Source organism: Pseudomonas sp. H11T01 (assembly GCF_048515765.1).
In the GTDB taxonomy this organism is placed as follows: domain Bacteria; phylum Pseudomonadota; class Gammaproteobacteria; order Pseudomonadales; family Pseudomonadaceae; genus Aquipseudomonas.
Window position 1 is genome coordinate 1 of the sequence record NZ_JBLYED010000042.1, and the last position, 47,331, is coordinate 47,331.

The window sequence follows — 47,331 nt, forward strand, 5'->3', positions numbered from 1 at the left end:
GGAAACAGTGCCCCCTGGCAGCGATCTTCACCTTGGATATAGCGCATAAGAAAAATGCCCGCATCTTGCGATGCGGGCATTTTCTTGAACCGGAGAGCAGATTGCTAGGTTTTCACACAATCTGCATCTGGATCGCCTTTTTTTGTGTCTGCCAATCGTGCTGTGTCAGTCGATGTACTCGAACAGCTTCACAATCTTCTGCACGCCAGAAACACCCTGCACCAGACTGGTGGCTTGGGCGGCTTCCTGTTTGGTCAGCAAGCCCAGCAGGTAGACGATGCCATTCTCGGTCACGACTTTGATGCGCGAGCCGGGGATGCTGGCATCGGCGAGCATCTGGGTCTTGATCTTGGTGGTCAGCCAGGCGTCGTTCTGGCGCGCCAGCAGCGAGGAGGGCTGCAGAACTTGCAGCTCGTTGTGCACCGTCTTCACGCGCTGGACAGTGCCGGCGACTTGTTCGGCCTGAGCCTTCAGGTCGGCGCGCGGAGTCTGTCCGGCGAGCAGCACGACGCCGTTGAAGCTGGTGACGACGATGTGAGAGTTGTTGTCCAGGTCCGGATTAGCCTTGGCGATGTTTACGCCGACTTTGGTCTCGATCAAGGTGTCGTCGATCTTGCTGCCAAAGGTGCGGGTTCCGCGGTCGTCATCAATGGGTTTTTCGCGGCTGGCAGTAACCACTGACGTGCAACCGCTGATGCTCAGGCATAGAGTCAAGGCCAGTAGGCCAAGGCGATTAGGGGTCATTCTTCACTCCCAAACAGTTGGCTGTCGATCAAGTCGCAAAGGCAGTGGATCGCCAGCAGGTGGACTTCCTGAATACGTGCGGTGACATTGGCCGGTACGCGGATTTCGACGTCTTCGGGCAAAAGCAGCGAGGCCATGCCGCCGCCATCGCGTCCAGTCAATGCTACGACAATCATTTCGCGATCATGTGCGGCCTGGATCGCTTGAATAATGTTCGCCGAGTTGCCGCTGGTAGAAATCGCCAGCAAAACATCGCCAGGTTGGCCGAGGGCGCGGATCTGTTTTGAGAAGATCTCGTTGTAGCTGTAGTCGTTGGCAATCGAGGTAATCGTCGAGCTGTCGGTGGTCAGTGCGATGGCCGGCAGGCTCGGGCGCTCGCGCTCGAAGCGGTTAAGCAGTTCTGACGAAAAATGCTGTGCGTCACCCGCAGAGCCGCCGTTGCCGCAGGAGAGCATTTTGCCCTCGTTGAGCAGGGCATTGACCATCACCTGACTGGCTTGCTCGATGTGCGGTGCAAGTACGTCCATCGCCTGTTGCTTGGTGTCGATACTGGCCTGAAAAAGCTGGCGAATTCGGGATTGCATGTCCATCTGTGTGACCTTAAGTGGCGCGGCTTTCCGGCACACGAATGTGCAGCCCGCAAAGCAAAGAGCAAAATTGGTTAAGTGAAAATGTCCGGCTCGGTTTGAGCGCTTCGATCAGCTGTCAAAGGCATTCCGTAGCCAGTTCAAATGAGGTGCTGCACCGATGGCGCCGTCTATGGCGACCACATCGAAACGGCAGGGGTGATTGGCCCAGCGCGACTCGCGCTGCAGAAAATACTGCGCGGCGAGTATCAGCTTCTGGCGCTTGCGTGCATCAATGCTGCCGAGTGCGCCACCCCATTGCGTGTGTTGTCTGTAACGGACTTCGACGAATACTACTGTATCGCCATCAAGCATGACCAGATCAAGCTCGCCACGTTTGCACAACCAGTTCTGCGCCAGCAGGCGCAGACCTTGTTGTTGGAGGTGCTTGAGCGCTTGGCTTTCGGCATCCTTTCCGCTTTGTTGGCGTGACCTGTCAGGCATCAGCGCGCAGTATCCGGTAGGCGTTGAACCTGGCCGTTGACGAACTCGGCCCAAGGCAGTTGGCGCTGGACCCGTTGCGACGGGCTCATGCTCAAGCTTCCCGACAGACCTTCGACGCGACTGTCTGGCAGTGCCTTCAGTTGGCCCAAGCGCGGCGCCAAGCGATAGGCGTCAACACCCATTGCGTACAGGCGACCCAGGCTGCCGCCAGCTTGTGGCCATTGTGCAGCCACTTGCTTGCGTAATGGGTCATTGGCATCCAGCAGCCACGGCGTTTCGCAGAAGCGCACACCATTCATGTCGTTGTACTGGTTTTGATCGCCGCTGGCGCTGAATACGTGCGAAGTGGCGTAAACCGGCACATCACCTGCGTATTGGAAGTTCAGTGTTGGCTTGATCTGCTGGGCTTGCTGCGGTGTGGCGGCGAGGAAAATGAACTCGATGTCCTGGCGACGTGAAGGTTGGGCGGCCACCTGCGAGCCCACAGTATTTTGCAGGCTCTTGGCGCGACCTTCGCTCTGACGCAGCTGGAACATGTCAGCAATCTGTTGGGCCAGTTGAACCGGCTGGTCGACGCGTTCGATGGCAACGATGCTGCCGCCGTTGGCTTGCCAATCCTGGCTGAACGCCTTGAGTACCCGATCGCCCCATTCGCCTTTCGGCACCATGGCGGCAGCGCGATGCAGGCCGTCGGCGCGGGCGCGGCGAGATACTTCGCGGGCTTCGTCTTCAGCGGCAAGGCCGAACTGGAACAGCTGTGCTGGCCCTTTTTCGCTTTCGCTATAGTTCAGGGCCAGCGTGGTAATAGGCAATTGCGGGCGAGCGCTGAGCTGTTTGACCAGTGGTTTTTCCAGTGGGCCGATCACCAGTTGCACGCCGGCGGCCTGGGCTTTGCTATAGAAATCGTCCAGCGAGGTCAGGTGTGAGCTGTCATAAAACTCGATGCTTGGTGGCTTCTGCCCGGCTTGTTGGGCCTGATAGTGAGCGGCCATGAAGCCTTCGCGCAGCGCTTTGCCGACCGAGGCCAGAGGACCGTCCTGTGGCAGCAGCAGAGCAATCTTGGTCAGCGATTGGCTGGCCAGTTCCTTGAGTTTGGTCAATGGCAGGGGCAGTTGAATGGCGGCGGGGTGTTTAGGGTTCTGTGCGCGCCATTTATCGATGGCGGCCTGTTGCTGCTCCAGGGTGCCGGCGGTTTTCACTGCCAGGGCCAGGGCCAGCCAACCACCGAGGTCGTCATTGCTGGTGGGTTGCAATTGATCGGTAGGCAGGGCGGCAATCAGCGCCCAGATCGCTTCGTGGTTTTTACTGGCAGCATCGCCGCTAAGCAGCGGGGCAATGAAGATGCGTTCCCGGGCGGCGGCCAGGGTCTGGCCATCAGCCTCAAGCGCGAGAGCATGTACGCTCCCGGTGCGGATCTGTTGCTCGACCGGCAACTCGCCCAGACGTTGCAGGCTTGGGTGGCTCAAGGCCGTTAGCGCTGCTTTGGGCTGGTTGCGGGCCATGGCCAGTTCGGCCGCCAGGGTGCTGGCGAAAACCTGTTGACCTGGCTTGAGTTGTTCCAGAGGGACTAGCGCAAGAATCTGCGCCGACTGGCCGGCCTTGTTTTGGTGATAGGCCAGATCCGCCGCGCTCAAGCGCAGCAAGGCTGCTTTCTCGGGCGTTTTGCTGGCGGCGGCCTGTTCGAGCAACTGCTCGATACTGGCATCCGGGGTCCGTGGAAGTTCGCCAAGGCTGGACGAGGGCGAGCTGGCGCAAGCCGCCAATAGGGCAGCGAGGCAGAGGGCAGAGAACAGCCGCAGGCAAGCGATCATGTAATGTTCCTGATACTCGATCAAATTAGCGTGGAATTGTACCCAAGCGCTGGCCGGGGCGCGATGTTACTGGCGTTAAACCGTCAATTTAGCTGGTGCAAATGTTGCCGGGCTTTGGAAAAGACTGAATAACACTGAGTTGCAGGGTGTCTGGGGGGCGCATCGCGAAGGCCTCTACAGGCTACAATGGCGCTTTTCCCGATCATGAGGTGTGCGCTTTGACTGCTCCAGGTGCTTTGAATTCCGCTGCTGGCTCGCTTTATGTGGTGGCGACGCCCATCGGCAACCTGGACGACATCAGTGCGCGCGCACTGAAAATACTGCGCGAGGTGGCGTTGATCGCCGCCGAAGATACGCGTCATTCCCTGCGGTTGCTGCAGCACTTTGGTATTTCCACTCCGCTGGCGGCGTGCCATGAGCACAATGAACGCGACGAAGGCAGTCGTTTTATTACTCGGTTGCTGGCCGGTGATAATGTTGCGCTGATTTCTGATGCTGGCACGCCACTGATTTCCGATCCTGGCTATCACCTGGTTCGTCAGGCCCGTGCTGCGGGTATCAATGTCGTGCCTGTGCCGGGTGCTTGCGCGTTGATCGCTGCTTTGTCTGCGGCAGGTTTGCCGTCTGATCGTTTTATTTTCGAAGGTTTTCTGCCGGCCAAGGCGGTGGGACGTCGCGCTCGTCTGGAATTATTGAAGGAAGAGCCGCGCACGCTGATTTTTTACGAGGCTCCTCATCGTATTCTAGAATGCTTGCAGGATATGGAATTGGTCTTCGGCGCGGAGCGGCCTGCTTTGCTTGCGCGTGAGTTGACCAAAACCTTTGAAACGCTCAAGGGGTTGCCTCTGGCGGACCTGCGGGCTTTTGTCGAGGGTGACAGCAATCAGCAGCGCGGCGAGTGCGTTGTGCTGGTGGCGGGATGGTCCGCACCCGTAAGCGACGAGGCGGTCAGTAGCGAGTCAATGCGCATTCTCGACTTGCTGCTCAAAGAGATGCCGCTCAAACGAGCCGCGGCATTGGCGGCAGAAATTACCGGTGAGCGCAAAAATGTCTTGTATCAGGTTGCTCTGGATAAGCAGAAAGCCGAGTAGATCGCAGGTTGTAGAGTGGCAAAAGGCTTTTAGCGCTTGTTCTTCGGCTACTCTACCGTTAATCTTTGCGACGGAGAGTCGATTGGACAGTCGCTGCCTTCTATGAAAATTAGAGGGGGGAGGAAAGTCCGGGCTCCATAGGGCGAAGTGCCAGGTAATGCCTGGGAGGCGTGAGCCTACGGAAAGTGCCACAGAAAATAACCGCCTAAGCACTTCGGTGCCGGTAAGGGTGAAAAGGTGCGGTAAGAGCGCACCGCACGACTGGCAACAGTTCGTGGCTAGGTAAACCCCACTTGGAGCAAGACCAAATAGGGTTCCAAGGCGTGGCCCGCGCTGGAACCGGGTAGGTTGCTAAAGATGTCCAGTGATGGCCATCGTAGACGAATGACTGTTCACGACAGAACCCGGCTTACAGATCGACTCTCCACCTTTTTCCCTCCCTGCTTGATTCAATAGCAGAAGCGCTTTTGTAATACCAAAAAAATCTTACTCTTAACAAATCACTTTAACTTCTGATCGTAGCCTACTGGCTTGATTGAAGTTGGCGAGTAAAAACATCCGCAAAATTCGTACTACCCCTCCTATAAGTCTCCTAAATCTCCGATCTGTAAGGCTTTTCCGTGAATCCGCGCCTTGACGGTGCAGTGGGCGCATTCCTATAGTGTGCACAAGTGGCGAAAAGTGGCATGAAGTGGGTTTTTTGAGCGCAAAACGCTAATATTTGGAGAAACGCTGTCGTGTTTCGCGGAGCTAATGCTATCAGTCTCGATGCAAAAGGCCGTCTCGCCATGCCGAGCCGGTATCGTGACGAGCTGGTTTCGCGAAGTTCCGGGCAATTAATCGTCACGATCGATGCCGTTGATCCTTGTTTGTGTGTTTACCCCCTCGATGAGTGGGAGCTGATTGAAACCAAACTGCGCGCACTGCCTTCGCTACGCGAAGAAAACCGTCGTTTGCAACGTTTACTGATTGGTAATGCCGTCGACCTCGAGCTCGATGGCAGTGGTCGTTTTCTGGTTCCGCCACGTTTGCGTGAATATGCCAAGTTGGATAAGCGCGCAATGTTGGTTGGCCAACTGAACAAGTTCCAATTGTGGGACGAGGATGCCTGGGACGCCGTTTCTGCTGCGGACCTGGCTGCCATTCAACAACCGGGCGCTATGCCTGATGAACTGCGTGATTTGATCCTGTGACTATTGATAGCGGCTTTAACCACATCACCGTACTGCTTGACGAAGCCGTCGAGGCGCTCGCCGTACGTCCTGATGGCTGCTATCTGGACGGAACGTTCGGGCGCGGCGGGCATAGTCGTCTGATACTCAGCCAGCTCGGTCCCGATGGTCGCGTGTTGGGGTTCGACAAAGATCCTCAAGCGATTGCCACCGGGCAAACGCTAGCGGCCGAAGACGGCCGCTTTGTCGTTGTGCAGCGCAGCTTTGCCGAGCTGGGTTCGGAAATTGCCGAGCGCGGTCTGGCCGGCAAGGTCAACGGCGTGCTGCTCGACCTGGGTGTTTCCTCGCCACAACTCGATGATCCGGAACGCGGCTTCAGTTTCATGAATGACGGCCCGCTGGACATGCGCATGGACCCTAGTCGCGGGGTCAGTGCCGCTGAGTTCATCGCTACGGCTCCTGCGGAAGAAATCGCCCGAGTGTTCAAGGAATACGGTGAAGAACGTTTTTCCGGGCGCATGGCGCGTGCGGTTGTCGAGCGCCGTGTCATCAAGCCATTCGAGCGTACCGGTGATTTGGCCGAAGTCCTGAAAGTCGCCAATCCGGCCTGGGAAAAGGGCAAACATCCGGCTACCCGGGCTTTCCAGGGGCTGCGCATTCACGTCAATAACGAACTGGGCGATCTGGAAACCGGCCTTGAAGCCGCGCTGGAAGCCCTCGAAGTGGGCGGCCGTCTGGTTGTCATCAGCTTCCACTCGCTGGAAGACCGCATCGTCAAATTGTTCATGCGTCGTCTGGTGAAGGGTGAAACCGACAACCTGCCGCGCAACCTGCCGGTACGTTTTGAAGCCTTCGTGCCGAAAATCAAAATCCATGGCAAAGCGCAGTTCGCTTCCGAAGCCGAACTCAAGGCCAACCCACGTGCTCGTAGCGCCGTCATGCGCGTGGCGGAGAAGCTGCGGTGAGCAAGCTCTTCGCCAAGCCACTTCCAGGCGGAAGCTTTTTCATGCTGCTGCTGTTTATTGGCGTGCTCGTTTCCGCGATTGGGGTGTCTTACAGCGCCCACTGGAACCGTCAGCTTCTTAATACCCTCTACGGCGAACTGAGCGTGCGCGATAAAGCGCAGGCCGAGTGGGGCCGGCTGATTCTCGAGCAGAGCACCTGGACCGCCCACAGCCGGATCGAAGTGCTGGCTACTGAGCAACTGAAGATGCGCATTCCCGGCGCAGCTGAAGTGAAGATGGTGGCGCCATGATGAAACTCGAAGGCGCCCTTTATCCTTGGCGTTTCCGCGTGGTGCTGGGTTTGCTGGCACTGATGGTGGGTGCGATCGCCTGGCGCATCATCGACCTGCAGGTGGTCGATCGTGACTTCCTCAAAGGTCAGGGGGACGCTCGCAGTGTTCGTCATATCCCGATTCCTGCGCACCGCGGTCTGATTACCGACCGTAATGGCGAGCCTTTGGCCGTCAGTACGCCGGTGACGACCTTGTGGGCCAACGCCAAGGAAATGCAACTGGCCAAAGACAAGTGGCCAGCATTGGCGGCTGCGCTGGGGCAAGATCCTAAAGCGCTGGCCGAACGCCTCGAGTCGCAAGCCAATAAAGAATTTATCTATCTGGTACGTGGTTTGACCCCCGAGCAGGGTCAGGCTGTGCTTGATCTGAAAGTGCCCGGCGTCTACGGCATCGAAGAGTTCCGGCGTTTCTACCCGGCCGGTGAGGTCACCGCCCACATGGTCGGCTTTACCGACATTGATGACCACGGCCGCGAAGGCGTCGAGCTGGCTTATGATGAATGGCTGGCAGGGGTCGCAGGCAAGCGACAGGTCATCAAGGATCGACGTGGCAGGCTGATCAAGGATGTCCAGGTCACCAAAAACGCCAAGGCCGGCAAGCCCTTGGCGTTGTCTATTGACCTGCGCCTGCAATATCTGGCCAACCGGGAACTGCGTAACGCCATTGTGGATAACGGCGCGAAAGCCGGCAGCCTGGTGATCATGGATGTGAAGACCGGCGAGATTCTGGCGATGGTCAACCAGCCAACCTACAACCCGAACAACCGCCGCAACCTGCAGCCGGCGATGATGCGCAACCGCGCCATGATCGACGTGTTTGAGCCAGGTTCGACCATGAAGGCGATCTCTATGAGCGCGGCGCTTGAAACCGGGCGCTGGAAGCCAAGCGACACGGTCGAGGTTTATCCTGGCACCTTGCAGCTGGGCAAATACACCATTCGTGACGTCTCCAAGACCGAAGGGCCAGTACTCGACCTGACCGGGATTCTGATCAACTCCAGTAACGTCGGTATGAGTAAGGTTGCTTTCGATGTCGGCGGCGAGACCATTTACCGTCTGATGCAGAAAGTCGGCCTCGGCCAGGACACCGGCCTTGGCTTCCCGGGTGAGCGTGTTGGCAACTTGCCGAACTACCGCGATTGGAAAAAGGCCGAAACGGCCACGCTGTCCTACGGCTACGGTTTGTCGGTCACCGCGATTCAACTGGTGCATGCCTTCTCGGCGCTGGCCAACAACGGCCGGATTGCTCCGCTGACCTTGATCAAGACTGACAAGGCTCCAGAAACCACCCAGGTGATTCCGGAAAAAGTCGCCAAAACCATGCAAGGCATGTTGCAGCAAGTGATTGAAGCGCCGCGTGGTGTGTTCCGCGCACAAGTGCCGGCTTATCACGTGGCTGGCAAGAGTGGTACCGCACGTAAGACGTCGGTGGGCACGAAGGGTTATGCCGAGAATTCCTACCGTTCGCTGTTCGCCGGTTTCGGTCCGATGAGCGACCCGCGTTACGCAATCGTGGTGGTCATCGATGAGCCAAGCAAGGCCGGCTACTTCGGTGGTCTGGTCTCGGCGCCGGTGTTCAGCAAAGTGATGTCCGGCACCCTGCGCTTGATGAATATCTCGCCAGATAACTTGCCGCCTGTGCAACAAGCGAATGCCACACCCGGCAATGTAGTCAAAGCTAATGGAGGGCGCGGCTGATGTCTCTTAGCCTGAACAAGATTTTTGCCCACGCCGGTCGTGATCTGTTGATTCGCGAACTGACCCTGGATAGCCGCAATGTCCGTGCGGGCGACCTGTTTCTCGCGGTCCCTGGCGGCAAGGTGGATGGCCGTGCACACATTACCGACGCTTTGCAGCGTGGTGCGGCGGCAGTGGCTTACGAAGTTGAAGGCGCTACCGTTCTGCCAATCACTGATGTGCCACTGATTCCGGTCAAAGGCCTGGCAGCGCAACTGTCGGACATCGCCGGGCGCTTCTATGGCGACCCGAGCCGCAACCTGAATCTGATAGGCGTGACCGGTACCAACGGTAAAACCAGCGTGACCCAATTGGTTGCGCAGGCACTGGACTTGCTCGGTCAGCATTGCGGCATCGTCGGCACGCTGGGCACCGGTTTCTATGGCGCGCTGCAAAGCGGCCTGCACACCACGCCCAATCCAATTGCCGTGCAGGCAACCCTCGCTGACCTGAAAAAGGCCGGTGCCAAAGCCGTGGCGATGGAAGTCTCCTCCCATGGTCTGGATCAGGGTCGTGTCACCGCCCTGGCGTTTGATGTGGCGGTAATGACCAACCTGTCCCGGGATCATCTGGATTATCACGGGACCATGGAGGCTTACGCCGATGCCAAGGCCAAGCTATTCGGTTGGCCTGATCTGAGCTGCCGGGTAATCAACCTCGACGACGACTTTGGTCGGCAACTGGCTGTCGAAAAACTTGAATCACGTCTGATCAGCTACAGCCTGGAAGATTCCAGCGCCTACCTGTATTGCCGTGAAGCGCAATTCAACGACGAGGGTGTACGCGCCACGTTGGTCACGCCTCAGGGTGAGCACCATTTGCGCAGTACCTTGCTTGGCCGTTTCAACCTGAGCAACGTATTGGCGGCCGTTGGCGCTTTGCTGGGTCTGGACTACGCGCTGGACGAGATCCTGCACGTACTGCCGAAACTCGAAGGCCCGGCCGGTCGCATGCAGCGCCTGGGCGGCGGTACTCAGCCGTTGGTGGTGGTCGATTACGCCCATACCCCGGATGCGCTGGAAAAAGTCCTGACGGCGCTGCGTCCTCATGCCAAGGGTAAGTTGCTGTGCCTGTTTGGTTGCGGCGGTGATCGCGATCGCGGCAAGCGCCCGCTGATGGCTGAAGTGGTTGAGCGTCTGGCGGACGGTGTATTGGTCACCGACGACAATCCACGTACCGAAGCGCCTTCGAAAATTTTCGACGATATTCGCGTTGGTTTCAGCGCTGTGGATAACGTCACTTTCGTGGTAGGTCGCGGCCAGGCCATTGCTCAGCTGATTGCCAGTGCTTCGGCCGACGATGTGATCGTTCTGGCCGGTAAAGGTCATGAGGACTATCAGGAAATCAATGGCGAGCGCCACGCTTTCTCCGATCTGGTCGAGGCCGACAGGGCGTTGACCGCATGGGAGGTGGCCCATGCTTAAAGCCCTTAAATTGAGTGAATTGACCGGCGTATTGGCCGGTCGCCTGGTGGCTGGCGATTGCAGCTTTGACGGCGTCAGCATCGACAGCCGCGCAATCAAGCCGGGGCAACTGTTTATCGCCCTGAGCGGTCCGCGTTTCGATGGTCATGACTATCTGAATGACGTTGCCGCCAAAGGCGCCGTTGGTGCATTGGTCGAGCGTGAAGTAGCCGATACCACACTGCCGCAATTGTTGGTGAGTGATACCCGTCATGCGCTGGGCAAACTCGGTGCACTGAATCGTGCTGCTTATACCCATCCAGTAGCGGCGATCACTGGTTCCAGCGGCAAGACCACCGTCAAGGAAATGCTCGCGAGCATTCTGCGTACGCGCGGGCCTGTTCTGGCGACCCGCGGTAACCTGAATAACGATCTCGGCGTCCCGCTGACCTTGCTTGAACTGGCCCCGGAACACGCGGCGGCGGTGATTGAGCTCGGTGCTTCACGGATCGGCGAGATTGCTTACACCGTTGGCATGACCAAGCCGCACGTGGCCGTGATCAATAATGCCGGGACCGCCCATGTCGGTGAGTTCGGCGGGCCTGAAAAAATTGTCGAAGCCAAGGGCGAAATCCTTGAAGGGCTGGAGGCTACCGGCATCGCCGTTCTCAATCTCGACGACAAGGCATTCGCCATCTGGAAGACCCGGGCTGGCGGTCGTCAGGTGCTGAGTTTTGCGCTGAACAATACCGCAGCCGATTTCCATGCAACCGATCTGGATCGCGATGCGCGCGGCTGCCTGGCGTTCAATCTGCACAGTCCGCAAGGCGTGGAGCGGGTTCAGCTGAATCTTCTGGGCAGCCATAACGTTGCCAACGCGCTGGCTGCGGCTGCCGCTGCTCATGCGTTGGGCGTCTCGCTGTCGGGTATCGCCACTGGCCTGGGCGCGGTTCAGCCGGTCAAGGGGCGCACCGTCGCGCAACTGGCGAAGAACGGCATGCGCGTGATCGATGACACTTACAACGCAAACCCCACCTCTATGTGCGCTGCCGTTGATATACTCGCCGGCTTTTCCGGTCGCACCGTTCTGGTGCTCGGGGATATTGGCGAGTTAGGCGAGTGGGCGGAGCAGGGGCACCGTGATGTTGGCGCTTATGCCGCCGGCAAGGTTTCCGCGCTTTACGCCGTGGGGCCGATGATGGTTCACGCCGTGACAGCTTTTGGCCAACAGGCTTATCACTTCGCCACTCAGGCTGAGCTGATCGAAGCCCTGGGCGCCGAACACGATACAAACACCACTATTTTGATCAAGGGATCGCGCAGCGCGGTGATGGAAAACGTCGTCGCGGCTTTGTGCGGTTCCCTTCTTTTGGAACATAAGGGAGAGATACATTAATGCTGCTGCTGCTAGCGGAGTATCTGCAACAGTTCTACAAAGGCTTCGCGGTCTTCCAATACCTGACCCTGCGCGGGATCCTTGGTGTGCTGACCGCGTTGTCATTGTCGCTGTGGCTAGGGCCATGGATGATCCGCACCTTGCAGAATCGCCAGATCGGTCAGTCGGTGCGTAACGACGGGCCGCAATCGCACTTGTCCAAATCGGGCACGCCGACCATGGGTGGTGCGTTGATCCTTTCCGCAATCACCGTCAGCACGTTGCTGTGGGCCGACCTGGATAACCGTTACGTCTGGGTCGTGCTGTTGGTGACTCTGCTGTTCGGCGCGATTGGTTGGGTTGATGACTACCGCAAGGTGATCGAGAAGAACTCTCGTGGCCTGCCAAGTCGCTGGAAGTACTTCTGGCAATCGGTGTTTGGCCTGGGGGCAGCGATCTTCCTTTATATGACCGCACCAAGCGCGGTGGAAACCACCCTGATTCTTCCAATGCTGAAGGATTTCAGCATTCCCCTGGGCTTCGGTTTCATCGTCCTGACCTATTTCGTCATCGTCGGCTCGAGCAACGCGGTCAACCTGACCGATGGCCTCGACGGCCTGGCGATCATGCCGACGGTCATGGTCGGCGGCGCATTGGGGATCTTCTGCTACCTGTCGGGTAACGTGAAGTTCGCCGAATACCTGCTGATCCCTTATGTACCGGGCGCGGGTGAGCTGATTGTGTTCTGCGGCGCGTTGATCGGTGCCGGTCTGGGCTTTCTGTGGTTCAACACCTACCCGGCGCAAGTCTTCATGGGTGACGTCGGCGCACTGGCGTTGGGCGCGGCGCTGGGCACCATTGCGGTCATCGTCCGTCAGGAAATCGTCCTGTTCATCATGGGCGGTGTGTTCGTGATGGAAACCCTGTCAGTCGTCATTCAGGTTGCCTCTTTTAAGCTGACCGGTCGCCGTGTGTTCCGCATGGCACCAATTCACCACCACTTTGAACTCAAGGGCTGGCCCGAGCCGCGTGTGATTGTCCGTTTCTGGATCATCACCGTGATTCTGGTCCTGGTCGGCCTTGCCACCCTGAAGCTGAGGTAGAAACAAGTGTCTCTGATCGCTTCTGACCACTTCCGCATCGTTGTCGGCCTCGGCAAGAGCGGCATGTCCCTGGTTCGCTTCCTGGCGAATCGGGGCGTGTCGTTTGCTGTGGCTGATACGCGGGACAATCCACCGGAGCTGGCCACGCTACGCCGTGACTATCCGCACGTGGAAGTGCGTTGTGGCGAGCTGGACGTCGAGTTCCTGTGCCGCGCCGACGAGCTCTACGTGAGCCCGGGCCTGGCGCTGGCGACACCGGCACTGCAAGCCGCAGCGGCCCGTGGCGTGAAGCTTTCCGGTGATATCGAATTGTTCGCGCGTAACGCGAAGGCACCGATTATCGCCATCACCGGTTCCAACGCGAAAAGCACCGTCACCACGCTGGTCGGCGAAATGGCCGCAGCTGCCGGCAAACGCGTGGCGGTCGGCGGCAATCTCGGGACACCTGCGCTGGATCTGCTCAGTGACGATGTCGAGCTGTACGTGATGGAACTGTCGAGCTTCCAGCTTGAGACGACAGATCAACTCGGTGCTGAAGTCGCCACTGTATTGAACGTCAGCGAAGACCACATGGACCGTTACAGTGGTCTGCCGGCGTATCACTTGGCCAAGCATCGGATCTTCCGTGGCGCCCGGCAGGTGGTGGTCAATCGCCAGGATGCCTTGAGCCGTCCATTGATAGGCGAGGGCCTGCCGTGCTGGACCTTCGGTTTGAGCAAACCTGACTTCAAGGCTTTCGGTCTGCGCGAAGAGAACGGCGAGAAGTATCTGGCCTTCGAATTCCAGAACCTGATGCCGGTTCGCGAGCTGAAAATTCGTGGTGCCCACAATCAGTCCAATGCCCTGGCGGCGCTGGCCCTGGGTCATGCCGTTGGTCTGCCGTTCGACGCCATGCTGTCGAGCCTGCGCACCTTTGCCGGCCTCGAGCATCGCTGCCAATGGGTTCGCGACCTGAATGGCGTGAGCTACTACAACGATTCCAAAGCCACCAACGTTGGCGCTGCACTGGCCGCCATTGAAGGCTTGGGCGCAGACATTGCCGGCAAGTTGGTGCTGATCGCCGGCGGCGACGGCAAGGGTGCGGACTTCAAGGATTTGCGCGGTCCGGTCGCAGCCAACTGCCGTGCGGTGGTGCTGATGGGCCGTGACGCGGAGTTGATTGCCCAAGCGATCGGCGACGCGGTGCCGCTGATCCGCGTCAATTCGCTGAGCGAAGCCGTCGAACGCAGCCGGGCAGTCGCCGAGGCGGGCGACGCTGTGCTGCTGTCGCCGGCCTGCGCCAGTTTCGACATGTTCAAGAACTACGAAGAGCGTGGGCAGTTGTTCGCCCAGGCCGTGGAGGGCTTGGCATGAGTTTCGAAAATATCATCAAGCCGTACCCATCGCCGCTCATCACCGGTCGCGGTATCGACCTCGACTTCCCGATGCTCGCCGGCTGCCTGGCATTGATCGGCCTCGGGCTGGTCATGATCGCCTCGGCATCGACCGAAGTGGCGGCGGTGCAGTCGGGCAGTGCCCTGTACTACATGATTCGCCACCTTATTTACATCGTGCTGGGCCTTGGTGCCTGCGTCATCACCATGATGATTCCGATCGCCACCTGGCAACGCCTGGGCTGGCTGATGCTGCTTGGTGCGTTCGGTTTGCTGGTGATGGTGATCGTCCCGGGGATTGGCCGTGAAGTGAACGGTTCGATGCGCTGGATCGGCTTCAGTTTCTTCAACGTTCAGCCTTCCGAGATCGCCAAGGTATTCGTGGTGATCTACCTCGCCGGTTATCTGGTGCGTCGCCAGAAAGAAGTGCGTGAAAGCTGGATGGGCTTCTTCAAGCCATTCATCGTTCTGCTGCCAATGGCCGGCCTGTTGCTGATGGAACCGGACTTCGGTGCCACCGTTGTAATGATGGGCGCCGCGGCGGCGATGCTGTTTCTCGGCGGGGTCGGGCTGTTCCGTTTTTCCTTGATGGTTGTCCTGGCGGTCGCAGCGGTGGTGTTGTTGATTCAAGTGCAGCCGTATCGAATGGCGCGCCTGACCAACTTTGCCGATCCGTGGGCCGACCAGTTCGGCGCCGGCTACCAGTTGTCTCAAGCATTGATCGCTTTTGGTCGCGGCGAATGGCTGGGCGTTGGCCTGGGTAACAGCGTGCAAAAACAGTTCTACCTGCCGGAAGCCCACACCGACTTCGTGTTCTCAGTCCTGGCCGAAGAACTGGGTGCTGTGGGTTCGTTGTGCACGGTAGCGCTGTTCGTCTTTGTTTGTATTCGTGGCATGTACATCGGCTATTGGGCCGAGAAGGCCAAGCAATTCTTCGCTGCCTACGTCGCGTACGGTCTGTCGTTCCTGTGGATCGGTCAGTTCCTGATCAACATCGGGGTGAACGTCGGCCTGCTGCCGACCAAAGGCCTGACCCTGCCGTTCCTCAGTTATGGCGGCAGTTCGTTGGTGATCTGCGGTGCGTGTCTCGGCTTGTTGCTGCGCATCGAGTGGGAGAGTCGAACCCACCTGGGCAGTGAAGAGACGGAGTTCAACGAGAGTGACTTCGCCGAGGAGCCGACTCATGGGCGCTAATGTGCTGATCATGGCCGGCGGTACTGGCGGGCACGTATTCCCGGCGCTGGCCTGTGCTCGTGAGTTCCAGGCGCGCGGCTACACCGTGCATTGGTTGGGCACACCACGCGGGATCGAGAACGAGCTGGTGCCTGGCGCCGGCTTGCCACTGCACTTGATCAACGTGAGCGGGCTGCGCGGCAAGAGCAAATTGTCTCTGCTCAAGGCGCCGTTCGTGCTGCTCAAGGCCATCTGGCAGGCGCACAAGATCATTCGTCAGCTGCAGCCAGTCTGCGTCCTGGGTTTTGGCGGTTATGTGACCGGTCCCGGTGGTGTTGCGGCAAAACTGGCCGGCGTGCCGGTGATCGTTCACGAACAGAACGCCGTGGCCGGTACCGCCAATCGGCTGCTGGTGCCGTTGGCCGCCCGAGTCTGCGAAGCTTTCCCGGATACCTTCGGGGCATCGAACAGCCGCCGGACCACCGGTAACCCGGTGCGTACCGAGCTGTTCCTCGAAACACCGCGTCAGGCCCTGGCCGGACGCAAAGCTCGTTTGCTGATCCTCGGCGGAAGCCTGGGCGCAGAACCGTTGAACAAATTGCTGCCTGAAGCCCTGTCGCACGTCTCTATCGAGCTGCGTCCGGAAGTGTTTCATCAGGCCGGCAAAAATCACGATGAAGTGACTGCCGAACGCTATCGCGCCGCTGGCGTCGAGGCGCAGGTGCAGCCTTTCATCAAAGACATGGCCCAAGCCTATGGCTGGGCCGACCTGGTGGTTTGTCGCGCAGGCGCGCTGACCGTCAGTGAACTGGCTGCCGCCGGTCTGCCCTCGTTGCTGGTGCCATTGCCCCATGCGATTGATGATCACCAGACCCGCAATGCCGATTATTTGGCTCGTGAAGGCGCTGCCTTCCTGATGCCGCAAAGAACGACTGGCGCAGCGGATCTCGCTGCACGCCTGACAGAGGTTTTGATGCAACCGGAACGACTCAATAGCATGGCGAGCGCTGCTCGCCGACTGGCCAAGCCCAATGCCACTCGTAACGTGGTCGATATCTGCCTGGAGGTGGCCCATGGTTGAGAATCAGAAAGCCATGCCGCAACCGGAAATGCGCCGCATCCGTCGTATCCACTTCGTCGGTATCGGCGGTGTGGGCATGTGCGGGATTGCCGAAGTGTTGTTGAACCTGGGCTATGAAGTCTCCGGTTCCGACCTGAAAGCATCGCCAGTGACCGAGCGTCTCGAGTCCTTTGGTGCACAGATCTTTATCGGCCACCGCGCCGAAAACGCTGCGAGCGCCGATGTGCTGGTGGTCTCCAGTGCCGTGAACACCTCTAACCCGGAAGTCGCCACCGCGCTGGAACGCCGGATTCCGGTGGTGCCGCGTGCCGAAATGCTCGCCGAACTGATGCGCTATCGCCACGGGATCGCCGTGGCCGGTACCCACGGCAAAACCACCACCACCAGCCTGATCGCCTCGGTGTTTGCGGCCGGTGGCCTGGACCCTACCTTCGTCATCGGTGGCCGACTGAATGCAGCGGGCACCAATGCGCAGCTGGGCACCAGCCGTTATCTGATCGCTGAAGCTGACGAAAGCGATGCCAGCTTCCTGCACTTGCAGCCGCTGGTGGCGGTCGTCACCAACATCGACGCCGACCACATGGCGACCTACGACGGTGACTTCAACAAACTAAAGAAAACCTTCGTCGAGTTCCTGCACAACCTGCCGTTCTACGGTTTGGCTGTGGTGTGTCTGGATGATCCGGTGGTCCGCGAAATCCTGCCGCAAGTCAAACGTCCGACCGTCACCTACGGTTTCAGCGAAGACGCCGACGTGCGCGCCATCAGTGTGCGCCAGCAAGGCATGCTGACGTTCTTCACCGTGCTGCGTCCTGATCGCGAGCCGCTGGATGTTTCGGTGAACATGCCGGGCAACCACAACGTACTGAACTCGCTGGCAACCATCGCCATCGCCACCGACGAGGGCATCAGCGATGAAGCCATCGTTCAGGGCCTGTCGGGGTTCCAGGGCGTCGGTCGGCGCTTCCAGGTCTACGGCGAACTGCCAATAGACGGCGGCAGCGTGATGCTGGTCGATGACTACGGTCACCATCCCACCGAAGTCGCCGCCGTGATTAAAGCCGTGCGCGGTGGCTGGCCGGATCGGCGTCTGGTGATGGTTTACCAGCCGCACCGTTACAGCCGTACTCGCGACCTGTACGACGATTTCGTCAATGTGCTGGCCGATGCCAACGTCTTGTTGCTGATGGAAGTTTATCCGGCCGGCGAAGAGCCGATCCCGGGTGCCGACAGCCGCAAGCTGTGTAACAGCATCCGTCAGCGCGGTCAGCTGGACCCGATCTACATCGAGCGCGGTGTCGACCTAGCGCCGCTGGTCAAGCCGCTGCTGCGTGCCGGTGACATCCTGCTGTGCCAGGGCGCCGGTGATATCGGTGGTCTTGCACCGAAACTGTTGAAGAGTCCGCTATTCGCGGGTGCCGTTGCTGCTGCCGGTCAGGGGAAATCGAAATGACTGCTGCCTACGCCAACCTGTTCTCGACGATCGAGCCGAAAGACTTCGGCCGCGTCGCCGTACTGTTCGGTGGCAAAAGCGCCGAGCGTGAGGTGTCGCTGAAGTCCGGCAATGCGGTGCTCGATGCCCTGCAAAGCGCCGGTGTGGATGCCTTCGGTATCGATGTCGGCGATGACTTTCTGCAGCGTCTGCTGAACGAGAAGATCGATCGCGCCTTCATCATTCTCCACGGTCGTGGCGGTGAAGACGGCAGCATGCAGGGCTTGCTCGAATGCATGGGTATTCCTTACACCGGCAGCGGCATCCTCGCCTCGGCGCTGGCCATGGACAAGTTGCGGACCAAACAGGTCTGGCACAGCCTGGGTATTCCAACGCCGCGTCACGCCGTGCTGAGCAGCGAAGCCGATTGTATTTCTGCGGCGACGGAACTGGGCATGCCTTTGATCGTCAAACCGGCCCATGAAGGTTCAAGTATCGGTATGGCCAAAGTGAATTCTGCGTCCGAGTTGATCGACGCATGGAAATCGGCCAGTACCTACGATTCGCAAGTGTTGGTTGAGCAATGGATTCAAGGTCCGGAGTTCACCATCGCCACCCTGCGTGACCAGGTGTTGCCACCGATCGCCTTGGGCACGACCCACACTTTCTACGATTACGACGCCAAGTACGTGGCTTCCGATACCCAGTACCGGATCCCGTGTGGCCTGGATAGCGCCAAAGAACAAGAACTCATGGACCTCACGGCAAAAGCCTGTGAGGCGCTGGGTATCGCCGGTTGGGGACGGGCTGACGTGATGCAGGACGCCGATGGGCAGTTCTGGTTTCTGGAAGTCAACACCGCACCGGGTATGACCGACCACAGTCTGGTCCCAATGGCAGCCCGTGCTGCCGGCCTGGATTTCCAACAGTTGGTGTTGGCAATTCTGGCTGCAAGTGTTGAGCCGCGAGGTTAAGTCCATGCAAGGCGCCCAGCTACGTCATCCGCAACCCGCTCCCGGCCGCAAGCCGGTGCCGCGTGGTGCCAGCCGTATGGTGGCTAAAGAGCCGATGTCGGTGCGCCTGCCGAAAGCCAATTTTGGCTTCCTCAAGGCTTTGTTCTGGCCGGTGCTGTTGGTCGCATTGGGCTTTGGTACCTATGACGGTGCGCAGCGTTTGCTGCCGTATGCCGACCGGCCGATCACCAAGATCAACGTTCAGGGTGATTTGAGTTACATCAGCCAGCAAGCCGTGCAGCAGCGAATCGCCCCTTACGTGGCCTCGAGCTTCTTCACCATCGACCTGGAGAGCATGCGCACCGAGCTTGAAAAGATGCCATGGATCGCTCATGCCGAAGTGCGTCGCGTCTGGCCTGATCAAGTGGTGATTCGCCTGGAAGAGCAACTGCCTGTGGCCCGTTGGGGTGACGAAGCGCTGTTGAACAACCAGGGCGAAGCGTTCACCCCGCGGGAGCTGGCGAACTACGAACATTTGCCACAGTTGTTTGGTCCGCAGCGGGCCCAGCAGCAAGTGATGCAGCAGTATCAGGTGTTGAGTCAGATGCTCCGGCCCATGGGCTTTTCAATTGCCCGTCTGGAGTTGCGTGAACGTGGCAGCTGGTTTCTAACCACCGGCGCAGGCAGCGCTGGCCCAGGGATCGAACTGTTGTTAGGTCGCGGTTACCTGGTGGAAAAGATGCGCCGCTTCATTGCCATCTATGAAAAAACGCTGAAGGAACAGATTACGAACATTGCGCGCATCGATCTGCGCTATGCCAACGGCCTCGCCGTCGGCTGGCGGGAACCTGTAGCGCCCACGACGGGCCAACCCGCCGTCGCGAAGAATTAAGAAGAGGCAGGACCAATGGCTAATGTGCAAAGCGGGAAAATGATCGTCGGTCTGGATATCGGCACTTCCAAAGTGGTAGCGCTGGTGGGCGAGGTCTCGGCTGATGGCACGCTGGAAATCGTCGGCATCGGCACGCATCCATCCCGCGGCCTGAAGAAGGGCGTGGTGGTGAATATCGAATCCACCGTGCAGTCGATCCAGCGCGCTATCGAAGAAGCGCAACTGATGGCCGGTTGCCGCATTCACTCTGCGTTCGTCGGCGTGGCAGGCAATCATATTCGCAGCCTGAACTCCCACGGCATCGTGGCAATTCGTGATCGCGAAGTCAGCACTGCGGATCTGGAGCGGGTACTCGACGCGGCCCAGGCGGTGGCGATTCCGGCAGACCAGCGTGTCCTGCACACCCTGCCGCAAGATTACGTGATCGATAACCAGGAAGGCGTGCGTGAGCCTCTGGGCATGTCCGGCGTACGTCTGGAAGCCAAGGTCCACGTGGTCACCTGCGCCGTGAACGCCGCACAGAACATTGAAAAATGCGTGCGTCGTTGCGGTCTGGAAATCGACGACATCATTCTCGAGCAACTGGCTTCCGCCTATTCGGTGCTGACCGACGACGAGAAAGAGCTGGGCGTGTGCCTGGTCGACATCGGTGGTGGTACCACTGATATCGCGATCTTCACCGAAGGCGCGATTCGTCATACCGCGGTGATCCCGATTGCCGGTGATCAGGTGACCAACGACATCGCCATGGCGTTGCGCACTCCGACCCAGTACGCCGAAGAAATCAAGATTCGCTACGCCTGCGCCCTGGCCAAGCTGGCCGGTGCCGGTGAAACCATCAAGGTTCCAAGCGTCGGTGATCGTCCGCCGCGCGAACTGTCCCGTCAGGCACTGGCCGAAGTGGTCGAGCCGCGTTACGACGAGCTGTTCACGCTGATCCAGGCCGAGCTGCGTCGCAGTGGCTACGAAGACCTGATCCCGGCCGGCATCGTGCTGACCGGTGGTACTTCGAAGATGGAAGGCGCGGTTGAATTGGCCGAAGAGATTTTCCACATGCCGGTCCGCCTTGGCGTACCCCATGGCGTCAAAGGTCTCGACGATGTCGTGCGCAACCCGATTTATTCCACCGGTGTGGGCTTGCTGATGTACGGGCTGCAAAAACAGTCCGACGGCGTGTCCTTTTCCGGGATCAGCAGCAGCCGGGACAGTTACAGCAGTGAAGAGGCCAAGACACCACTGTTCGATCGTCTCAGAAGCTGGGTTCAGGGCAACTTCTAAAGAATTACAGCAAGACAGTTTCAAAGTGGCAGCAGTAGGCGAAAAAAACTAGAGAACTGAAAGGAGAGGGAAAATGTTCGAACTCGTAGACAACATCCCCGCTAGCCCGGTAATTAAAGTTATCGGTGTGGGCGGTGGCGGCGGCAACGCTGTCAATCATATGGTCAAGAGCAACATTGAAGGCGTGGAATTCATCTGCGCCAACACTGATGCCCAGGCGCTGAAAAGCATCGGCGCGCGGACCATCCTGCAACTGGGCACTGGCGTGACCAAAGGTCTGGGCGCTGGCGCCAATCCGGAAGTGGGCCGTCAGGCCGCTCTGGAAGACCGTGAGCGCATTGCCGAAGTGCTGCAGGGCACTAACATGGTGTTTATCACCACAGGCATGGGCGGTGGTACCGGTACCGGTGCTGCGCCAATCATTGCCGAAGTGGCCAAGGAAATGGGCATCCTCACCGTTGCGGTGGTGACGCGTCCGTTCCCGTTCGAAGGTCGCAAGCGTATGCAGATCGCCGATGAAGGCATCCGTCTGCTGTCCGAAAGTGTCGACTCGTTGATCACCATTCCCAACGAGAAGCTGCTGACCATCCTCGGTAAAGATGCAAGCCTTCTGTCGGCTTTTGCCAAGGCTGACGATGTATTGGCCGGTGCCGTTCGCGGTATCTCCGACATCATCAAACGTCCGGGCATGATCAACGTCGACTTCGCTGACGTGCGTACCGTGATGAGCGAAATGGGCATGGCGATGATGGGCACTGGCTGCGCCAGCGGTCCGAACCGTGCGCGTGAAGCGACTGAAGCGGCCATCCGCAACCCGTTGCTCGAAGACGTGAACCTGCAAGGTGCACGCGGCATCCTGGTGAATATCACCGCTGGTCCCGACCTGTCTCTGGGTGAGTACTCGGACGTTGGTAGCATCATCGAAGCCTTCGCTTCCGAGCACGCAATGGTCAAGGTCGGTACTGTTATCGATCCGGACATGCGCGACGAGCTGCATGTGACCGTGGTTGCCACAGGTCTGGGCGCAAAAATCGAGAAGCCTGTTAAGATCATTGACAATACCGTTCATACCTCCATGGCCGCTCAATCGCCAGCACCTTCGCGTCAGGAGATGCCGTCGGTGAACTACCGCGATCTGGACCGTCCAACCGTGATGCGCAACCAGGCTCAGGCCAGTGCTGCGACCGCGGCGAAGCTGAATCCGCAAGATGATCTGGACTATCTGGACATCCCGGCATTCCTGCGTCGTCAGGCCGATTGATGGAATGTATCAGGGGTATTAGGGTGATTGGTGTTCAGCAAAGGTCTGGTCTGCTATTATCGCCAGCCTTTGTTGATACCAGTTCGCAATTTGCGCTGAAGCGGCCCAAGCCATGATTAAACAACGCACCCTGAAAAATATTATCCGTGCCACAGGTGTAGGTCTGCACTCCGGGGAGAAGGTATACCTGACCCTCAAGCCTGCGCCTGTAGACACCGGCATTGTGTTTTGTCGTGCCGACCTGGACCCTGTGGTGCAGATTCCTGCTCGCGCGGAAAACGTTGGTGAAACCACTATGTCGACCACACTGGTCAGCGGTGACACCAAAGTGGATACGGTGGAGCACTTGCTCTCGGCCATGGCTGGCCTGGGCATCGATAACGCCTACGTCGAGCTCTCCGCGTCCGAAGTCCCGATCATGGATGGTAGCGCTGGACCCTTCGTATTCCTGATTCAATCTGCCGGCCTGGAAGAACAGGACGCAGCTAAAAAGTTCATCCGTATCCTGCGTGAAGTGACAGTGGAAGACGGCGACAAGCGCGCCACTTTCGTTCCTTTCGAAGGCTTCAAAGTGAGCTTTGAGATCGATTTCGATCACCCGGTGTTCCGTGACCGCATTCAAAGTGCCAGCGTGGATTTTTCCAGCACTTCGTTCGTAAAAGAAGTCAGCCGCGCCCGGACCTTTGGTTTCATGAGTGATATCGAGTACCTGCGCAAGCACAACCTCGCACTCGGCGGTAGCGTTGAAAACGCCATCGTGGTCGATGCGGATGGTGTACTGAACGAAGACGGCCTTCGCTATGAAGACGAATTCGTGAAGCACAAGATCCTCGATGCAATTGGTGACCTCTACCTGCTGGGCAATAGCCTGATAGGTGAGTTCCGTGGTTTCAAGTCGGGGCATGCACTGAACAACCAGCTTCTGCGCAAATTGATTGAGCAGAAAGATGCGTGGGAAGTCGTGACCTTCGAAGATGCCAGCACTGCACCGATCTCTTACATGCGTCCCGTTGCGGCCGTGTAAGTAATACTCTCTTTCTTTAGTTTTTAGAGGCTGCCTTCGGGTGGCCTTTTTTTATAGCTGCCGGAAAGTGGCTATCTCTATTTTTGGCGGCGCCTATCAGGACGCTATCGCGAGCTTGCTCGCGATGAGGTCGGTATTCACAACGTGGATTTCAGCCTGCCACCACCCGATTCCGCCCACTGTATTTGGCCTGATAGAGCGCTTTGTCGGCGGCGAAAACCAGTGTTTCCGGGCTTCCCTCGAGCGCGCCTGACCAGGTGCTGAGGCCGATGCTGACGGTGATGGGCGAGTCCTGCGCGTTGACGAGTTCATCTTGTTCAATGGCCGCGCGGATGTTCTCGGCAATGCGCGCCGCGCCGTCGCCTTCAGTTTCCGGCAGCACCACGGCAAACTCTTCGCCGCCATAGCGGGCAGCCAGATCGCCAGGGCGGCGTATATTGCTTTTGATCACTCTTGCCACGGCAGTCAGGGCTTCGTCGCCAAGTTGATGGCCGTGTTTATCGTTGAAGGCCTTGAAGTGGTCGACATCGATCATCAGCAGTGACAATGCGTGGCCCGAACGTTGGGCTCGGGCCCATTCGAGGTTGAGTGTCTGGTCCAGGGTTCTGCGGTTGGCCAGCCCCGTCAAACCGTCGGTTGCCGCCAGTTGCTCCAGCTCCTGCTCGGCACTGTGCCGGCGTCGCAATTCGAGGCACAGTAGCCAGGTCAGCCAGAGCAGGCCGATGCACAGCACGCCAGTGGCAAAGCTTGTCAGCACCGCTGTGCGCTTCCAAGAGGCAAATACCTCGTCGGTCGAGAGCGCTACCACAACGATTAACGGCAAATTGCCGACCCTGGAAAAGGTGTAAAGCCGCTGTTTGCGATCGCGGCTCGACACACTGCTGAAGCTGCCATTGCCTTCACGCAGAATGCGCATGAAGTTAGGCCGGTTGCTGAAGTCCTTGCCGATCAGGTCATCGGCCAGTAACGGTTCCTGGGCGAGTAGAAAACCGTCGGTGCTGATCAGATTGACCGAGCTGTCACGGTCGATACTCAAACTCCGGAACAGCTGATTGAAGTAGCTCAGGCGCATGGCCGCTTCGGCGACACCCAGGAACTCGCCGGTTTGCGACGAGATGCGGCGGCTGAAACTGATGCGCCAGTCGTGATCACCGCGTCTGGCCCGGAATGGCCGGCTGATAAACATCCCGCTATCAGGATTTTGTACGTGGGACTGGAAGTATTCGCGGTCGGCGAAGTTTCCCGTCCGCGGTTCGACTGACGCCGAGTCGGCGAGCACATCGCCGTGTTTATCGAGTAACAGAATATCGCCCTTATGAGGGGCGGCGATTGCTCGATCGAACAACACCAGATGGCGTATTTGCGGGGAAACCAGCGTGAGGTCTGTGCGCTGCGAAGCAGAGATCAATCCCTGCAAGGACAGGTCATAGAGCTCGACATTGTGCAGCACGTCGGCGTCGATCAACTGCACGATATTGGAGGCAGCGCGGGTCGCGGACAGTTGGGCACTGGCATGTTCGCGGATCAGCAGAAAGGTCACGATACTCAGAATGGCGATCACCGTCAGCGAACTGCCAACAATCAGAATCCACTCCGGCTGGCTGGCGGGGGACGGGCGCAGGGATGTCGCACTACTCACACTCATGGTTCTGACTTCTGCTGTCTGGACGGTATTAAAGGTGTTGCAAGGGAAGCGGGCAGAGTGACAGAGACCGGTTGCTTCTATAACGCCTGTATAAATCCCGGGCATAAAAAAGGCCAGCAAAACGTGCTGGCCTTTTGCTTGTCCAAGCTTAGAACACATTCAGCGGGTAATCGACGATCACCCGGTATTCATCGGTGTCTTGGACCCTTTCGACGAAAGCTTTGGTTGAGTCGTCTATTGCGTAGGTGTTTGGGCGATAGTTGCAAAAAATGCAATGAATAGAGGGGTGAACTTGAGTGAAAAGCTAGCGTGAGGTAGAACTCACGTGATCGCTAACGGCAGTTACTTTTTGTGAAAGCCCACGTGTTTCCGATTAGGGGAGACGAAGCGGTTCGGGTGTTTTACACAACGAAAAAAAGCCGCTGATAGCAGCGGCTTTGAAGACAGCTTCTCAGGGGAAGAGCCCTGAAGAGTGTCGAGGGAAACGGATCAGTAGTGCTGATCAGCTGTCTTTTTCAGCCCGCGGTTGCGGCTGATTGGCTGATGTTTGCTGGGGCTGCGCAGCGTTTTGTGCTTTGGCGGTCATTTCGTCCCGGGACGTCTCGTAGGCGTCGGTACGCGCGGCGTTTTGCGCGACGAAGGCTGGCGACTCTGAAGCCATGGCGAATGGCGAGAGGAACAAAGAGGACAAAACGAAAGCGCTGGCAATACCCATAGTGTTGGACATCTTGAAGACCTTCTTGCAGAGCAAGTGATAGTTGGTGCGGCAAAAGTAACGGTCTTGAGCCTTGGGAAAAAGAGCGGATTGCATAAAGGACTTTTGCGTTCAAAGTAATAGTTGCGCGATTCCCGTGGCGAGGGAGCTTGCTCCCGCTGGGTCGCGAAGCGGGCCTAAATCCTGCAACCTCTTTCTTTCAGATGTACCAGGTTGACTGGTTTACGACTGCTTCGCAGCCGATCGGGGGCAAGCCCCCTCGCCACAAAAAGCGCGACAGATCTAACGATCTCAAACGGGCAGATAGATCCCGAAGGTATTCATCCCGCCGTCACTGCGCACAAACACATCGCCGCCATGCATCAGCGCAATGGCCTTGACGATGGCCAGACCCAGGCCGTGGTTGGCGCCGCTGTTGCTGCGTGAGGCATCGACCCGATAGAAGCGTTCGAACAACCGCGACAGGTGCTCGCTGGCGATCGCTTCGCCGGGGTTAGCGACGCCGATGGCGACCTGGTGTTCTTGTACGTCGATTTGTACGCGGATGACCTGCCCGGGCGCGGTGTGTTGCACCGCATTGTTCAGCAAATTGATCAGTGCCCGACGCAGATGAGCTTTCTCGATCTGCACATGGGCGTCGCCGCTGACTTCGACTTTCACCTGTGCGTCTTCAAGGATGAAGTCCAGGTAATCCAGGGTGGTGGCGACTTCATCTGCCAGCGACGTGGAGGTGAGCATGGTGGCTTTGCTGCCCTGATCGGCGCTGGCCAGAAACAGCATGTCATTGATGATCGACCTCAGTCGCTCAAGCTCTTCGAGGTTTGATTGCAGGACTTCGAAGTAGTGCTCGGCCGAACGCCCGCGAGTCAGCGCGACCTGGGTCTGGCCGATCAGGTTGGTCAGCGGCGAACGCAGTTCATGGGCCACGTCGGCATTGAACGATTCAAGACGTGAATAGGCTTGTTCCACCCGCCCCAGGGTCGAGTTGAAGGCGCCGACGAATTGATTGAGCTCTGGCGGCAACGGTGACAGTTGCAGGCGTCCGGAGAGCCGCGGCGGGGCCAGGCGCTGAGCTTCCTGCGAGAGTTTGATCAACGGTTTCAAACCGATCCGCGCCACCCAGTAACCCAAGGCTGAAGCGAGTAATACACCGATGATCGCCAGGCTGATCAGGGCGGTCAGCAAGCGATGCTGAGTCTCGAAAAAGGTCTGCGTGTCGATGCCAATCAGAAAGCGTAGCGGCGGTCGTTGATCTTTAGCCGGCAGTTGGCTGACCAGCACTTTTAGCGGATACGGATGGTCTGGTAGGGTCAGGTCGCGCTTACCCAACGGCCCTTGGGCGAAGGCGCGGATTTGCGCATCCGGGGCGCCATATTCATAACCGGCGTCACCGCTGACGACCCAGAACCGGATGCGTTTGTCTTCTTCGCTGAGCAGATTAAGCTTGGCGTTGATCTTTACCCAATGCTCGGGTGTGCCGTAGCGATTGAGGGCGGATTCGAGCACGCTGTAACGCGCATCCAGCTCCGCTTCGGGCAGCAGGCCCAGGCCTTTATCGACTTGTTGATAAAGCGCCCAGCCAATCAGCAGGAATACCAGCAAAGCCACCAGGGTGAACATGCCGCTCAGGCGTAACGCAATGGAGTTAGACACCGCGGCTCTCCAGCACATAGCCCATGCCGCGAATGGTGTGCAGCAGTTTCTCTTCGAACGGCCCGTCGAGCTTGGCCCGCAGGCGTTTGATCGCAACTTCGACGACATTCGCGTCGCTGTCGAAATTGATGTCCCAGACCATCTCTGCAATGGCGGTTTTCGAGAGGATTTCGCCATGGCGCCGGGCCAGCACGCTGAGCAGCGAAAACTCCTTGGCGGTCAGGTCTAGCCGAGTACCGGCCCGGCTGGCCTTGCGGCTGATCAAATCTATCCACAGGTCGGCGATGCTGATCTGCACGGGTTCATGACCGCCGCTGCGGCGGGTCAACGCTTGCAGGCGCGCGACCAGTTCAAGGAAGGAAAAGGGTTTACCCAAATAGTCATCGGCACCGTCGCGCAGGCCCTTGATTCGGTCTTCGACGCGCTCGCGGGCGGTGAGCATGATCACCGGGGTTTGTTTGCGCGCACGCAAGGCGCGCAACACGCCAAAGCCGTCGAGACCCGGCAGCATCACATCCAGCACGATCACCGCATAGTCGCTTTCCAGCGCCAGGTGCAGACCTTCGACACCATCGCGGGCCAGGTCCACGGTGTAGCCTTGTTCGGTCAAACCACGGTGCAGGTAATCCGCGGTTTTTTCTTCGTCTTCAATAATCAGAACGCGCATGGCCCCGCCTCAGTAAGTGGTCGCCAGCCCCGGGGCTGGTTTGGGCCGGTGAAATAGCCGCTCAAGCCACAAGTATATGACCGGAGTGGTGAACAGGGTCAGCGCCTGGCTTACCAGCAGCCCGCCAACCACGGCGATCCCCAGCGGCTGGCGCAGTTCGGCGCCGGTGCCATAACCGAGCATCAGCGGCAAGGCGCCGAGCAACGCGGCGAGGGTGGTCATCATGATGGGCCTGAATCGGGTGAGACAGGCCTGGTAGATGGCTTCTTCCGGCGTCAGCCCACCCTTGCGCTGGGCGTCGAGGGCGAAGTCGATCATCAGAATGCCGTTCTTCTTGACGATCCCGATCAGCAGCACCAGGCCGATCAACGCCATGACCGAGAAGTCCTGACCGCAGATCCACAGCATCAGCAGGGCGCCAAGACCGGCCGATGGCAGGGTCGAGATGATCGTCAGTGGGTGCACGAAGCTTTCATAGAGCACACCGAGAATGATGTAGACCGCCACCAGCGCTGCCAGAATTAACCATGGTTGGCTGGCCAGCGAACTTTGGAACGCCTGGGCTGCGCCCTGGAAATTGCCGATAATCGAGGCGGGCACACCGATCTCGTTCTTCGCCTGGTTGAGCATGATCACCGCATCGCCCAACGCCACGCCGGGCGCAAGGTTGAACGACAGGTTGGCGGCCGGGAACATCCCGTCATGAGCAATGGACAGCGGCCCGACGGTGGGCGGATCGACCTTGGCCAGCGCCGACAACGGGACCATTTCGCCACTGAGGGGCGAACGCAAGTAGAAGTAATTCAGGCTTTCGGCCTTGCCGCGCTGCTTGGCATCGAGTTCGAGGATTACGTTGTATTGGTTGGTCTCGGTCTGGTATTCGTTGACCTGACGCTGGCCAAACGCATCGTAAAGCGCTTGGTCGACATCGGTGGCATTCAGACCGAAACGTGCTGCCGCGCTGCGGTCGATGCTGATGTGGGTAATGCTGCCGCCCAGTTGCAAGTCGTTGGAAACATCACGGAACGCCGGGTTGGCCCGCAGTTTTTCCGTCAGGCGCTGGGTCCAGGTATTCAGGGTCGGTCCGTCGTTGCTCTTGAGCACGTATTGGTATTGGCTGCGACTCGGCCCGGAGCTGAGGTTGATGTCCTGGCCGGCCCGCAGGTAGAGGACGATCCCCGGAACCTTGGCCAGTTGTGTACGGATCCGGTCGATGAACTGGCTGGCGTCGACGTCGCGTTGGTTGCGGTCTTTCAAGGCGATCCAGAAGCGGCCGTTGGCGATAGTCTGGTTGCTGCCGCTCACGCCAACGGAATGGGAGAAGATCTGAACCGCCGGATCGGCACCAACGATTTTCGCCAGCGCCAAGTGTTTAGCTACCATGTCCGGGTAGGACACATCAGCCGCCGCTTCACTGGTCCCGAGCACGAAACCGGTGTCCTGCACCGGAAAAAAACCTTTGGGAATGATCACGTAACCGACGATCGCCATGGCGAACGTCAGGCCGAAAATCCCGAGCATCAACCGTTGGTGGGCGAGGGCGCGACGCAGGCCTTTTTCGTAGCGCGCCAGCAGTCGTTCGCCGAAGCCGGGTTTGGTATGGGCATTGTGTACCGGGGATCGCATGAACAGCGCGGCCAAGGTTGGTGCCAGGGTCAACGACACCACCACCGAAATCAAAATGGTCGAGGTCGCGGTCAGGGCGAACTCCTTGAACAGCCGGCCGACCACACCGCCCATGAACAGCAACGGGATAAACGCTGCCACCAGCGAGAAGCTGATGGAGACCACCGTAAACCCGATCTCGCCGGCGCCCTTGATCGCTGCCTCGCGCATGCCGTCGCCGGCCTCGAGGTGGCGATGAATGTTCTCCACCACCACGATCGCATCGTCCACCACAAAGCCCACGGAGATCACGATCGCCACCAGGGTCAGGTTGTTCAGGCTGAAACCCATCGCGTACATCAGCGCGAAACTGGCGATCAGCGACACGCCAAGCACGCTGGAAACAATCATCGTCGCCGACCATTGGCGCAGGAACAGCGCCATTACGGCGATCACCAGCAACACGGCGATCAGCAAGGTTATTTCCACCTCATGCAACGAGGCGCGGATGGTCTTGGTCCGGTCCGACAGCACCATCACTTGCACCGTGGCCGGAAGCATCGCTTGCAGACGCGGCAGTTCAGCCTGGATGCGGTCGACGGTCTCGACGATGTTGGCGCCGGGCTGACGAAAAATCACCAGGTTCAACCCTGGTTCATCACCGGACCAGGCCTGAACGTAGGCGTTTTCCGAGCCGTTGATCACCCGCGCGACATCTTTAAGGTGGACCGGTGCGCCGTCCTTGTAGGAGACGATCAACTGCCCATACTCCTCGGGGTGAAACAGCTGGTCGTTGGTCGACAGCGTGGAAATGCTCGACGGGCCGTACAGCGCACCCTTGGCCAGATTCAAGCTAGCCTGCTGTAGGGCTACCCGGATATCGGCCAGGGTCAGACCGATGGCCGCCAGTCTGTCCGGCGCGACCTGGACGCGGATGGCCGGGCGTTGCTGGCCAGTGATGTAGATCTGACCGACACCGTCGATCTGGCTGAGCTGCCGCGCCAGCAGGGTTTCCACATAGTCGCTGAGTTCGGTACTGGGCATCTGCGTCGAGCTGATGGCGAGGATCAGAACCGGGCTGTCGGCCGGGTTGAGTTTCCTCCAGGTCGGCAGGCTCGGCATGTCTTTGGGCAGCTTGCCGGAGGCGGTATTGATCGCCGCCTGAACTTCCTGAGCGGCAGTATCGATGCTTTTATTGAGGGTGAACTGCAGCGTCAGGTTGGTAGAGCCCAAGGCACTGCTGGACGTCATTTGGGTCATGCCGGGGATGGCGCTGAACTGGACTTCCAGCGGCGTGGCCACCGAGGAAGCCATGGTGTCCGGGCTGGCGCCAGGCAACTGCGCGGTGACCTGGATAGTCGGGAATTCCGCTTCCGGCAACGGCGCGATGGGCAGTCGCGGGAAGGCGATCAGCCCCAGCAGTACCAGAGCAAATGTCAGCAGAAGGGTAGAGACCGGGTGGTCGATGCACCAGGCCGAAACCGAGCCATGGCCCTTCATGGTTGCGGCTCCGTTTTCGCTGTTTGAACGGTCTGTGGTGAGTCACTGAGTACCTGGATACGCGAACCGGCCTTAAGCCGCGATTGGCCATCGCTCACCAGCACATCACCGGCCTGTACGCCTTTGATGATGTTCAGGCCAGTGTCCTGATAGACCATTTGCACGGGCACCACCTCCACTTTGTCGGCGTTGACCCGGTAGACGAAGTGCTGATCGAGCCCACGCTGCACTACGGTCGGCGGTACCACCAAGGCATCTTTGTCGAGGGCGGTCTGGATCTTGATGGTCACCAATTGCCCCGGCCAGAGCTTTTGCCCGGCGTTGCTGAATTCGGCCTTGGCGCGGATGGTGCCGGTGTTGGCGTTGATCTGGTTGTCGATCAGGGTCAGGTGACCTGCGCCGAGCAGATCGCCGGTTGCGCCGTCGGTGTCGGCACCCAAATAAGCGTTGACCTGGGCCTGGGTCTGGGCGCTGATCAGTCCTTGCAGGGTTGGCAGCATGTGTTGCGGCAGGGAGAACTCGACCGCAATCGGGTCGATCTGAGTCACCGAGAACAAGCCCTGTGTATCGCTCATGCGCAGGAAATTGCCTTCGTCGACCGTGCGAATGCCGACCCGGCCGGTGACCGGGGAGTGAATCTGCGTGTAGGAGAGTTGAACTTGCGCGGCGTCGATAGCGGCCTGGTTGCCCTGCGCGGTGGCTTTCAACTGATTGACCAGTGCCTGTTGCTGATCGTAGGTCTGCTTGGAAACGCCATCGTCGACGCTCAGCAACTTGTAACGCTTGAGATTGACCTCGGCCACTTGCAGCTGCGCCTGGTTTTGCCCCAACTGAGCACGGGCCTGATCAAGGTTGGCGCGGATCGTGCGGTCGTCGAGGGTGGCCAGTAGATCACCGCTTTTTACCAACTGACCTTCCTTGACCCACAGTTTGGTCAGAATGCCGTCGATCTGCGGCCGGATGATGACGCTGTGCAACGACAACACCGAGCCGATGCCGCTGACATAGCGCGGTACGTCCCTCTGTTCGACGCTGATCACTCGCACGGGGATCGCGGTCGGCGCCGCCAGTTGGGTCGCGGTGGGCCTGGTCAAAAACAAGACAACCACTGCGGCCAGAGCGATCAGCAACGCTGCGAACAACACCGTTTTATTCTGAATACGCATGCTTGTAGGACGCCAGAGCAAAGTCATTGAAGGATTGGCCAGTATCAATGACTTACTTTACCCCTCAAACCCGGTCAGCAAAGTGACTGCTAACTGACAGCAATGTCAGTAATGGCTGACCATTCGTTCGGTGCGCAGGTTAAAGATCGCAGGCGCACAGGTATACTGCCGACTTATACGGCCGTCACCCTGGCCTGATCCACTTTTTGCACCCCCGGAGCTTCCATGAATTCCCGTACACAACCGCCTGTTTCTGACGCCACGAGCGACGAGCAGGCTGACCTGCAAAACAGCGTCGACTCCAGCGCAGAGAGCGAAGACAAAGCCGCTATCCCCGCGTTCAAGTTCCCGTTCAAACCGGGTGAGCTTGCCGCGGCGAAGAACGCCAATCAGCCGTGGTACAAAAACGGCGCCAAGAACGGCCACACCAAAACCCCAGGCGCAGCGCCTCCCGGCACCCGTCGTTCGATGGGCAAGCGCTGATCTGCGCAGCTTTATCTGACCTTCCCCTGTGGGACAGTAATAAACCTGTCCCACTTCCAGGCTTACTCCTACAACAAAGACTGATCCTTCCTGTAGAGGGCGGGCGGCCATTCGTTGAAAGTTCGTTGTCCGTTCACGCCGACCATGCCAAGACGCAGTCATTTTGAGATCGGCTGATCACTTGCATGGTGCCTCTCGAACCCTCTATGGGCAGCGGAGGGCGTTGCGGGCTCCATTGATCTTTCTCGAAGGATGCCGCGATGAAGTTTGGAAAAACGTTAACAACCCTGCTTTTGTCCATGACGGTGGGAGGTCTGTGCTTCCCAGCCCTCGCGGGAGAAAAAAAGCGGACCGAAATCCGTTTTGGGGTCGAGGCGCTGGTCCCGCCCTTCGAAAGCCGCAATGCCCTGGGTGAACTGGTCGGACTGAATATTGAGTTGGGCAACGCCCTATGTGCCGAACTCGAAGCTCGCTGTGTCTGGATTGATCAGGATTACGAAACCAACATTGCAGCGCTCGAGGCCGGACGTTTTGACGCGATCATGCCGATGTCGGCCACGCCACTGCGCCGGCAGAGAATCGACTTTACCGAGAATTTGTACCCGCTCAGCAATCGTCTCGTTACTCTCAAAGACGCAGGTTTACTGCCTGACGCGCAATCGCTCAAAGGCAAACGTGTCGGGGTATTGGCCGGTACTAGCCGGGAAGCTTATGTGCGAGCCAGGTGGGAACCTGCCGGGGTAGTCGTTCAGAGTTTCAAGCTCAATACCGAGTTGGTTGACAGTCTTCTGTCTGGCGATATCGATGCGACGCTGCAAGACGCCATTGAAATTTCCGCCGCGTTACTGGATACGCCCCAAGGCCATGCTTTCGGTTTTTCCGGGCCGGTGATTATCGACGAACTTCTAGGTAGTGGCGTGGCAATTGGGGTACGCAAGACAGATCCTGACCTGCGTGATTCCTTGAATAAAGCCCTTACGCGACTTAAACAAAATGGCAAGTACGACCCCATCATCAAGCATTATCTGTCTGAGTCCTCAGGCTCATCGACTGTTGCCGGGAGCGGTCCTGAGCCCGTCATGACAAATTCTCTGCAGTACAGCCTCGGGGAAAAAGGTCAGCCGTTTTCGACAGCCGTGCGGGTCGGCGAGACGCTTTATCTCTCCGGGGTTCTTGGCGTCGGTGCCAACGACAAACTGGTACCAGGGGGAGTTCGCGCAGAAATGACCCAGACCATGAACACTCTGCGTGAGGTGCTCGAGCGCAATGGCTCCTCCCTTGATCAAGTGGCGAAGTGCACGGTCATACTTGCCGATATCAACGACTTCTCCGCGATGAATGACGTGTACGTCAGATATTTTCCTGCCGATCGACTTCCCGCCCGCACCACATTCTCTGCCAATAAACTGGTGCTCAACGCGCGCGTCGAAGTTGAATGCCTGGCCGTTATCAAACGGTAGGTTCACGCTCTCCAAATCTGTGGAACTACGATGAAGATACTAACGATGCTGGCGATGACGGTCCTGCTCAACGTCATCAGCCTCTCTGCCCACGCCGCCAATGTGCTGGTGGTGTTATCCGATGCCGCGCAACTTGACTTGAAGGACGGCAAGGTCACCCAGACTGGCTTTTTTTTCAACGAGTTGATGCAACCGGTGAAACTGCTTCTCGATGCGGGCCATACGGTAACGTTCGCGACCCCCCAGGGCAAAGCGCCCAGCCTGGATCAAGGCTCTGTCAACAAGTCCTACTTCAACAACGATATTGACGCCTTTAATGCGCACAAGGCATTGCTGGACCGGCTCAAGATCACTTCGCCAGGCGAGTCGCCAGTGATCAGCCTGTCCCGCGTAGAGCAAATGGGTTACGAGCGCTTTGATGCACTGTATATCCCCGGCGGCCGTGCGCCGATGCAGGACCTCACTCATAGCCCGCTGTTGGGCAAGCTGCTGGCGAGCTTCCATGCCGAGGGCAAGCCTACTGCGCTGGTGTGCCATGGACCTGCCGCGTTGCTCTCGGCGTTGCCTGATGCTGAAGGGTTTGTCGGTCAACTGGAGTCGGCAGGACGCGTAAACGCACGCCCTGACTGGATTTATGCAGGGTACAAGATGACTGTCATGAGTAATGTGGAAGAGCGAATGGCTGAAGGTCGCCTCGGCGGGGGAAAAATGAAGTTCTTCCCGCAGACGGCTCTTGAGCAGGCGGGTGGGCTATACAGCAGCAATGTTGTGCCCTGGACGGCCAATATGGTGGTCGATCGCGAACTTATTACCGGTCAGAACCCCGCTTCGACGCTAGCGGTAGGCAATGAACTGTTGAAGCGCCTGAAATAATACCAGCCTATTGTTCTTCGCAAATCGGACCGTTCCCACTCTCCCGCAGAGCGTGGGAACGATCCGTGTATGGAGCCACTCCCTAGGCCGCCCGCAACGAAATAAACGCATAATTCACCAGCTCCGCAGTCCCCACCTGCGCCCCGGCTGCCCGCACTTGCTCGGCGATATCTTCCCCGGAAACATGGAACAGCCACTCGCTGGCCGAACTCAGCGATGGTTGTGCTTCAGCCTGCTCAATGGCCGTGGCGAACGCCCTCATGTCCGGCAGGTACGCGGTAAAACCGTCGCCCTTGAGCGCGGTGGTGCGAATGCCCAACCGTTCGCAGATGGCTTCCTTGGTCTGGATGTCGTCCCGGTCAGCCTGGCGCGAACGCTGGATCAAGCCGGCCAGTTCCTGATCGACCAACTCACCGCCGACAATCAGGTCCGGTCCTGTTTCCCAGGATTCTGGCGGGCAGTCCTTGGCGGCTGGTTGGAGTGGGATATGCGGATTAATTTCCATGGGGTATATGCGGCAAACCAACGGCCGGCGCTCATAGATCCGGCAGAGCTGGTCTTCGTCAAGATTCCGGCAGGGGCCGACGTTATACGCCGCGAAAGTGATCGCCACATACGCCTGGGTCGCACCGCTGGGTACCACGCAGGAACGTCGCTCGGCATGCTCGCGTTGCTGCAACGGCAGGCCGAGGCCATTACCGAGAAAGCCTTCCACCAGTATGATCACATTGCCACCATCCGCCGCCCACTGCCGGGCTTCGGCGAGGGTCAGCGGGACGTGGTGGTCGGTGCAGCACTTGCCGCAACCTACACAGGAAAACGTTGTATTCATTGGATGGACGGCCGCAATTGATAGGCGAGAGCGGTGACGGGAAATATCCTTAGGGTCACTGCAAAGGCCTGTCTGGGAGCAAGTTATGTGCCAGTCAACGCGCTTGCCCGCGAATGGCGGCGTTACAGGGGAACGAGTTCTCTGCGGATTAATCGCATGCCCACGCGTTCATAGAGTCGCCGCGCTCGCTGGTTGTCTTCCAGCACCTTCAGGTCAACAAAGCCTTCCCGGCGCTGCTGAAACACGTTGAACGCATGCAACAGCAACGCGTGCCCAAGCCCTTGGCCCCGAGCCCTCGGATGCACCACCAGATCTTTGATATAGGCGCTTGTCCAGCACTGGGCGACGCCGACAATTCCTTGATCATCCACGGCGATAAAACACAGCGCCGGGTCATATTCGGCATCGGTTTCAAAACACTCGCGCCAGATATCCAGCGCAGGCACCTGTCCGCCGCCCTGTTGATAACCGAGTTCCATCAGCCCATGAACCGCCTCGGCAAGCTGCGGACGGTAATGGGGCAGGCTGATGCCGGTCGGCCAGACGACAGCTGGCACAACCTCAGTGAGGTCTCGTCGCAACAGCAGGCAGTAGTTCTCGGCCATGGCTCAATTTCCCTGAGCCGCGACAGCTTTGGCGGCTTCGATCAGGCACCGGGTCAGCTCCGGCGAGGAAAATTTGGTCAGCACCGCGTTGGCCCCGGCCAGACGGGCTTTTTCGCTGTTCATCGCGCTGTCCAGCGAGGTATGCAGCAGCACGTAGAGGTGGGCGAAGTCCGGAGTTTCGCGCAGGGTGCGGGTGAAGGCGTAACCGTCCATCTCCGACATCTCGATGTCCGAGACGATCAGATTGATCTGCTGGTCGGTGCCCTGCAGATCCAGCAGGCAGTCGATGGCTTCCCTGGCGCTGCGCGCGGTGTGGCATTGCAGGCCGAGGTTGCGCAGGGTGTGCACCGATTGTTGCAACGCCACTTGGCTGTCATCGACCACCAGAATCCTGGCGTTGCCCAGCACTTCGGCGTCTTCCATGCTCAATTCGGTCGGCGCCATTTCGATCTGCGCCGGGGCGATTGAGTGGATGACTTTCTCGATATCCAATACTTGCACCAGGGCGCCGTCGACCGAGGTCACGCCGGTGATGTACGACCTGACGCCGCCGGAGCCAAAGGGCGGCGGGCGGATATCGGTGGTCAGGCAATGCACGATTTTGCTCACGGCCTGAACATGCAGGCCCTGCTTGGAGCGGCTGATGTCGGTGACGATCAGGCAGCCGCCATCCGGGTCGACCAGCGGCTTTTCGCCAATCGCCCGGCTCAGGTCGATCACCGACAACGAGGCGCCGCGCAGGGTGGCGATGCCTTTGACGTGCGGGTGCGACTCCGGGAGCTTGGTCAGCAGCGGGCAGGGGATGATTTCACTGACTTTCAACAGGTTGATCGCCATCAGCTTGCCGCTGCGCAAGGTAAACAGCAGAAGCGAGAGTGAATCTGCGCGGGCTTTGGTGGAGGACATAAAAACCTTCTGTGGATAAGGTGGTTCGCGGTCATGGGGCCGTGAACAGCTATCGATGACGGGTTATCGACTTGTTGGGGGATGGCTTTAGGGGTAATCCCCGCTTTCCAGACCGACGCGAATCCCTGTGGCGAGGGAGCTTGCTCCCGCTGGAGCGCGCAGCGGTCCTAAAATCGGCCACCGTGTTTCAATAGTCGGATAGCGTTATCCGTTTTACGACTGCTGCGCAGCCGAGCGGGAGCAAGCTCCCTCGCCACAGGGGACCGGATCACTTCATCCCCAACCGCTTGGCCATCCTTCCAAGATTCGCCCTGTCCAGGCCTAACTCACGGGCGGCGCTTGCCCAGTTGTTCTGGTGTCGCTCAAGGCTGGCGTTGATCAACTGACGCTGGTAATTCTCGGTGGCCAGGCGCAGATCCCCGGCGGCGTCGGGCAACACTACAGGGGTGGTGGCAGGTTCTGGTAACGGCGCCTGTTCGGTGACATTTGGCAAATCCAGATCCGCCGCGCTGAGGCTGAGAATCTTCGGGCGCTCACGGCAATTGCCCAGTGCCTTCAGTGCGCTACGGCCTATCAAGTGCTCGAGTTCACGGACATTGCCCGGCCAGGCATAAGCCAGCAGTGCCGCCTGAGCATCGCTGGTCAGGCGCAGGCTGTTGAGGCCCATGCGCGAGCGGTTTTGCTCCAGGAAGAAGCCGCTGAGCAGTAGCACATCACGGCCGCGATCGCGCAGCGCCGGCACCAGCAACGGATAAACACTGAGGCGATGATAAAAGTCGGCCCGGTATCGGCCACTGCGCACTTCTTCAGCCAGATCGCGGTTGGTCGCAGCGATCAACCGCACATCGACCTGATGCTCTTTGTCCGAGCCTAAGCGTTGCAACTGACCGCTTTGCAGCACCCGCAGCAACTTGGCCTGCACGGTCAGCGACAGCTCGCCGACTTCATCGAGAAACAGCGTGCCGCCATTGGCCAGTTCGAACTTGCCGCGACGGTCGTTCATGGCGCCGGTGAACGCACCGCGCACATGGCCGAACAGTTCGCTTTCCACCAGGGTGTCCGGCAGGGCGGCGCAGTTGAGGCTGATGATCGGTTTGTCGGCCCGCGGTGAAGCCGCGTGAATAGCCTGGGCCACCAGCTCTTTACCGACCCCGGTTTCGCCGGTGATCAACACCGTCAGGTCGCTGCCGCCCACCAGATTGATTTCTTCCATCAAGCGTTTATGGTTTTTGCTTTGGCCGATCATTTCGCGGTTTTGCTGGCCGCTGGCTTGGCGGTAAACCTCAGCGCGCTGATGTTCGTCTTCGACGCGCAAGGCCAGCCGCTCAATGCGCTCGGCAGCGTTGACCGTCGCTGCGGCAAGGCTGGCGAAGGCCTCCAGAGCGTCCAGTTCGATCGGTTCGAAACGCTGCGGGTCCAGCGCATCGAGGGTCAGCAGGCCCCAGGGGCGTTCGTCGATAAACAGCGGGCAACCCATGCAGTCGTGGACTTCCAAGTGTTCGTCGAGACCGTCCACCAACCCGTCATAAGGGTCCGGCAACTCGCTGTCGCTGGCGAAACGGGTCGGTCCATGACTGCTGAGCAAGGCCTCGAAGCGCGGATGTTCGCTGACCTTGAAACGTCGGCCCAGGGTGTCCGGGCTCAGGCCGTCCACCGCCAGGGGCACCAGCCATTCGCCGTCGAGGCGCAGCAGGGCAGCGGCATCACAGGGCAGCAGCGCGCGCATGGCTTCGAGCAGACGTCGATAGCGCTCGCCCTCCGGCAGTTCGCGGGACAGGTCGGAGACCAGCGGGAGCAGGGCGGTGAGCAGTGATTTTGCAGTCATATTGACTCCAAGTAGTCTCTATGACTATAAATCAGCCATTGTCTATATGACTACGTATTTCTTAAGCTATTGATTTATATAGTTTTAATTGTTGGCATGGATACTGATAGATAAAGGGTAATCAGCTGGAAACCAAAAAGCTCAGGAGTTGCCCTTATGCTTAGCGTTCAAGACCGTGCCATCGTCAAATCGACCGTCCCGCTGCTGGAAAGCGGTGGCGAAGCGTTGATCACTCATTTCTATCGCATGATGCTCTCCGAATACCCGGAAGTTCGTCCGTTGTTCAACCAGGCCCACCAGAGCAGCGGCGATCAGCCTCGTGCGCTGGCCAACGGCGTGTTGATGTATGCGCGGCATATCGACCAGCTGGACCAATTGGGCGACCTGGTGGCGAAGATCATCAACAAGCACGTCGCCCTGCAAATCTTGCCTGAGCACTACCCGATCGTCGGCAGCTGCCTGCTGCGGGCCATCTCTGAAGTGCTCGGCAGCGAGATTGCCACCCCTCAAGTGATGAGCGCCTGGGGCGCGGCCTATAACCAGTTGGCCGACATCCTGATCGGTGCCGAAACCGCGATCTACGACCAGAAAGCCGAAGCTCCAGGCGGCTGGCGCGGGGAGCGGGAATTCAAACTGGTGGCGCGGGTCGAGGAGAGCTCGGAAATCACCTCGTTCTACTTCGAACCGGCGGACAAAGGCCCGATCCTCGCGGCAGAACCCGGCCAGTACATCGGCATGAAACTGATCCTTGAGGGCGAAGAGATTCGTCGCAACTATTCGCTGTCGGCCCTGGCTGACGCCGGTCAGTACCGCATCAGCGTCAAGCGCGAAGCCGGCGGCCGTGCTTCGAACTTCCTGCATGACCAGATGCATGTCGGCGCGAGCATCATGCTGTTTCCGCCGGCCGGCGAGTTCACGCTGACCGCCAGCGACAAACCGCTGGTGCTGATCAGCGGCGGTGTGGGCATCACGCCGACCTTGCCAATGCTTGAAGCTGCGCTGGCGACCAAACGTGCAGTGCACTTTATTCATTGCGCGCGTAACGGTGGTGTTCACGCCTTCCGTGATTGGGTCGATGCGCTGGCCGAGCGTCATCCGCAACTCAAGCGCTTCTACTGCTACGCCGAAGATGACGGCGTCAGCCCGGCGGCGGATCAGGTCGGGTTGTTGAGTCAGGATCAATTGGCGCAGTGGTTGCCAGAACAGCGTGATCTGGACGCTTACTTCCTCGGTCCAAAAGGCTTTATGGGCGCAATCAAGCGTCACCTCAAAGCGTTGGGCGTTCCGGAGAAGCAAAGCCGTTACGAGTTCTTCGGCCCGGCTGCGGCGCTGGAGTAAGTCCTCCCTGCGGTGAGTCAGACTCACCGCGTCGTTCCTTTCGCGAGCAAGCCCGCTCCCACATTAGAGCCGCGTCGTGCACATTATTTGTGTCTGGATGCGGTCTAGTGTGGGAGCGGGCTTGCTCGCGATGAGGACATCAGCTTCGACGCAGATTCTGACTCAGCCACACCTGTTTAATCCCCCGTTAATTCCCCTGCCGTTAATTCCCTCCTGTTAAAACCACCGAACGCGCCCGCGTACGCTACCGGTCAGCGTGTAAACTTGTGGGCATACGACTATCACCACTTTGGCAAAGGGATACGGGATGAGTGACGAAATAATGCGTTTGGGACGTGAGCGACGGTTTCTGGTCTTGCTCGGTGTGATCTGCCTGGCGCTGATCGGCGGTGCGCTGTACATGCAAGTGGTGTTGGGCGAAGCGCCATGCCCGCTGTGCATCCTGCAACGCTATGCCTTGTTGCTGATCGCGATCTTCGCCTTCATCGGCGCGGCGATGCGCACCCGAAGCAGCATTACCGTGCTCGAAGTGCTGGTGGTGCTCAGCGCCATTGCGGGCACTGCAGTCGCCGGGTATCACGTGTACATCCAGTTCTACCCGGCGGTCAGTTGCGGGATCGACGTCCTGCAGCCGATTGTCGATGGCTTGCCGCTGGCTTCGATTTTCCCGCTGGGCTTTCAGGTCGACGGTTTCTGCGAGACGCCGTACCCGCCGGTGCTGGGCTTATCCCTGGCGCAGTGGGCGTTGGTGGCCTTTGTATTGACCGTCGTGCTGGTGCCGCTGGGCATTTCCCGCAACCGCAAGAACCTGCGCTAAGGCCATCTGCCGCAACGCTGGATAACACAAAAACGCCCCGGTCCTCCTTGAGAGGGTCGGGGCGTTTTGCGTTTCAGAGGTTCGGAAAAAGAACATGATTTCGCTCAAGAATAAGTGCGGCACATGTGCGACATGTTGTCACACAAGGGGTGTGGCAAGACATTTCAAATGACGATGTCGGAGCTGCGCGACACCCTGAATTCATCCCCTCAGAGCGACTAAATTGCCAAAGGCCATAAAGCCCCATCAGGCAGATTTAACAGGCTCCCGCAAAATGCCGGAGGCCTTGTTTAGAGAGGCTTCGGGGCTGATTACGATACCACTGCGGTAAGCGAAGCTGTCCAAAGTGAGGGTAGTAAGCCTACGTTTTTTAGGGTTCTTGTTGAGAATGAAACGCGATACGATTGTTGAATCCAGCAATAATCGTTATCGATTGTTGCTGGATTCGATAAAAATTATTTCGGGATGAGACATGGTTTATAAAACGTTACATATCTACAATCGCCCGCACTGAAATTCCGGCGCTGCTCATTCCTGAGCATACGAGGGCGGTCGAGGGGCGGTTTGAACGCACCATGCGACTCCCGGTGTCGGCAACCTTTCCAACTATCCGCACCAAATGGAATTGGTCTGTAACAAGGCCTTTGACCACGAAATCGAATAAGAACACACCGCTGGCCCAGGATTTGTCGATCAGCGTTTAGCGCGACGGGCAGGCCCTTATTCAATTGAAGAAAAAATGCCAACCCTTGGCAGGGTGAAGTGTTGGCGATCAAAACCCAACTGCATTGCGCAAGCTGCTTTAGAGGTCGTGAGATGAGTAAAAACAGGTACCCCAGATTCTTAGGCTTCTTGCCTCTGCTCGGCACGTTGTTGCTGAGTGGTTGCAACATGACCTTGCTCGATCCCAAGGGCCAGGTCGGCCTGGACGAGCGAAACCTGATCATCACCGCAACGCTGCTGATGCTGTTGGTTGTAGTGCCGGTTATCGCCATGACCTTCGCGTTCGCCTGGAAATACCGCGCTTCCAATAAGGATGCCGTCTACGCGCCGAAGTGGTCGCACTCCACCAAGGTCGAAATCGCGGTATGGGCTGTTCCAGTGCTCATCATCATTGCCCTGGGCTACGTCACCTACAAGTCGACCCTCGCGCTGGACCCTTATCGTCCGCTGGAATCCGACGTCAAGCCGATCACCATCGAAGTGGTCTCCATGGACTGGAAGTGGCTGTTCATCTACCCAGAGCAAGGCATCGCCACCGTCAACAAGCTCGTGTTCCCGGCCAACACGCCGGTTAACTTCCGTATCACTTCCGACACCGTGATGAACTCGTTCTTCATCCCGGGCCTGGGCGGCCAGATCTACGCGATGGCGGGCATGCAGACCAAGCTGCACCTGATTGCCAACCAGAACGCTGAATTCGACGGTATCTCCGCCAACTACAGCGGCGCGGGTTTCACCGGTATGAAGTTCAAAGCTATCGCCACTTCTCAGGCGGATTTCGATGCCTGGGTCAGTGATGTCAAGAAGGCACCTAAACAGCTTGAAAAAGCTGAATACGAAGCCCTTTCCAAACCAAGCCAGAACAACCCTGTAGAGCTCTACTCCTCGTTCACGCCAAACCTGTTCCAGACCATCATCGACAAGTATGAAGGCATGAATCCGGGCAAGCCGATGCACCACGAGAAGAACGAGAAGGAAGTGGCCGGTATGGAAGGGATGGACATGAGTTCGCATTCAGCTGCCGGGGCAGAGGAGTAAACGATGTTTGGTAAATTAAGTTGGGAAGCGGTCCCGTTCCACGAGCCGATTGTGATGGTGACCATCGCCATGATCGCGCTCGGCGGTCTGGCGGTGTTCGCTGCAATCACCTATTTCAAGAAGTGGACCTATCTGTGGTCCGAGTGGCTGACTTCCGTCGACCACAAGAAAATCGGCGTGATGTACATCGTCGTTGCCATGATCATGCTGCTGCGTGGTTTTGCCGACGCCGTCATGATGCGCTCCCAGTTGGCCCTGGCCACTGAGGGTTCCCCTGGCTACTTGCCGCCTGAACACTATGACCAGATCTTCACCGCTCACGGTGTGATCATGATCATCTTCATGGCGATGCCATTCTTCACCGGCCTGATGAACCTCGTCGTGCCGCTGCAGATCGGCGCGCGTGACGTTGCCTACCCGTTCCTGAACTCCTTGAGCTTCTGGCTGCTGGTATCCGGCGTGGTGCTGGTGAACGTGTCCCTGGGTGTCGGCGAATTCGCCCGTACCGGTTGGGTTGCGTATCCACCGCTGTCGGAACTGGGCTACAGCCCGGGCGTGGGTGTTGATTACTACATCTGGGCCCTACAGCTATCGGGACTGGGGACGACGCTAACGGGGGTCAACTTCCTGGCCACCGTGCTGAAAATGCGTACCCCGGGCATGAAACTGATGGACATGCCGATCTTCACCTGGACCTGCACCTGGGCCAACGTTCTGATCGTCGCTTCCTTCCCGATCCTGACCGCTACTCTGGCTTTGCTGACGCTTGACCGTTACATGGATTTCCACATTTTCACCAATGAACTTGGTGGCAATCCGATGATGTACGTCAACCTGTTCTGGGCCTGGGGTCACCCTGAGGTTTACATCCTGATTCTGCCAGCGTTCGGGATCTTCTCCGAAGTCATCTCGACCTTCTCCGGCAAGCGTCTGTTTGGCCACCACTCGATGATCTACGCCAGTGGCGCGATCTCGATCCTGGGCTTCATGGTCTGGCTGCACCACTTCTTCACCATGGGGTCGGGTGCCAACGTCAACGCCTTCTTCGGCCTGGCGACGATGCTGATCTCGATTCCGACGGGGGTGAAGCTATTCAACTGGCTGTTCACCATCTACCGTGGACGTCTGCGTATCACCAGCCAGGTGCTGTGGACCCTGGGCTTCATGGTGACTTTCGCCATCGGCGGCATGACCGGCGTACTGCTGGCCATCCCGGGTGCTGACTATGTACTGCATAACAGCCTGTTCGTGATCGCTCACTTCCACAACGTGATCATCGGCGGCGCGGTATTCGGTTACATCGCTGGTTTCAGCTTCTACTTCCCTAAAGCGTTCGGCTTCAAGCTGCACGAAGGTTGGGGCAAGGCAGCGTTCTGGTTCTGGATCTCGGGCTTCTTCGTCGCCTTCATGCCGCTCTATGTACTGGGCTTCATGGGCATGACCCGTCGTCTGAACAGCACCACCAACCCTGAGTGGACGCCTTACCTGCACGTCGCGATGGCCGGTGCGGTGTTGATCGCCATCGGTATTGCCTGCCAGCTGATCCAGATCTACGTTAGCGTGCGTGATCGCAAGCAGAACATGTGCGAAGCCGGCGACCCGTGGAATGCTCACACTCTGGAATGGTCGACTTCCTCGCCACCGCCGTTCTACAACTTCGCTGTACTGCCGAAAGCCGAAGGCATCGACCCGTTCACCGAAGCCAAGGAAAACGGTACTGCGTACAAGGCACCTGGCCGCTACCAGCCGATCCACATGCCGAACAACACCGCGACCGGTCTGGTCATGGGTGCTCTGTTGACCGTGTTTGGTTTCGCGATGATCTGGCACATCTGGTGGATGGCTATCTTCGGTCTGGCCGGTACGGTGATCTACTTCGTTATCCACGCTGCCCGTGATGACCAGGGCTACATGGTGCCGGTTGAAACAATCGAGCGCATCGAAGCCGAGCAGCACAAGCGTCTGGTAGCGGCCAAAGCGATTCCGGCCACCGCCACCCGTGTTGAAACCTCGTTGGAACAGGCTTAAACCATGTCGAACTTAGTGACCAATGCTGGACACGCCCATGGTCATGACCATGGGCACGATGACCATCACCACGACTCGGGCGAGATGACCGTATTCGGTTTCTGGCTCTACCTGATGACCGACTGCATTCTGTTTGCGTCGATCTTCGCGGTGTACGCGGTACTGGTAAATAACGTAGCCGGTGGCCCGTCGGGCCACGACATCTTCGAACTGCCGTACGTGCTGGGCGAAACTGCCTGCCTGTTGCTCAGCTCGATCACCTACGGCTTCGCCATGCTGGCGTTGTTCAAGGGCAAGAAGACTCAAGTGCTGGGCTGGTTGGCGATTACCTTCCTGTTCGGTCTGGGCTTCATCGGCATGGAGATCAACGAGTTCCACAAGCTGATCTCCGAAGGCTTCGGTCCTAACCGCAGCGGCTTCCTGTCCGGGTTCTTCACCCTGGTCGGGACCCACGGTCTGCACGTGACCAGCGGTCTGATCTGGATGGCGATCATGATGTATCAGGTCAACAAACATGGCCTGACGTCGACCAACAAAACCCGTTTGAGCTGCCTGAGCCTGTTCTGGCACTTCCTGGACGTTGTGTGGATCTGCGTCTTCACCGTTGTTTACTTGATGGGGACTCTGTAATGGCTAATGCAGCTCACTCACACAATGGCCACGATAGCCACGACGACAGCCACGGCAGCGTCAAGTCCTACGCCATCGGCTTCATCTTGTCGGTGATCCTGACCGTCATTCCTTTCGGCCTGGTGATGTACCCGTCCCTGCCGAAAGCCTTGACCCTGTGGATCGTGCTGGCCTTCGCGGTGATCCAGGTGCTTGTTCACCTGGTTTACTTCCTCCACCTGGACCGTTCCAGTGCCCAGCGTAATAACGTGATCGCGTTTATCTTCGCAGCCCTGGTCATCGTCCTGTTGGTAGGCCTGTCGCTGTGGATCATGCTCAGCATCCACACCAACATGATGGCGCACTGAGGAAAGTCCGGATGTCCTTTAAGCACTTTATCCAAATCACCAAACCGGGGATCATTTTCGGTAACGTGCTTTCTGTGGCAGGCGGGTTCTTCCTGGCGTCGAAAGGGCATGTCGACATCGCCCTGTTCCTGGCCGCAATGATTGGCACGTCCTTGGTGGTCGCCTCCGGTTGCGTGTTCAACAACTGCATCGACCGCGACATCGACCTGAAGATGGAACGCACGAAAAACCGCGTGCTGGTCCAGGGCCTCATCTCCCTGAAACTGGCACTGGTTTACGCGACCGTCCTCGGTATCGCCGGCGTGGTCACGCTTTACCGCGTGGCTAATCCTTTGGCGGCGCTGTTCGCGGTGATCGGTTTCGTCATCTACGTCGGCTTCTACAGTCTGTATCTCAAGCGCAAGTCGGTTCACGGCACGCTGGTGGGCAGTCTGTCGGGGGCGATGCCGCCGGTGATCGGCTACGTGGCCGTGAGCAACAGCTTCGACATGGCTGCACTGACGCTGCTGGTGATGTTCAGCCTGTGGCAGATGCCGCATTCCTACGCCATTGCGATCTTCCGCTTCAACGATTACCTGGCCGCATCGATTCCGGTGCTGCCAGTGAAGCGCGGAATTGAGGTGGCCAAGCGGCACATCCTGCTCTACATCCTGGCCTTCCTCGTGGCGACCTTGATGTTGACCTTCAGCGGCTACGCCGGCATGAGCTACCTCGCCGTCGCTGCCGCAATGGGCATGTACTGGCTGTACATGGCCTGGACCGGCTACAAGGCCGTGGATGATCGGGTCTGGGCGCGCAAGCTGTTCGTCTTCTCGATCTTCACCATCACCGCCCTGAGCGTGATGATGTCCCTGGACTTCAAAGTGCCGAGTGAGTTGCTGCTGACTTACGCGCCTTAAGGTTTTGCGGTTGTACAAAAAAGCCCCCGCCTTCGAGAGAAGCGCGGGGCTTTTTATTGCGCACGATTTACCGGTGGGAGCCGGGCTTGCTCGCGATGGCGGCCTGATAGCCGACCAATCTCTTGCAGGTGTACATATCCATTCCTGCGGTAACGGCCACTTATGGTTTCGCCCTTACGGCCAGCCCTTTCAAGGTCTTCGTTTAAACTCCCCCAAAACTCCAGTCAGGGTGACGAAAACGATGTGGGCAGAGGTTCTAGCGCGGTTTGAAAAAAAGGCACCGGCCAGTGTCATGGTCAAGTTGGCT

Annotated in this window: 42 protein-coding genes, 1 other RNA gene and 1 pseudogene; 29 read left to right on the forward strand and 15 right to left on the reverse strand. The window is 58.5% G+C overall.

Annotated features, from left to right (window positions below; all coding sequences use genetic code 11):
* Positions 1 to 165 precede the first annotated feature (165 nt).
* From ACN1C3_RS31590 to ACN1C3_RS31605, 4 genes are all read right to left on the reverse strand, one after another.
* Positions 166 to 744 (reverse strand): BON domain-containing protein, encoded by a 579-nt coding sequence (locus ACN1C3_RS31590; RefSeq protein WP_419119651.1) that lies wholly within the window; start codon positions 742 to 744, stop codon positions 166 to 168.
* Positions 741 to 1,334, reverse strand: coding sequence for a phosphoheptose isomerase (locus ACN1C3_RS31595; RefSeq protein WP_007904374.1), 594 nt, complete (start codon positions 1,332 to 1,334; stop codon positions 741 to 743). Before ACN1C3_RS31595 ends, ACN1C3_RS31590 begins: the two co-directional genes overlap by 4 nt.
* A gap of 108 nt (positions 1,335 to 1,442) precedes the next feature.
* A complete protein-coding gene (locus ACN1C3_RS31600) occupies positions 1,443 to 1,814 on the reverse strand; it encodes a YraN family protein (protein WP_419119652.1) in 372 nt (123 codons plus the stop codon).
* A complete protein-coding gene (locus tag ACN1C3_RS31605; RefSeq protein ID WP_419119653.1) occupies positions 1,814 to 3,625 on the reverse strand; it encodes a penicillin-binding protein activator in 1,812 nt (603 codons plus the stop codon). The genes ACN1C3_RS31600 and ACN1C3_RS31605 overlap by 1 nt, the downstream gene beginning before the upstream one ends.
* Before the next feature lie 218 nt (positions 3,626 to 3,843).
* Here ACN1C3_RS31605 and rsmI point away from each other — a divergent pair, with 218 nt between their 5' ends.
* From rsmI to lpxC, 18 genes are all read left to right on the forward strand, one after another.
* Positions 3,844 to 4,716 (forward strand): 16S rRNA (cytidine(1402)-2'-O)-methyltransferase, encoded by an 873-nt coding sequence (rsmI, locus tag ACN1C3_RS31610; protein WP_419119654.1) that lies wholly within the window; start codon positions 3,844 to 3,846, stop codon positions 4,714 to 4,716.
* Between the two features lie 74 nt (positions 4,717 to 4,790).
* An RNA gene (gene rnpB, locus ACN1C3_RS31615) (RNase P RNA component class A) lies at positions 4,791 to 5,144 on the forward strand.
* Positions 5,145 to 5,453: 309 nt separating this feature from the next.
* Entirely contained in the window at positions 5,454 to 5,909 is a 456-nt protein-coding gene (mraZ, locus tag ACN1C3_RS31620) for a division/cell wall cluster transcriptional repressor MraZ (RefSeq protein WP_019693566.1), read from the forward strand.
* Positions 5,906 to 6,853: a 16S rRNA (cytosine(1402)-N(4))-methyltransferase RsmH gene (rsmH, locus tag ACN1C3_RS31625; RefSeq protein ID WP_419119655.1), complete on the forward strand. Its 948-nt coding sequence runs from the start codon at positions 5,906 to 5,908 to the stop codon at positions 6,851 to 6,853. Before mraZ ends, rsmH begins: the two co-directional genes overlap by 4 nt.
* Positions 6,850 to 7,143, forward strand: a complete 294-nt coding sequence (gene ftsL, locus ACN1C3_RS31630) for a cell division protein FtsL (protein ID WP_419119656.1) — start codon at positions 6,850 to 6,852, stop codon at positions 7,141 to 7,143. Before rsmH ends, ftsL begins: the two co-directional genes overlap by 4 nt.
* Complete coding sequence (locus tag ACN1C3_RS31635) at positions 7,143 to 8,882, forward strand: peptidoglycan D,D-transpeptidase FtsI family protein (protein WP_419119689.1); 1,740 nt, start codon at positions 7,143 to 7,145, stop codon at positions 8,880 to 8,882. The genes ftsL and ACN1C3_RS31635 overlap by 1 nt, the downstream gene beginning before the upstream one ends.
* Entirely contained in the window at positions 8,882 to 10,345 is a 1,464-nt protein-coding gene (locus ACN1C3_RS31640; protein WP_419119657.1) for a UDP-N-acetylmuramoyl-L-alanyl-D-glutamate--2,6-diaminopimelate ligase, read from the forward strand. Before ACN1C3_RS31635 ends, ACN1C3_RS31640 begins: the two co-directional genes overlap by 1 nt.
* Positions 10,338 to 11,720, forward strand: coding sequence for a UDP-N-acetylmuramoyl-tripeptide--D-alanyl-D-alanine ligase (locus ACN1C3_RS31645; RefSeq protein WP_419119658.1), 1,383 nt, complete (start codon positions 10,338 to 10,340; stop codon positions 11,718 to 11,720). Before ACN1C3_RS31640 ends, ACN1C3_RS31645 begins: the two co-directional genes overlap by 8 nt.
* On the forward strand, positions 11,720 to 12,802 hold the full coding sequence (gene mraY / locus ACN1C3_RS31650; protein ID WP_419119659.1) for a phospho-N-acetylmuramoyl-pentapeptide-transferase: 1,083 nt from the start codon (positions 11,720 to 11,722) through the stop codon (positions 12,800 to 12,802). The genes ACN1C3_RS31645 and mraY overlap by 1 nt, the downstream gene beginning before the upstream one ends.
* 6 nt (positions 12,803 to 12,808) lie before the next feature.
* Complete coding sequence (gene murD, locus ACN1C3_RS31655) at positions 12,809 to 14,155, forward strand: UDP-N-acetylmuramoyl-L-alanine--D-glutamate ligase (RefSeq protein ID WP_419119660.1); 1,347 nt, start codon at positions 12,809 to 12,811, stop codon at positions 14,153 to 14,155.
* Positions 14,152 to 15,369 carry a putative lipid II flippase FtsW gene (ftsW, locus tag ACN1C3_RS31660; RefSeq protein WP_419119661.1) on the forward strand — a complete coding sequence of 406 codons (1,218 nt, stop codon included), beginning with the start codon at positions 14,152 to 14,154 and terminating at the stop codon, positions 15,367 to 15,369. The genes murD and ftsW overlap by 4 nt, the downstream gene beginning before the upstream one ends.
* The gene (murG, locus tag ACN1C3_RS31665) at positions 15,359 to 16,429 is read left to right on the forward strand and encodes an undecaprenyldiphospho-muramoylpentapeptide beta-N-acetylglucosaminyltransferase (protein ID WP_419119662.1); all 1,071 of its coding nucleotides are present in this window, start codon (positions 15,359 to 15,361) and stop codon (positions 16,427 to 16,429) included. The genes ftsW and murG overlap by 11 nt, the downstream gene beginning before the upstream one ends.
* Positions 16,422 to 17,882, forward strand: a complete 1,461-nt coding sequence (gene murC, locus ACN1C3_RS31670; RefSeq protein ID WP_419119663.1) for a UDP-N-acetylmuramate--L-alanine ligase — start codon at positions 16,422 to 16,424, stop codon at positions 17,880 to 17,882. The genes murG and murC overlap by 8 nt, the downstream gene beginning before the upstream one ends.
* Positions 17,879 to 18,835 (forward strand): D-alanine--D-alanine ligase, encoded by a 957-nt coding sequence (locus ACN1C3_RS31675; RefSeq protein ID WP_419119664.1) that lies wholly within the window; start codon positions 17,879 to 17,881, stop codon positions 18,833 to 18,835. The genes murC and ACN1C3_RS31675 overlap by 4 nt, the downstream gene beginning before the upstream one ends.
* A 4-nt stretch (positions 18,836 to 18,839) precedes the next feature.
* Positions 18,840 to 19,706, forward strand: a complete 867-nt coding sequence (locus ACN1C3_RS31680) for a cell division protein FtsQ/DivIB (protein WP_419119665.1) — start codon at positions 18,840 to 18,842, stop codon at positions 19,704 to 19,706.
* A 15-nt stretch (positions 19,707 to 19,721) separates the two neighbouring features.
* Entirely contained in the window at positions 19,722 to 20,984 is a 1,263-nt protein-coding gene (gene ftsA / locus ACN1C3_RS31685; protein WP_419119666.1) for a cell division protein FtsA, read from the forward strand.
* 73 nt (positions 20,985 to 21,057) lie between these two features.
* Complete coding sequence (gene ftsZ, locus ACN1C3_RS31690; RefSeq protein ID WP_419119667.1) at positions 21,058 to 22,245, forward strand: cell division protein FtsZ; 1,188 nt, start codon at positions 21,058 to 21,060, stop codon at positions 22,243 to 22,245.
* A gap of 112 nt (positions 22,246 to 22,357) precedes the next feature.
* Complete coding sequence (gene lpxC / locus ACN1C3_RS31695) at positions 22,358 to 23,269, forward strand: UDP-3-O-acyl-N-acetylglucosamine deacetylase (RefSeq protein ID WP_419119668.1); 912 nt, start codon at positions 22,358 to 22,360, stop codon at positions 23,267 to 23,269.
* Between the two features lie 151 nt (positions 23,270 to 23,420).
* Here the strand turns inward: lpxC and ACN1C3_RS31700 are convergent, their stop codons facing one another.
* The 6 genes from ACN1C3_RS31700 to ACN1C3_RS31725 form a co-directional block, all read right to left on the reverse strand.
* Positions 23,421 to 24,914 carry a diguanylate cyclase gene (locus tag ACN1C3_RS31700; RefSeq protein WP_419119669.1) on the reverse strand — a complete coding sequence of 498 codons (1,494 nt, stop codon included), beginning with the start codon at positions 24,912 to 24,914 and terminating at the stop codon, positions 23,421 to 23,423.
* A 502-nt stretch (positions 24,915 to 25,416) separates the two neighbouring features.
* Positions 25,417 to 25,641, reverse strand: coding sequence for a hypothetical protein (locus ACN1C3_RS31705; RefSeq protein ID WP_419119690.1), 225 nt, complete (start codon positions 25,639 to 25,641; stop codon positions 25,417 to 25,419).
* A gap of 279 nt (positions 25,642 to 25,920) precedes the next feature.
* On the reverse strand, positions 25,921 to 27,300 hold the full coding sequence (locus tag ACN1C3_RS31710; protein WP_419119670.1) for a heavy metal sensor histidine kinase: 1,380 nt from the start codon (positions 27,298 to 27,300) through the stop codon (positions 25,921 to 25,923).
* A complete protein-coding gene (locus tag ACN1C3_RS31715; RefSeq protein WP_419119671.1) occupies positions 27,275 to 27,949 on the reverse strand; it encodes a heavy metal response regulator transcription factor in 675 nt (224 codons plus the stop codon). Before ACN1C3_RS31715 ends, ACN1C3_RS31710 begins: the two co-directional genes overlap by 26 nt.
* A gap of 9 nt (positions 27,950 to 27,958) precedes the next feature.
* Complete coding sequence (locus ACN1C3_RS31720) at positions 27,959 to 31,054, reverse strand: multidrug efflux RND transporter permease subunit (protein ID WP_419119672.1); 3,096 nt, start codon at positions 31,052 to 31,054, stop codon at positions 27,959 to 27,961.
* Positions 31,051 to 32,220 carry an efflux RND transporter periplasmic adaptor subunit gene (locus tag ACN1C3_RS31725; RefSeq protein ID WP_419119673.1) on the reverse strand — a complete coding sequence of 390 codons (1,170 nt, stop codon included), beginning with the start codon at positions 32,218 to 32,220 and terminating at the stop codon, positions 31,051 to 31,053. Before ACN1C3_RS31725 ends, ACN1C3_RS31720 begins: the two co-directional genes overlap by 4 nt.
* 225 nt (positions 32,221 to 32,445) lie before the next feature.
* On the opposite strand from ACN1C3_RS31725, the gene ACN1C3_RS31730 reads away from it, so the two are divergent.
* From ACN1C3_RS31730 to ACN1C3_RS31740, 3 genes are all read left to right on the forward strand, one after another.
* Positions 32,446 to 32,703, forward strand: coding sequence for a hypothetical protein (locus tag ACN1C3_RS31730; protein ID WP_419119674.1), 258 nt, complete (start codon positions 32,446 to 32,448; stop codon positions 32,701 to 32,703).
* Positions 32,704 to 32,963: 260 nt separating this feature from the next.
* Positions 32,964 to 34,163 (forward strand): transporter substrate-binding domain-containing protein, encoded by a 1,200-nt coding sequence (locus tag ACN1C3_RS31735; RefSeq protein WP_419119675.1) that lies wholly within the window; start codon positions 32,964 to 32,966, stop codon positions 34,161 to 34,163.
* Between the two features lie 30 nt (positions 34,164 to 34,193).
* Positions 34,194 to 35,036, forward strand: coding sequence for a type 1 glutamine amidotransferase domain-containing protein (locus ACN1C3_RS31740; RefSeq protein WP_419119676.1), 843 nt, complete (start codon positions 34,194 to 34,196; stop codon positions 35,034 to 35,036).
* A gap of 82 nt (positions 35,037 to 35,118) precedes the next feature.
* On the opposite strand, the gene ACN1C3_RS31745 is transcribed toward ACN1C3_RS31740, so the two are convergent.
* The 4 genes from ACN1C3_RS31745 to norR form a co-directional block, all read right to left on the reverse strand.
* A complete protein-coding gene (locus tag ACN1C3_RS31745; protein ID WP_419119677.1) occupies positions 35,119 to 35,868 on the reverse strand; it encodes a YkgJ family cysteine cluster protein in 750 nt (249 codons plus the stop codon).
* Positions 35,869 to 35,990: 122 nt separating this feature from the next.
* Positions 35,991 to 36,473 carry a GNAT family N-acetyltransferase gene (locus ACN1C3_RS31750; protein WP_419119678.1) on the reverse strand — a complete coding sequence of 161 codons (483 nt, stop codon included), beginning with the start codon at positions 36,471 to 36,473 and terminating at the stop codon, positions 35,991 to 35,993.
* Positions 36,474 to 36,476: 3 nt separating this feature from the next.
* On the reverse strand, positions 36,477 to 37,379 hold the full coding sequence (locus tag ACN1C3_RS31755; protein ID WP_419119679.1) for a chemotaxis protein CheV: 903 nt from the start codon (positions 37,377 to 37,379) through the stop codon (positions 36,477 to 36,479).
* A 268-nt stretch (positions 37,380 to 37,647) separates the two neighbouring features.
* Positions 37,648 to 39,204, reverse strand: coding sequence for a nitric oxide reductase transcriptional regulator NorR (norR, locus tag ACN1C3_RS31760; RefSeq protein ID WP_419119680.1), 1,557 nt, complete (start codon positions 39,202 to 39,204; stop codon positions 37,648 to 37,650).
* Between the two features lie 156 nt (positions 39,205 to 39,360).
* On the opposite strand from norR, the gene hmpA reads away from it, so the two are divergent.
* Together hmpA and ACN1C3_RS31770 are read left to right on the forward strand one after the other, a co-directional pair.
* Complete coding sequence (hmpA, locus tag ACN1C3_RS31765; protein ID WP_419119681.1) at positions 39,361 to 40,542, forward strand: NO-inducible flavohemoprotein; 1,182 nt, start codon at positions 39,361 to 39,363, stop codon at positions 40,540 to 40,542.
* Positions 40,543 to 40,849: 307 nt separating this feature from the next.
* Complete coding sequence (locus tag ACN1C3_RS31770) at positions 40,850 to 41,359, forward strand: disulfide bond formation protein B (protein WP_419119682.1); 510 nt, start codon at positions 40,850 to 40,852, stop codon at positions 41,357 to 41,359.
* A gap of 487 nt (positions 41,360 to 41,846) precedes the next feature.
* On the opposite strand, the pseudogene ACN1C3_RS31775 reads toward ACN1C3_RS31770, so the two are convergent.
* Positions 41,847 to 42,148 (reverse strand): annotated as a pseudogene (locus tag ACN1C3_RS31775) (hypothetical protein).
* 27 nt (positions 42,149 to 42,175) lie between these two features.
* Here ACN1C3_RS31775 and cyoA point away from each other — a divergent pair.
* The 6 genes from cyoA to ACN1C3_RS31805 form a co-directional block, all read left to right on the forward strand.
* A complete protein-coding gene (gene cyoA / locus ACN1C3_RS31780; RefSeq protein ID WP_419119683.1) occupies positions 42,176 to 43,120 on the forward strand; it encodes a ubiquinol oxidase subunit II in 945 nt (314 codons plus the stop codon).
* Between the two features lie 3 nt (positions 43,121 to 43,123).
* Positions 43,124 to 45,148 (forward strand): cytochrome o ubiquinol oxidase subunit I, encoded by a 2,025-nt coding sequence (gene cyoB, locus ACN1C3_RS31785; protein WP_419119684.1) that lies wholly within the window; start codon positions 43,124 to 43,126, stop codon positions 45,146 to 45,148.
* A gap of 3 nt (positions 45,149 to 45,151) precedes the next feature.
* Positions 45,152 to 45,778 (forward strand): cytochrome o ubiquinol oxidase subunit III, encoded by a 627-nt coding sequence (locus tag ACN1C3_RS31790; RefSeq protein WP_419119685.1) that lies wholly within the window; start codon positions 45,152 to 45,154, stop codon positions 45,776 to 45,778.
* On the forward strand, positions 45,778 to 46,125 hold the full coding sequence (gene cyoD, locus ACN1C3_RS31795; protein ID WP_419119686.1) for a cytochrome o ubiquinol oxidase subunit IV: 348 nt from the start codon (positions 45,778 to 45,780) through the stop codon (positions 46,123 to 46,125). The genes ACN1C3_RS31790 and cyoD overlap by 1 nt, the downstream gene beginning before the upstream one ends.
* 11 nt (positions 46,126 to 46,136) lie before the next feature.
* The gene (cyoE, locus tag ACN1C3_RS31800) at positions 46,137 to 47,024 is read left to right on the forward strand and encodes a heme o synthase (RefSeq protein WP_419119687.1); all 888 of its coding nucleotides are present in this window, start codon (positions 46,137 to 46,139) and stop codon (positions 47,022 to 47,024) included.
* Between the two features lie 10 nt (positions 47,025 to 47,034).
* The coding region (locus ACN1C3_RS31805; RefSeq protein WP_419119688.1) for a hypothetical protein at positions 47,035 to 47,331 on the forward strand (297 nt) is incomplete at its 3' end.

Bases quoted from the DNA above. Each gene is read 5' to 3' on its own strand.
- ACN1C3_RS31590 (WP_419119651.1), bottom strand. From the start codon at position 744: ATGACCCCTAATCGCCTTGGCCTACTGGCCTTGACTCTATGCCTGAGC.
- ACN1C3_RS31595 (WP_007904374.1), bottom strand. From the start codon at position 1,334: ATGGACATGCAATCCCGAATTCGCCAGCTTTTTCAGGCCAGTATCGAC.
- ACN1C3_RS31600 (WP_419119652.1), bottom strand. From the start codon at position 1,814: ATGCCTGACAGGTCACGCCAACAAAGCGGAAAGGATGCCGAAAGCCAA.
- ACN1C3_RS31605 (WP_419119653.1), bottom strand. From the start codon at position 3,625: ATGATCGCTTGCCTGCGGCTGTTCTCTGCCCTCTGCCTCGCTGCCCTA.
- ACN1C3_RS31635 (WP_419119689.1), top strand. From the start codon at position 7,143: ATGAAACTCGAAGGCGCCCTTTATCCTTGGCGTTTCCGCGTGGTGCTG.
- ACN1C3_RS31640 (WP_419119657.1), top strand. From the start codon at position 8,882: ATGTCTCTTAGCCTGAACAAGATTTTTGCCCACGCCGGTCGTGATCTG.
- ACN1C3_RS31645 (WP_419119658.1), top strand. From the start codon at position 10,338: ATGCTTAAAGCCCTTAAATTGAGTGAATTGACCGGCGTATTGGCCGGT.
- mraY (WP_419119659.1), top strand. From the start codon at position 11,720: ATGCTGCTGCTGCTAGCGGAGTATCTGCAACAGTTCTACAAAGGCTTC.
- ftsW (WP_419119661.1), top strand. From the start codon at position 14,152: ATGAGTTTCGAAAATATCATCAAGCCGTACCCATCGCCGCTCATCACC.
- murG (WP_419119662.1), top strand. From the start codon at position 15,359: ATGGGCGCTAATGTGCTGATCATGGCCGGCGGTACTGGCGGGCACGTA.
- murC (WP_419119663.1), top strand. From the start codon at position 16,422: ATGGTTGAGAATCAGAAAGCCATGCCGCAACCGGAAATGCGCCGCATC.
- ACN1C3_RS31675 (WP_419119664.1), top strand. From the start codon at position 17,879: ATGACTGCTGCCTACGCCAACCTGTTCTCGACGATCGAGCCGAAAGAC.
- ACN1C3_RS31680 (WP_419119665.1), top strand. From the start codon at position 18,840: ATGCAAGGCGCCCAGCTACGTCATCCGCAACCCGCTCCCGGCCGCAAG.
- ftsA (WP_419119666.1), top strand. From the start codon at position 19,722: ATGGCTAATGTGCAAAGCGGGAAAATGATCGTCGGTCTGGATATCGGC.
- ftsZ (WP_419119667.1), top strand. From the start codon at position 21,058: ATGTTCGAACTCGTAGACAACATCCCCGCTAGCCCGGTAATTAAAGTT.
- lpxC (WP_419119668.1), top strand. From the start codon at position 22,358: ATGATTAAACAACGCACCCTGAAAAATATTATCCGTGCCACAGGTGTA.
- ACN1C3_RS31700 (WP_419119669.1), bottom strand. From the start codon at position 24,914: ATGAGTGTGAGTAGTGCGACATCCCTGCGCCCGTCCCCCGCCAGCCAG.
- ACN1C3_RS31705 (WP_419119690.1), bottom strand. From the start codon at position 25,641: ATGTCCAACACTATGGGTATTGCCAGCGCTTTCGTTTTGTCCTCTTTG.
- ACN1C3_RS31710 (WP_419119670.1), bottom strand. From the start codon at position 27,300: ATGTGCTGGAGAGCCGCGGTGTCTAACTCCATTGCGTTACGCCTGAGC.
- ACN1C3_RS31715 (WP_419119671.1), bottom strand. From the start codon at position 27,949: ATGCGCGTTCTGATTATTGAAGACGAAGAAAAAACCGCGGATTACCTG.
- ACN1C3_RS31720 (WP_419119672.1), bottom strand. From the start codon at position 31,054: ATGAAGGGCCATGGCTCGGTTTCGGCCTGGTGCATCGACCACCCGGTC.
- ACN1C3_RS31725 (WP_419119673.1), bottom strand. From the start codon at position 32,220: ATGCGTATTCAGAATAAAACGGTGTTGTTCGCAGCGTTGCTGATCGCT.
- ACN1C3_RS31730 (WP_419119674.1), top strand. From the start codon at position 32,446: ATGAATTCCCGTACACAACCGCCTGTTTCTGACGCCACGAGCGACGAG.
- ACN1C3_RS31735 (WP_419119675.1), top strand. From the start codon at position 32,964: ATGAAGTTTGGAAAAACGTTAACAACCCTGCTTTTGTCCATGACGGTG.
- ACN1C3_RS31740 (WP_419119676.1), top strand. From the start codon at position 34,194: ATGAAGATACTAACGATGCTGGCGATGACGGTCCTGCTCAACGTCATC.
- ACN1C3_RS31745 (WP_419119677.1), bottom strand. From the start codon at position 35,868: ATGAATACAACGTTTTCCTGTGTAGGTTGCGGCAAGTGCTGCACCGAC.
- ACN1C3_RS31750 (WP_419119678.1), bottom strand. From the start codon at position 36,473: ATGGCCGAGAACTACTGCCTGCTGTTGCGACGAGACCTCACTGAGGTT.
- ACN1C3_RS31755 (WP_419119679.1), bottom strand. From the start codon at position 37,379: ATGTCCTCCACCAAAGCCCGCGCAGATTCACTCTCGCTTCTGCTGTTT.
- norR (WP_419119680.1), bottom strand. From the start codon at position 39,204: ATGACTGCAAAATCACTGCTCACCGCCCTGCTCCCGCTGGTCTCCGAC.
- hmpA (WP_419119681.1), top strand. From the start codon at position 39,361: ATGCTTAGCGTTCAAGACCGTGCCATCGTCAAATCGACCGTCCCGCTG.
- ACN1C3_RS31770 (WP_419119682.1), top strand. From the start codon at position 40,850: ATGAGTGACGAAATAATGCGTTTGGGACGTGAGCGACGGTTTCTGGTC.
- cyoA (WP_419119683.1), top strand. From the start codon at position 42,176: ATGAGTAAAAACAGGTACCCCAGATTCTTAGGCTTCTTGCCTCTGCTC.
- cyoB (WP_419119684.1), top strand. From the start codon at position 43,124: ATGTTTGGTAAATTAAGTTGGGAAGCGGTCCCGTTCCACGAGCCGATT.
- ACN1C3_RS31790 (WP_419119685.1), top strand. From the start codon at position 45,152: ATGTCGAACTTAGTGACCAATGCTGGACACGCCCATGGTCATGACCAT.
- cyoD (WP_419119686.1), top strand. From the start codon at position 45,778: ATGGCTAATGCAGCTCACTCACACAATGGCCACGATAGCCACGACGAC.
- cyoE (WP_419119687.1), top strand. From the start codon at position 46,137: ATGTCCTTTAAGCACTTTATCCAAATCACCAAACCGGGGATCATTTTC.